The 57021-nt window shown below is 65.8% G+C and carries 53 protein-coding genes and 1 tRNA gene (1 of these 54 only partly in view); 30 read left to right on the forward strand and 24 right to left on the reverse strand.

Going from position 1 to position 57021, the window contains the following annotated elements; genetic code table 11:
- The 11 genes from DK847_RS09735 to DK847_RS09785 all read left to right on the forward strand — a co-directional run.
- The coding region (locus DK847_RS09735; protein ID WP_483458045.1) for an EF-Tu C-terminal domain-related protein at positions 1-85 on the forward strand (85 nt) is incomplete at its 5' end.
- Between the two features lie 50 nt (positions 86-135).
- Positions 136-211 (forward strand) — tRNA-Trp (locus DK847_RS09740).
- A gap of 18 nt (positions 212-229) precedes the next feature.
- Positions 230-427, forward strand: a complete 198-nt coding sequence (secE, locus tag DK847_RS09745; RefSeq protein WP_111198190.1) for a preprotein translocase subunit SecE — start codon at positions 230-232, stop codon at positions 425-427.
- A gap of 9 nt (positions 428-436) precedes the next feature.
- Positions 437-970 carry a transcription termination/antitermination protein NusG gene (gene nusG, locus DK847_RS09750; RefSeq protein ID WP_111198191.1) on the forward strand — a complete coding sequence of 178 codons (534 nt, stop codon included), beginning with the start codon at positions 437-439 and terminating at the stop codon, positions 968-970.
- 80 nt (positions 971-1050) lie between these two features.
- The gene (rplK, locus tag DK847_RS09755; protein ID WP_111198193.1) at positions 1051-1482 is read left to right on the forward strand and encodes a 50S ribosomal protein L11; all 432 of its coding nucleotides are present in this window, start codon (positions 1051-1053) and stop codon (positions 1480-1482) included.
- A gap of 5 nt (positions 1483-1487) precedes the next feature.
- Complete coding sequence (gene rplA / locus DK847_RS09760) at positions 1488-2192, forward strand: 50S ribosomal protein L1 (protein ID WP_111198194.1); 705 nt, start codon at positions 1488-1490, stop codon at positions 2190-2192.
- 342 nt (positions 2193-2534) lie between these two features.
- On the forward strand, positions 2535-3056 hold the full coding sequence (gene rplJ, locus DK847_RS09765; protein ID WP_111198196.1) for a 50S ribosomal protein L10: 522 nt from the start codon (positions 2535-2537) through the stop codon (positions 3054-3056).
- 52 nt (positions 3057-3108) lie between these two features.
- Complete coding sequence (gene rplL, locus DK847_RS09770; RefSeq protein WP_111198198.1) at positions 3109-3483, forward strand: 50S ribosomal protein L7/L12; 375 nt, start codon at positions 3109-3111, stop codon at positions 3481-3483.
- A gap of 149 nt (positions 3484-3632) precedes the next feature.
- Entirely contained in the window at positions 3633-7736 is a 4104-nt protein-coding gene (gene rpoB / locus DK847_RS09775) for a DNA-directed RNA polymerase subunit beta (RefSeq protein ID WP_111198199.1), read from the forward strand.
- Between the two features lie 98 nt (positions 7737-7834).
- Positions 7835-12001 carry a DNA-directed RNA polymerase subunit beta' gene (gene rpoC / locus DK847_RS09780; RefSeq protein ID WP_111198201.1) on the forward strand — a complete coding sequence of 1389 codons (4167 nt, stop codon included), beginning with the start codon at positions 7835-7837 and terminating at the stop codon, positions 11999-12001.
- 209 nt (positions 12002-12210) lie between these two features.
- Complete coding sequence (locus tag DK847_RS09785) at positions 12211-12498, forward strand: hypothetical protein (RefSeq protein WP_111198202.1); 288 nt, start codon at positions 12211-12213, stop codon at positions 12496-12498.
- Between the two features lie 268 nt (positions 12499-12766).
- Here DK847_RS09785 and gltA read toward each other — a convergent pair whose 3' ends face one another.
- Positions 12767-14068, reverse strand: coding sequence for a citrate synthase (gltA, locus tag DK847_RS09790; protein ID WP_111198204.1), 1302 nt, complete (start codon positions 14066-14068; stop codon positions 12767-12769).
- A 314-nt stretch (positions 14069-14382) separates the two neighbouring features.
- Entirely contained in the window at positions 14383-15804 is a 1422-nt protein-coding gene (gene gltX / locus DK847_RS09795) for a glutamate--tRNA ligase (RefSeq protein WP_111198206.1), read from the reverse strand.
- A 97-nt stretch (positions 15805-15901) separates the two neighbouring features.
- Here gltX and DK847_RS09800 point away from each other — a divergent pair, with 97 nt between their 5' ends.
- From DK847_RS09800 to DK847_RS09815, 4 genes are all read left to right on the forward strand, one after another.
- Positions 15902-18076, forward strand: a complete 2175-nt coding sequence (locus DK847_RS09800; protein ID WP_111198207.1) for a ComEC/Rec2 family competence protein — start codon at positions 15902-15904, stop codon at positions 18074-18076.
- A complete protein-coding gene (locus tag DK847_RS20600; RefSeq protein WP_161957222.1) occupies positions 18073-18357 on the forward strand; it encodes a chorismate mutase in 285 nt (94 codons plus the stop codon). Before DK847_RS09800 ends, DK847_RS20600 begins: the two co-directional genes overlap by 4 nt.
- Positions 18358-18399: 42 nt before the next feature.
- Entirely contained in the window at positions 18400-20346 is a 1947-nt protein-coding gene (locus DK847_RS09810; RefSeq protein ID WP_111198209.1) for an oxidoreductase, read from the forward strand.
- 368 nt (positions 20347-20714) lie between these two features.
- Positions 20715-21599: a tetratricopeptide repeat protein gene (locus DK847_RS09815; RefSeq protein WP_161957223.1), complete on the forward strand. Its 885-nt coding sequence runs from the start codon at positions 20715-20717 to the stop codon at positions 21597-21599.
- On the opposite strand, the gene DK847_RS09820 is transcribed toward DK847_RS09815, so the two are convergent.
- Together DK847_RS09820 and DK847_RS09825 are read right to left on the reverse strand one after the other, a co-directional pair.
- Complete coding sequence (locus tag DK847_RS09820) at positions 21596-22162, reverse strand: hypothetical protein (RefSeq protein ID WP_111198212.1); 567 nt, start codon at positions 22160-22162, stop codon at positions 21596-21598. The two genes, DK847_RS09815 and DK847_RS09820, sit on opposite strands and share 4 nt — an antisense overlap.
- 95 nt (positions 22163-22257) lie before the next feature.
- Complete coding sequence (locus DK847_RS09825) at positions 22258-22638, reverse strand: YbaN family protein (protein ID WP_111198214.1); 381 nt, start codon at positions 22636-22638, stop codon at positions 22258-22260.
- Between the two features lie 90 nt (positions 22639-22728).
- Here DK847_RS09825 and DK847_RS09830 point away from each other — a divergent pair, with 90 nt between their 5' ends.
- Entirely contained in the window at positions 22729-23424 is a 696-nt protein-coding gene (locus tag DK847_RS09830; protein ID WP_245414579.1) for a DUF502 domain-containing protein, read from the forward strand.
- Here DK847_RS09830 and recG read toward each other — a convergent pair.
- Positions 23402-25519 (reverse strand): ATP-dependent DNA helicase RecG, encoded by a 2118-nt coding sequence (recG, locus tag DK847_RS09835; RefSeq protein WP_111198217.1) that lies wholly within the window; start codon positions 25517-25519, stop codon positions 23402-23404. The two genes, DK847_RS09830 and recG, sit on opposite strands and share 23 nt — an antisense overlap.
- Positions 25520-25580: 61 nt before the next feature.
- Here recG and DK847_RS09840 point away from each other — a divergent pair, with 61 nt between their 5' ends.
- On the forward strand, positions 25581-25844 hold the full coding sequence (locus DK847_RS09840; RefSeq protein ID WP_111198658.1) for an FAD assembly factor SdhE: 264 nt from the start codon (positions 25581-25583) through the stop codon (positions 25842-25844).
- Entirely contained in the window at positions 25841-29314 is a 3474-nt protein-coding gene (gene mfd, locus DK847_RS09845; protein WP_111198219.1) for a transcription-repair coupling factor, read from the forward strand. Before DK847_RS09840 ends, mfd begins: the two co-directional genes overlap by 4 nt.
- A gap of 121 nt (positions 29315-29435) precedes the next feature.
- Here the strand turns inward: mfd and DK847_RS09850 are convergent, their stop codons facing one another.
- From DK847_RS09850 to DK847_RS09895, 11 genes are all read right to left on the reverse strand, one after another.
- Positions 29436-30080 (reverse strand): DsbA family oxidoreductase, encoded by a 645-nt coding sequence (locus DK847_RS09850; protein ID WP_111198221.1) that lies wholly within the window; start codon positions 30078-30080, stop codon positions 29436-29438.
- Positions 30081-30082: 2 nt separating this feature from the next.
- Entirely contained in the window at positions 30083-31525 is a 1443-nt protein-coding gene (locus DK847_RS09855) for an acetate--CoA ligase (protein ID WP_111198222.1), read from the reverse strand.
- On the reverse strand, positions 31522-33306 hold the full coding sequence (locus DK847_RS09860) for an extracellular solute-binding protein (RefSeq protein WP_111198224.1): 1785 nt from the start codon (positions 33304-33306) through the stop codon (positions 31522-31524). The genes DK847_RS09855 and DK847_RS09860 overlap by 4 nt, the downstream gene beginning before the upstream one ends.
- Before the next feature lie 84 nt (positions 33307-33390).
- On the reverse strand, positions 33391-34821 hold the full coding sequence (locus tag DK847_RS09865; RefSeq protein ID WP_111198226.1) for a homospermidine synthase: 1431 nt from the start codon (positions 34819-34821) through the stop codon (positions 33391-33393).
- 97 nt (positions 34822-34918) lie between these two features.
- Entirely contained in the window at positions 34919-35212 is a 294-nt protein-coding gene (locus tag DK847_RS09870) for a hypothetical protein (RefSeq protein WP_111198228.1), read from the reverse strand.
- Positions 35209-35898, reverse strand: a complete 690-nt coding sequence (locus DK847_RS09875; protein ID WP_111198229.1) for a hypothetical protein — start codon at positions 35896-35898, stop codon at positions 35209-35211. Before DK847_RS09875 ends, DK847_RS09870 begins: the two co-directional genes overlap by 4 nt.
- Positions 35899-35973: 75 nt before the next feature.
- Positions 35974-37389, reverse strand: a complete 1416-nt coding sequence (locus tag DK847_RS09880) for an APC family permease (RefSeq protein WP_111198231.1) — start codon at positions 37387-37389, stop codon at positions 35974-35976.
- Positions 37390-37399: 10 nt separating this feature from the next.
- A complete protein-coding gene (locus tag DK847_RS20780) occupies positions 37400-37567 on the reverse strand; it encodes a hypothetical protein (protein ID WP_193548191.1) in 168 nt (55 codons plus the stop codon).
- An 11-nt stretch (positions 37568-37578) separates the two neighbouring features.
- Positions 37579-37974, reverse strand: a complete 396-nt coding sequence (locus tag DK847_RS09885; RefSeq protein WP_111198233.1) for a hypothetical protein — start codon at positions 37972-37974, stop codon at positions 37579-37581.
- Positions 37975-37986: 12 nt separating this feature from the next.
- Complete coding sequence (locus DK847_RS09890) at positions 37987-38274, reverse strand: hypothetical protein (RefSeq protein WP_161957224.1); 288 nt, start codon at positions 38272-38274, stop codon at positions 37987-37989.
- A gap of 160 nt (positions 38275-38434) precedes the next feature.
- On the reverse strand, positions 38435-38989 hold the full coding sequence (locus DK847_RS09895) for a hypothetical protein (RefSeq protein ID WP_146256093.1): 555 nt from the start codon (positions 38987-38989) through the stop codon (positions 38435-38437).
- Positions 38990-39053: 64 nt separating this feature from the next.
- On the opposite strand from DK847_RS09895, the gene parE reads away from it, so the two are divergent.
- Entirely contained in the window at positions 39054-41102 is a 2049-nt protein-coding gene (gene parE / locus DK847_RS09900) for a DNA topoisomerase IV subunit B (RefSeq protein ID WP_111198238.1), read from the forward strand.
- A gap of 66 nt (positions 41103-41168) precedes the next feature.
- Here parE and DK847_RS09905 read toward each other — a convergent pair whose 3' ends face one another.
- Positions 41169-41567, reverse strand: a complete 399-nt coding sequence (locus DK847_RS09905; protein ID WP_111198240.1) for a type II toxin-antitoxin system VapC family toxin — start codon at positions 41565-41567, stop codon at positions 41169-41171.
- Entirely contained in the window at positions 41567-41797 is a 231-nt protein-coding gene (gene vapB / locus DK847_RS09910) for a type II toxin-antitoxin system VapB family antitoxin (protein WP_111198241.1), read from the reverse strand. The genes DK847_RS09905 and vapB overlap by 1 nt, the downstream gene beginning before the upstream one ends.
- Positions 41798-41897: 100 nt before the next feature.
- On the opposite strand from vapB, the gene DK847_RS09915 reads away from it, so the two are divergent.
- Positions 41898-42911 carry an LLM class flavin-dependent oxidoreductase gene (locus DK847_RS09915; RefSeq protein WP_111198243.1) on the forward strand — a complete coding sequence of 338 codons (1014 nt, stop codon included), beginning with the start codon at positions 41898-41900 and terminating at the stop codon, positions 42909-42911.
- Positions 42908-43828, forward strand: a complete 921-nt coding sequence (locus DK847_RS09920) for a pirin family protein (RefSeq protein ID WP_111198245.1) — start codon at positions 42908-42910, stop codon at positions 43826-43828. Before DK847_RS09915 ends, DK847_RS09920 begins: the two co-directional genes overlap by 4 nt.
- A gap of 3 nt (positions 43829-43831) precedes the next feature.
- Here the strand turns inward: DK847_RS09920 and DK847_RS09925 are convergent, their stop codons facing one another.
- Complete coding sequence (locus tag DK847_RS09925; protein ID WP_111198247.1) at positions 43832-44623, reverse strand: hypothetical protein; 792 nt, start codon at positions 44621-44623, stop codon at positions 43832-43834.
- 203 nt (positions 44624-44826) lie between these two features.
- Here DK847_RS09925 and DK847_RS09930 point away from each other — a divergent pair, with 203 nt between their 5' ends.
- The 6 genes from DK847_RS09930 to DK847_RS09955 all read left to right on the forward strand — a co-directional run bounded on the left by DK847_RS09930 (position 44827) and on the right by DK847_RS09955 (position 49844).
- On the forward strand, positions 44827-45417 hold the full coding sequence (locus DK847_RS09930) for a nitroreductase family protein (protein WP_245414580.1): 591 nt from the start codon (positions 44827-44829) through the stop codon (positions 45415-45417).
- A complete protein-coding gene (locus DK847_RS09935) occupies positions 45414-46118 on the forward strand; it encodes an HAD family hydrolase (RefSeq protein WP_111198249.1) in 705 nt (234 codons plus the stop codon). The genes DK847_RS09930 and DK847_RS09935 overlap by 4 nt, the downstream gene beginning before the upstream one ends.
- On the forward strand, positions 46118-46708 hold the full coding sequence (locus tag DK847_RS09940) for a flavin reductase family protein (RefSeq protein ID WP_111198251.1): 591 nt from the start codon (positions 46118-46120) through the stop codon (positions 46706-46708). The genes DK847_RS09935 and DK847_RS09940 overlap by 1 nt, the downstream gene beginning before the upstream one ends.
- 237 nt (positions 46709-46945) lie before the next feature.
- The gene (locus DK847_RS09945) at positions 46946-47311 is read left to right on the forward strand and encodes a DNA-binding transcriptional response regulator (RefSeq protein ID WP_146256094.1); all 366 of its coding nucleotides are present in this window, start codon (positions 46946-46948) and stop codon (positions 47309-47311) included.
- Between the two features lie 32 nt (positions 47312-47343).
- Positions 47344-48561, forward strand: a complete 1218-nt coding sequence (locus DK847_RS09950; protein ID WP_111198254.1) for an MFS transporter — start codon at positions 47344-47346, stop codon at positions 48559-48561.
- Positions 48562-48671: 110 nt separating this feature from the next.
- Positions 48672-49844 (forward strand): DUF2336 domain-containing protein, encoded by a 1173-nt coding sequence (locus DK847_RS09955; RefSeq protein WP_111198256.1) that lies wholly within the window; start codon positions 48672-48674, stop codon positions 49842-49844.
- 6 nt (positions 49845-49850) lie between these two features.
- On the opposite strand, the gene DK847_RS09960 is transcribed toward DK847_RS09955, so the two are convergent.
- Positions 49851-50618: an NAD kinase gene (locus tag DK847_RS09960; protein WP_111198258.1), complete on the reverse strand. Its 768-nt coding sequence runs from the start codon at positions 50616-50618 to the stop codon at positions 49851-49853.
- A gap of 81 nt (positions 50619-50699) precedes the next feature.
- Between DK847_RS09960 and DK847_RS09965 the strand changes: the two genes are divergently transcribed.
- A complete protein-coding gene (locus DK847_RS09965) occupies positions 50700-51071 on the forward strand; it encodes a DUF1636 family protein (protein WP_111198260.1) in 372 nt (123 codons plus the stop codon).
- Complete coding sequence (cobU, locus tag DK847_RS09970) at positions 51068-51571, forward strand: bifunctional adenosylcobinamide kinase/adenosylcobinamide-phosphate guanylyltransferase (protein WP_111198261.1); 504 nt, start codon at positions 51068-51070, stop codon at positions 51569-51571. The genes DK847_RS09965 and cobU overlap by 4 nt, the downstream gene beginning before the upstream one ends.
- Here cobU and cbiB read toward each other — a convergent pair.
- From cbiB to cobA, 4 genes are read right to left on the reverse strand one after another with little or no spacing between them, the layout of a single operon-like run.
- Positions 51568-52536, reverse strand: coding sequence for an adenosylcobinamide-phosphate synthase CbiB (cbiB, locus tag DK847_RS09975; protein ID WP_111198263.1), 969 nt, complete (start codon positions 52534-52536; stop codon positions 51568-51570). The genes cobU and cbiB overlap by 4 nt on opposite strands.
- Entirely contained in the window at positions 52536-53996 is a 1461-nt protein-coding gene (locus DK847_RS09980) for a cobyric acid synthase (RefSeq protein WP_111198265.1), read from the reverse strand. Before DK847_RS09980 ends, cbiB begins: the two co-directional genes overlap by 1 nt.
- Positions 53993-55267 (reverse strand): cobyrinic acid a,c-diamide synthase CobB, encoded by a 1275-nt coding sequence (locus tag DK847_RS09985; protein WP_245414581.1) that lies wholly within the window; start codon positions 55265-55267, stop codon positions 53993-53995. Before DK847_RS09985 ends, DK847_RS09980 begins: the two co-directional genes overlap by 4 nt.
- Entirely contained in the window at positions 55260-56129 is an 870-nt protein-coding gene (gene cobA, locus DK847_RS09990) for a uroporphyrinogen-III C-methyltransferase (protein ID WP_111198268.1), read from the reverse strand. Before cobA ends, DK847_RS09985 begins: the two co-directional genes overlap by 8 nt.
- A gap of 22 nt (positions 56130-56151) precedes the next feature.
- Here cobA and DK847_RS09995 point away from each other — a divergent pair, with 22 nt between their 5' ends.
- Positions 56152-57021: the 5' portion of a cobalt-precorrin-5B (C(1))-methyltransferase gene (locus DK847_RS09995; protein ID WP_204508300.1), read on the forward strand. The gene runs 177 nt beyond the window's last position; the window shows 870 of its 1047 coding nt (coding positions 1-870); its start codon is at positions 56152-56154; the stop codon falls past the right edge of the window.

A 57021-nucleotide genomic window follows, 5' to 3' on the forward strand; every position in this document is an offset into this window, starting at 1 on the left:
CGCCATGGAAGAGAAGCTGCGCTTCGCCATCCGTGAAGGCGGCCGCACCGTCGGCGCCGGCGTCGTCGCGAAGATCACCGACTAAGACTTTAAATGGTGCGGCGGGCTCCTTAACTGAGGGGTTCGCCGCGCTCTAGGGGTATAGCTCAGTTGGTAGAGCGGCGGTCTCCAAAACCGCAGGTCGTGGGTTCGAGCCCTACTGCCCCTGCCATTTTCTAAGGAAGCACACGTGGCAAAGACCAATCCGTTCGAGTTTCTCCAGGAGGTCCGCGAGGAGGCCAACAAGGTCACCTGGCCGACGCGCCGCGAGATCATGATCTCGACCGTCATGGTCTTCATCATGGTTTTCGTTGCTTCCATCTTCTTCCTCATCGTCGACTCCGTGCTGCACCGTGGCGTGCAGTGGGTCCTCGGTATCGCGGGTTAAAGGGCGGACATGGCTAAGCGCTGGTACATCGTTCACGCCTACTCGAATTTCGAGAAGAAGGTCGCGGACTCGATCAAGGAACAATCGGTCCAAAAGGGCCTGGGCGAGCTTTTCGAGCAGGTGCTGGTCCCGACCGAAGAGGTCGTGGAAGTGCGCCGCGGCCGCAAGATCAAGTCGGAGCGCCGCTTCTTCCCCGGCTACGTGCTGGTGAAGATGGAGCTCACCGACCAGGCCTTCCACCTGATCAAGAACACACCGAAGGTCACGGGCTTCCTGGGCTCTGACTCGAAGCCGATCCCGATCTCGGACGCCGAGGCTTCGCGCATCCTGAACCAGGTGGCGGAGGGCGTCGAGCGTCCGAAGTCCACGCTTACCTTCGAAGTCGGCGAGCAGGTTCGCGTCGCCGATGGTCCTTTCGCCTCCTTCTCCGGCCAGGTGGAGGAAGTGGATGAAGAACGGTCGCGGCTCAAGGTCGCCGTGTCCATCTTCGGCAGGCCCACGCCTGTCGAACTCGAGTACGGGCAGGTGGAAAAGCTCCGCTAACCCGTGAAACCCGGTGGGAGGCCCTCAACAAGCCGGACCACTAACCTCAATCAGCCGGATCGTCCGGCGAGGGAAAGAAAATGGCAAAGAAAGTCGTCGGCTACATCAAGCTGCAGGTGCCGGCAGGTCAGGCGAACCCGTCTCCGCCGATCGGCCCCGCTCTCGGTCAGCGTGGTCTCAACATCATGGAATTCTGCAAGGCTTTCAACGCCGCCACGCAGAAGATGGAACCCGGCATGCCGGTTCCGGTCGTCATCACGGCCTTCCAGGACAAGTCCTTCACCTTCGAGATGAAGTCGCCGCCCGCGACCTACTTCCTGAAGAAGATCGCCGGCCTCAAGTCCGGCTCGAAGGAGCCCGGCAAGGGCGCCTTCGTCGGCAAGGTGTCGATGGCCCAGTGCCGCGAGATCGCCGAGCAGAAGCTCAAGGGCATGAATGCCCGCGACCTCGACGCCGCTGCGCGTGAAATTGCCGGCTCCGCCCGGTCCATGGGCCTCCAGGTGACGGAGTAAGAGATATGGCAAAGCTCGCTAAGCGCATCGCCAAGAACAACGAAGGCATCGACCGTCAGAAGGTCTATGGCCTCGATGAAGCCGTCAAGCTCATCAAGGGCCGCGCCAACGCCAAGTTCAACGAAACCGTCGAGATCGCCATGAACCTCGGCGTCGACCCGCGCCACTCGGACCAGATGGTCCGCGGCGTGGTCAACCTGCCGAACGGCACCGGCCGCAACCTGCGCGTCGGCGTCTTCGCCAAGGGTGCGAAGGCCGAGGAAGCGAAGAAGGCCGGGGCTGACGTCGTCGGCGCCGAAGAGCTCTTCGAGATCGTCAACAAGGGCACGATCGACTTCGACCGCTGCATCGCCACGCCGGACATGATGGGCCTCGTCGGCCGTCTTGGTAAGGTTCTCGGCCCGCGCGGCATGATGCCGAACCCCAAGGTCGGCACGGTCACCATGGACGTCGCCGGTGCGGTCAAGGCCGCCAAGGGCGGCGCGGTGGAGTTCCGCGTCGAAAAGGCCGGCATCGTGCAGGGTGGCGTCGGCAAGGCGTCCTTCTCGGACGAGCAGCTCAGCCAGAACATCAAGGCCTTCGTCGATGCGGTCATCAAGGCCAAGCCGCCGGCGGCCAAGGGCACCTATGTCAAGAAATTGTCCATTTCTTCGTCCATGGGTCCCGGCCTCAAGCTGGATCTGGGCTCCGTCACCGGCGGTGGCGCGTAAGGCTTGAACGAGTTTCCCTGCTGAAATCAGCAATGATTTCAGCAGGGTGCCCGAAGTTCCTCGAACTTCGGTTTACCTGTCCGAGATTGCAGGCGCGGGGGAATCCCTCCCGCTTAAAAGCCCAGCCTGCATGAGATGGGTGTCAAAACGGAATTCGGATCCCTACTTAAGGGTTCCAAGTCGGTTTGGACCTCATGGACCCAGTCCCGGAAATGCCCGGGCAGGGGGACAGGCACGTAAGCGCCGCTCAGGCGCCCGCTGCCGTCGTGTGGTGTGCGTCTTGAGCGGTTGGTCCAACGGCGGGCGGGTCTCAAAGCCTTCTCGCCATAAAGGAGAGAGCAAGTGGAAAGAGCTGAAAAGAAAGAGCTCGTCGCAACGCTCAACCAGGTGTTCAAGACCACCGGTGTGATCGTTGTGGCCCACAACAAGGGCCTCACTGTGAACCAGGTCAACGACCTGCGTAACAAGATGGCCCAGGCGGGGGCGACCGTGAAGGTCGCCAAGAACCGTCTTGCCAAGCTTGCTCTTGATGGCACTGACGCAGCCGGGATCAAGGACCTCTTCGTGGGTCCGACCATGGTGGCTTACGCCGCCGATCCCGTCTCGGCACCCAAGGTCGCCTCGGCCTTCGCCAAGGGGAACGACAAGTTCGTCGTCCTCGGCGGTGCGCTGGGCAAGACCGTCATGGATGCCAACGCGGTCAAGGCACTCGCCGAACTGCCCTCGCTCGACGAGCTCCGGGGCAAGCTCATTGGCCTCATCCAGGCGCCCGCCACCAAGATTGCTGGTGTGCTTCAGGCTCCTGCCGGCCAGCTGGCGCGTGTCTTCAACGCCTATGCCACCAAGGATCAGGCCGCTGGCTAAGACGCCACGCCTTAACCACTACCCAACCAACCGACGATAGAAAGATACTCAAATGGCTGATCTCGCCAAGATTGTTGAAGACCTCTCGGCTCTGTCCGTTCTGGAAGCCGCTGAACTGTCCAAGATGCTCGAAGAGAAGTGGGGCGTTTCCGCCGCCGCTCCGGTGGCCGTTGCCGCCGCTCCGGGCGCTGCCGCTGCCGCTCCGGCCGAAGAGAAGACGGAGTTCACCGTCGTTCTCGCCTCGGCTGGCGACAAGAAGATCGAAGTCATCAAGGAAGTCCGCGCCATCACCGGCCTGGGCCTGAAGGAAGCCAAGGACCTCGTCGAAGGCGCCCCGAAGACCGTCAAGGAAGGCGTGAACAAGGCCGATTCCGAAGCGATGAAGAAGAAGCTTGAGGCCGTTGGCGCCAAGGTCGAGCTGAAGTAACGATTTTCCGGTGGCGCCGCGCTTGAACAGAGCAGGGCGCCACCGGGCCAGTACTGCGCCGTCCGCGACGGCTTGCCGGACTTCCTTTCGAAAAAGGGGGTTCGGCAAGCTGTCGAATTTGCATGTTTTTGAACCGTCAAGGGGACCCCATGGCCGAAACTCAGTCCGCCGCTAGCCGCAAACGCCTCCGCAAGTTCTTTGGCAGGAAGATCGAAGTGGCCGAGATGCCGAACCTCATCGAGGTTCAGCGCGAAAGCTACGACCAGTTCCTGCAGATGGTGGAGCCGAAGGGCGGCCGCGCGAACGAGGGCCTGCAGGCCGTGTTCAAGTCGGTGTTCCCGATCACCGATTTCTCGGGCCAGGCCATGCTCGAGTTCGTGCGCTATGAGTTCGAGCAGCCCAAGTTCGACGTCGACGAGTGCCAGCAGCGCGGCATGACATTTGCCGCACCGCTGAAGGTTACGCTGCGCCTCATCGTGTTCGAAATCGATCCGGACACCCAGGCCAAGTCGGTGAAGGACATCAAGGAGCAGGACGTCTACATGGGCGACATGCCGCTCATGACGGCGAACGGCACCTTCGTCGTCAACGGCACCGAGCGCGTCATCGTCTCGCAGATGCACCGTTCGCCCGGCGTCTTCTTCGACCATGACAAGGGCAAGACGCACTCGTCGGGCAAGCTGCTCTTCGCGGCGCGCATCATCCCCTATCGCGGCTCCTGGCTCGATTTCGAGTTCGACGCGAAGGACATCATCTATGCCCGCATCGACCGCCGCCGCAAGCTGCCGATCACCACGCTGCTCTATGCGCTCGGCCTGTCGTCGGAAGAGATCCTGCACACCTTCTACAAGACCGTCACCTACAAGCTGACGAAGAACGGCTGGAAGACGCCCTTCGACGCGCAGCGCTTCAAGGGCATCAAGCCGTCGGTGGACCTTATCGACGCCAAGACCGGTGCGGTCGTCGTCGAGGCCGGCAAGAAGATCACCCCGCGCCTTGCCCGCAAGATCGCCGAGGACGGCGTCAAGGAGCTCCTGGTGCGTGACGAGGACCTCTATGGCCTCTATCTCGCCGACGAACTCGTCAACGAGAAGACCGGCGAGATCTATGCCGAGGCCGGCGACGAGATCAGCGAGAAGCTGCTGAACCAGCTGAAGGACGCTGGTTACGCCGAGCTCAACCTGCTCGACATCGACCACATCAACAACGGCCCCTACATCCGCAACACGCTGAAGGCCGACAAGGTGGAAAGCTACGAGCAGGCGCTCGTCGAGATCTACCGCGTCATGCGCCCGGGCGAGCCGCCGACGCGCGAGACCGCGGAAGCGCTGTTCAACGGCCTGTTCTTCGACCAGGAGCGCTACGACCTCTCGGCCGTGGGCCGCGTCAAGATGAACATGCGCCTCGAGCTCGATGTTCCGGACACCATGCGCGTGCTGCGCAAGGAAGACATCATCGCCGTCATCAAGACGCTGCATGAGCTGCGCGACGGCAAGGGCGAAGTCGACGACATCGATCACCTCGGCAACCGCCGTGTGCGCTCGGTCGGCGAGCTCATGGAGAACCAGTACCGCCTCGGTCTCGTCCGCATGGAACGCGCCATCAAGGAGCGCATGTCCTCGGTCGACATCGACACGGTGATGCCGCATGACCTGATCAATGCGAAGCCGGCGGCCGCCGCCGTGCGCGAATTCTTCGGCTCCTCGCAGCTGTCGCAGTTCATGGACCAGACCAACCCGCTCTCCGAGATCACCCACAAGCGCCGCCTGTCGGCCCTTGGACCGGGTGGCTTGACGCGTGAGCGCGCCGGCTTCGAAGTGCGCGACGTGCACCCGACGCATTATGGCCGCATCTGCCCGATCGAAACGCCGGAAGGCCCGAACATCGGCCTCATCAACTCGCTCGCGACCTATGCCCGCGTCAACAAGTACGGCTTCATCGAGACGCCCTATCGCAAGGTGATCGACGGCCGCGTGACGGATGACGTCGTGTATCTCTCCGCCATCGAGGAGCAGAAGCACCACATCGCCCAGGCCAACGTGGCGCTGAACCCGAAGGGCGGCTTCGCCGAGGACCTCGTCATCGCGCGTCACGCCGGCGACGTGCTGATCGTGCCGGCCGACCGCATCGACTATGTCGACGTGTCGCCGAAGCAGCTCGTGTCCGTCGCCGCGGCGCTGATCCCGTTCCTCGAGAACGACGACGCCAACCGCGCGCTGATGGGTTCCAACATGCAGCGTCAGGCCGTGCCGCTGGTGCGCACCAATGCGCCGCTCGTCGGCACCGGCATGGAAGCCGTGGTGGCGCGCGACTCCGGCGCCGCCGTGGCCGCCCGCCGCTCGGGTGTGGTCGACCAGGTGGACGCCAAGCGCATCGTCATCCGCGCGACGGAAGAGACCGATCCGTCGAAGTCGGGCGTCGACATCTACACGCTCGCCAAGTTCCAGCGTTCGAACCAGAACACCTGCATCAACCAGCGTCCGCTGGTGCGCGTGGGTGACCGCGTCAAGGCCGGCGACATCATCGCCGACGGCCCGTCGACGGACCTCGGCGATCTGGCGCTGGGCCAGAACGTGCTCGTCGCCTTCATGCCGTGGAACGGCTACAACTTCGAGGACTCGATCCTCCTCTCCGAACGCATCGTGAAGGACGACGTCTTCACCTCCATCCACATCGAGGAATTCGACGTGATGGCGCGTGACACGAAGCTCGGCCCTGAGGAAATCACCCGCGACATCCCGAATGTCGGCGAGGAAGCCCTCAAGAACCTCGACGAGGCCGGCATCGTCTACATCGGTGCGGAAGTGAAGCCGGGGGACATCCTGTGCGGCAAGATCACGCCGAAGGGCGAAAGCCCGATGACGCCGGAAGAAAAGCTGCTCCGCGCCATTTTCGGCGAGAAGGCGTCCGACGTGCGTGACACCTCGCTCCGTCTGCCGCCCGGCGTTGCCGGCACGGTCGTCGAAGTGCGCGTGTTCAACCGCCATGGCGTCGACAAGGACGAGCGCGCCCAGGCCATCGAGCGCGAGGAGATCGACCGTCTCGCCAAGGACCGCGACGACGAGCTCGCCATCCTCGACCGCAACTCCTATGGCCGCCTCAAGGGCTGGCTCAACGGCAAGGAAGCCACGGGCGGTCCGAAGGGCCACAAGATCGAAGGCAAGATCACCGAGAAGACCCTCGATGACCTGCCGCAGTCGCAGTGGTGGAACATCGCGCTCGGCGACGAGAAGGCGATGGGCGAACTCGAGGCCATGAAGCAGCAGTACGACGAGTCCAAGAAGCGCCTCGACACGCGCTTCCACGACAAGGTCGACAAGCTGCAGCGCGGTGACGAGCTGCCGCCGGGCGTCATGAAGATGGTCAAGGTCTTCGTCGCCGTGAAGCGCAAGATCCAGCCGGGCGACAAGATGGCCGGCCGTCACGGCAACAAGGGTGTCGTGTCGCGCATCGTTCCCATCGAGGACATGCCCTTCCTCGAGGACGGCACGCATGTCGACGTGGTGCTGAACCCGCTGGGCGTGCCTTCGCGCATGAACGTCGGCCAGATCCTCGAGACGCATCTCGGCTGGGCCTGTGCCGGCATGGGCCGCAAGATCGGCGCGCTGCTCGACGGCTACAAGGACACCAACAGCGTCAAGCCGCTGCGCGACGAGATGAACCGCATCTACGGCAAGCATGACGAGCTCCAAAGCCTCGACGACAAGTCGCTCGTCGAAGCCGCCGAAAACCTGCGCCGCGGCGTTCCCATCGCAACCCCCGTCTTCGACGGTGCGCGCGAGGAGGACATTGCGGCCATGCTGAAGGACGCCGGCCTCTCGACCTCCGGTCAGGTCACGCTGTTCGACGGCCGCTCGGGCGAGCCCTTCGACCGCCAGGTCACCGTGGGCTACATCTACATGCTCAAGCTGCACCACCTGGTGGACGACAAGATCCACGCCCGTTCCATCGGCCCGTACTCGCTCGTCACCCAGCAGCCGCTGGGCGGCAAGGCGCAGTTCGGTGGCCAGCGCTTCGGCGAAATGGAAGTCTGGGCCCTGGAAGCCTATGGCGCTGCCTATACGCTGCAGGAGATGCTGACCATCAAGTCGGACGACGTCGCGGGCCGCACCAAGGTCTACGAGGCGATCGTCCGCGGCGACGACACCTTCGAGGCCGGCATCCCCGAGAGCTTCAACGTGCTCGTCAAGGAAATGCGCTCGCTCAGCCTCAACGTCGAACTGCAGAACTCGCAGGCCAACGTCTCGAGCTAAAGATCAAACGGCGGGGGGCACGCCTCCCGCCGACTGCCTCATTCGAATTCGAACACCCAGCGGGCACGGCCGCCTGCGCAAAATGGAGAATATGACCGATGAACCAAGAGGTCATGAACGTCTTCAACCCGGCAACGCCGGCTCCGACCTTCGACCAGATCCGCATCTCGATCGCCAGCCCCGAGAAGATCCTCTCGTGGTCCTTCGGCGAGATCAAGAAGCCCGAGACCATCAACTACCGCACCTTCAAGCCGGAGCGGGACGGTCTGTTCTGCGCCCGCATCTTCGGGCCGGTGAAGGACTATGAGTGCCTCTGCGGCAAGTACAAGCGGATGAAGTACAAGGGCATCATCTGCGAAAAGTGCGGTGTGGAAGTCACCCTCTCGAAGGTCCGGCGCGAGCGCATGGGCCACATCGAGCTCGCCGCCCCCGTCGCCCATATCTGGTTCCTGAAGTCGCTGCCGAGCCGCATCTCCATGCTGCTCGACATGACGCTGAAGGACGTGGAGCGCATCCTCTATTTCGAGAACTACATCGTCCTCGAGCCGGGCCTGACGCCCATGAAGCTGCACCAGCTTCTCTCGGAGAGCGAGTACATCAAGGCCCAGGAAGACTACGGCGAGGACGCCTTCACGGCGGGCATCGGTGCCGAAGCCGTGCGCGACATGCTGATGTCGATCAACCTCGAGCAGCTGCGTGACCAGCTGCGCGAGGAGCTGAAGAACGCCACCGGCGACCTGAAGCCCAAGAAGATCGCCAAGCGCCTGAAGCTGGTCGAGAGCTTCATCGAATCCGGCAACCGCCCGGAATGGATGATCCTCACCCAGGTCCCGGTCATCCCGCCGGAGCTGCGCCCGCTGGTGCCGCTCGATGGCGGCCGCTTCGCGACCTCCGACCTGAACGACCTCTATCGCCGCGTCATCAACCGCAACAACCGCCTGAAGCGGCTGATCGAGCTGAGGGCACCCGACATCATCGTGCGCAACGAGAAGCGCATGCTGCAGGAAGCCGTTGACGCGCTGTTCGACAACGGCCGCCGCGGCCGCGTCATCACCGGCGCCAACAAGCGTCCGCTGAAGTCCTTGGCCGACATGCTGAAGGGCAAGCAGGGCCGCTTCCGCCAGAACCTGCTCGGCAAGCGCGTCGACTATTCCGGCCGCTCGGTCATTGTGGTCGGTCCCGAGATGAAGCTGCACCAGTGCGGGTTGCCGAAGAAGATGGCGCTCGAGCTGTTCAAGCCCTTCATCTATTCGCGGCTTGACGCCAAGGGCCTCTCCGCCACCGTGAAGCAGGCGAAGAAGCTGGTCGAGAAGGAGAAGCCGGAGGTCTGGGATATCCTCGACGAGGTCATCCGCGAACACCCGGTGCTGCTGAACCGCGCGCCGACGCTCCACCGCCTCGGCATCCAGGCCTTCGAGCCGGTGCTGATCGAGGGCAAGGCGATCCAGCTGCATCCGCTCGTCTGCACCGCCTTCAACGCCGACTTCGACGGCGACCAGATGGCCGTCCACGTGCCGCTGTCGCTCGAAGCCCAGCTCGAAGCGCGCGTCCTCATGATGTCCACGAACAACGTGCTGCACCCCGCCAACGGCCAGCCGATCATCGTGCCGTCGCAGGACATCGTGCTCGGCCTCTATTACCTCTCGATCATGCGCAAGGGCGAGCCCGGCGAGGGCAAGGCCTTCGGCAACATGGCCGAGATCGACCATGCGCTGGCCGCCGGCGTCATCACGCTCGCGACCAAGATCAAGGGCCGCGTCAGCGAGATGAACGCGGAGGGCAAGATCGTCAACCGCATCGTCGAGACGACGCCCGGCCGCATGAAGATCGGCGAACTTCTGCCCAAGGCCGTCAACATCAGCTACGACCTGTGCAACAAGCTGATGACCAAGCGCGACATCTCGCGCATGATTGACGCGGTCTACCGCCATTGCGGTCAGAAGGAATCGGTCATCTTCTGCGACCGCATCATGGCGCTCGGCTTCTACAACGCCTACAAGGCGGGCATCTCCTTCGGCAAGGATGACATGGTCATCCCCGAGACCAAGGAGAAGATCGTCAACACCACGCGCGAACTCGTCAAGGAGTTCGAGCAGCAGTACATCGACGGCCTGATCACCCAGGGCGAGAAGTACAACAAGGTCGTGGACGCCTGGGCCAAGACCACCGACAAGGTGGCCGAGGAAATGATGGCGCGCATCTCCGCCGTGCAGGTGGACGAGAAGACCGGCCGCGAGAAGCAGATCAACTCGATCTACATGATGAGCCACTCCGGTGCGCGCGGTTCGCCCGCGCAGATGAAGCAGTTGGGCGGCATGCGCGGCCTGATGGCCAAGCCCTCGGGCGAGATCATCGAGACGCCGATCATCTCGAACTTCAAGGAAGGCCTGTCGGTGCTCGAGTACTTCAACTCGACCCACGGCGCCCGCAAGGGCCTGGCTGACACCGCCCTCAAGACCGCGAACTCGGGCTACCTCACCCGCCGTCTGGTGGACGTGGCCCAGGACGCGATCATCTCGGAAGTCGACTGCGGCACCGAGGCCTATCTCACCGCGCGTCCCATCGTGGATGCGGGCGAGATCATCGCCTCGCTCGGCAGCCGCGTGCTGGGCCGCACCGCGGCGCAGGACGTGGTCAACCCGGCTTCCGGCGAGATCATCGTCGCCGCCGGCAACGAGATCCTGGAACCGCATGTCGAGATCATCGAGAAGTCGGGGATCGGCGAGCTGAAGATCCGCTCGGTGCTGACCTGCGAGACCAAGTTCGGCGTCTGCGCCAAGTGCTATGGCCGTGACCTCGCGCGCGGCACGCCCGTCAACATGGGCGAGGCCGTGGGCGTCATCGCCGCACAGTCGATCGGCGAGCCGGGCACCCAGCTCACCATGCGTACCTTCCATATCGGCGGCACCGCGCAGGTGCTGAACGACTCGTTCATCGAAGCCAATGCGGACGGCAAGATCGTCATCCGCAACCGCAACTTCGCGAAGGACGGGCAGGGCCGCCTGATGGTGATGGGCCGCAACTCGACGCTGGTTCTCGTCGACGAGAACGGCACGGAGCGCGCGATCCACAAGCTGCTCTACGGCACGCGCATGTATGCCGACGAGGGCGACAAGGTGAAGCGCGGCACGCGTCTCGCCGAGTGGGACCCCTATACCCGCCCGCTGATGACGGAAGTCGACGGCACGGTGGAGTTCGAGGACGTGGTCGAAGGCGTGTCGGTGAACGAGGTGGCGGACGAGGCCACCGGCATCACCAACCGCGTCATCATCGACTGGCGCTCGAACCAGCGCGGTTCCACGCTGAAGCCCGCGATGGTCATCAAGGGCAAGGACGGCAAGGTGATGAAGCTCGCCCGTGGCGGCGAGGCGCGCTACCTGCTCTCGGTCGATGCGGTTCTCTCGGTCGATCCGGGTGCGAAGGTCACCGCCGGTGACGTGCTCGCCCGTATCCCGCTCGAGAGCGCGAAGACCCGCGACATCACCGGCGGTCTGCCGCGTGTCGCCGAGCTCTTCGAGGCCCGCCGCCCCAAGGATCACGCGATCATCGCGGAGATCTCCGGCCGCGTCGAATTCGGCCGCGACTACAAGAACAAGCGCCGCATCCGCATCGTTCCGTCGGAGGAGGGTGTGGAGGCCGTGGAGTATCTGATCCCGAAGGGCAAGCACCTTCCCGTCCAGGAAGGCGACTTCATCGAGAAGGGCGAATACATCATGGACGGCAACCCGGCGCCGCATGACATCCTGGACATCAAGGGCGTGGAGGAGCTCGCCTCCTACCTCGTCAACGAAATCCAGGAAGTCTACCGTCTGCAGGGCGTGAACATCAACGACAAGCACATCGAGGTGATCGTCCGCCAGATGCTGCAGAAGGTCGAGATCACCGACTCTGGCGACTCGACGCTGCTGCTCGGCGAGCAGGTGGACCGCGAGGAGCTCGATCACGAAAATTCGAAGCTCATCGCGGAAGGCCTGCGCCCCGCTTCCGGCAAGCCGGTGCTGCTCGGCATCACCAAGGCCTCGCTGCAGACGCGCTCCTTCATCTCGGCGGCCTCCTTCCAGGAGACCACCCGCGTGCTCACCGAAGCCTCGATCATCGGCAAGGTCGACACGCTCGAAGGCCTCAAGGAGAACGTCATCGTCGGCCGTCTCATCCCGGCCGGCACCGGCGGCATGCTCTCCAGGCTGCGGGCGGTCGCGGACAAGCGCGACACCCTCATCCTCGAGGAGCAGGCCAAGGCCACGGAACTGCCCGCCGCCGAATAAGCCGGCAGACATGCGAAACACAAAGGCCCGGAGCAATCCGGGCCTTTTTCTTTGCGAGAGTGCCGCCCACCCGTCTTCGCAATCGATAAAGGTGAAAAGAAGAACCTTCAGTTGTAACAAGTGGCAGGTCGCCGGCGAAGTCCTCTGTGTCGGGCAAGCCTGCCCGTCGACCCGAACGTCCAGTTCATCCCAAATCAGAGGACATCAGCATGAAGAAGCTACTCGCATCACTCGCCCTCACCTGCGCTGCCGTCACCGCCATCGCCAGCGCCTCTCATGCCGATACGAACCCGGCCTTGGCGAACTCGCAGTATTGCCGTGACTACGCGGAGGACGTCATCTGCATGGGCCCGGAAATGATGGCGATGCGGGCGAAGATCATGGCCATGACCAAGGAAAAGGCGATGGAACTCCGCTCCGCCTATTGCCGCAACAAGGCGGTCACCGGTGATCCGATCTGCGACCCGAAGATGATGACCGACACGACCGGATACTGACACCTAAGCAGAGAGCGGGGTTTCCTCGTCCTCTCCCGCGTCAGCGGGAGAGGAGGGGGCCCCGACGCAGTCGGGGTAGGTGAGGGGAAGCGAGTTCCTCTCCCGCGTCAGCGGGAGAGGAGGGGGCCCCGACGCAGTCGGGGTAGGTGAGGGGAAGCGAGTCCCCCGCCACCGTGCCCATTTCCTCTCATCTCTCCCGCGTCTGCCGGAGAATCAACAATGCCCGGGCTCTCACCCGGGCATTCCGATCATCAGCAGGCTGATGAAATCACTTCCCCCGCTGCGTCACGGGAACATAGTCCCGGCGCGGTGCGCCGGTGTAGAGCTGGCGCGGGCGGCCGATCTTCTGGTTCGGGTCCTCGATCATTTCCTTCCACTGCGAGATCCAGCCCACGGTGCGGGCGAGCGCGAAGAGCACGGTGAACATCGAGGTGGGGAAGCCGAGCGCGCGCAGGATGATGCCGGAATAGAAATCGACATTCGGGTAGAGCTTGCGCTCGATGAAATAGGGGTCGGAGAGTGCGGCCTGCTCCAGCACGCGCGCCACTTCGAGGAGCGGGTCGTCCTTGATGCCGAGTTCGGTCAAAACCTCATGCGCCGTCTTCTGCATGATCTTGGCGCGCGGGTCATAGTTCTTGTAGACGCGGTGGCCGAAGCCCATCAGCCGGATGTGGGACGTCTTGTCCTTCACCTTGGCGATGAATTCCGGCACCTTGGCCGGGTCGCCGATTTCCTTCAGCATTTCCAGTGCGGCCTCGTTGGCGCCGCCATGGGCCGGGCCCCACAGGCAGGCGATGCCCGCCGCGATGCAGGCGAAGGGGTTCGCACCCGAGGATCCCGCGAGGCGCACGGTGGAGGTCGAGGCATTCTGCTCATGGTCGGCATGGAGGATGAAGATCCGGTCCATGGCGCGCGCCAGGATCGGGTTCACCACATATTCCTCGCAGGGGACGGCGAAGCACATGCGCAGGAAGTTGGCGGAATAGGACAGCGAGTTCTGCGGGTAAACGAAGGGCTGGCCGATATGGTACTTGTAGGCCATGGCGGCGATCGTCGGCAGCTTGGCGATCATCCGGTGCGAGGCGATCTCACGCTGGCGGGCGTCGTTGATGTCGGTCGAGTCGTGGTAGAAGGCCGACATGGCGCCGACCACCGCCACCATCACCGCCATCGGGTGCGCGTCGCGGCGGAAGCCCTGGAAGAACCGGGTCATCTGCTCGTGCACCATGGTGTGGTAGGTGATGTTCTTGTCGAACTCCTTCCGCTGCGAGGGGGTGGGAAGCTCGCCGTAATAGAGCAGGTAGCAGGTTTCGAGGAAGTCGCCGTGCTCGGCCAGCTGCTCGATCGGGTAGCCGCGGTAGAGCAGCACGCCCTCGTCGCCGTCGATATAGGTGATCTTCGATTCGCAGGAGGCGGTGGAGGTGAAGCCGGGGTCGAAGGTGAAGGCGCCGGTCTGGGCATAGAGCTTGGTGATGTCGACGACGTCCGGTCCGATGGTGCCGGACTTGACCGGCATGTCGACCGACTTTCCTTTGAGCTCGAGAACTGCCTTCTTCGGATCGTCAGCCATTGTGGGCTCCCATATCTGCCTTTTTCTCGTCACGAACTATTGCACCGCACCATAGAAAGGTCAACGACACTGACCTGATGCTTTGGTCGAGCGCCCGCATGGCTGTCCGTCGTCCCTTGCCATGCTCGGGCAACATGCATTTTGGCATCCGCTGCAACATGCTTCTGTTGCACTCCGAAAAGCATCCGCCGTGCAACGGCGACAACCGTTTTGCACATCGAACGACAACCAATCTGCAACGCCAAAGTTGCGCGACGGCGACGGATCCAGAACTCGTCCCTCCCCCTTGCGGGGAGGGGAAGGGGTGGGGGTCGTCAGGCCGCCTGGTCACTCAACCTTGCCAGCGATTCCTCACGCCCCAGCACCTCGAGCACGTCGAAGATGCCGGGCGAGGTCGCGGTGCCGGTCAGCGCGGCGCGCAGCGGCTGGGCCACCTTTCCGAGCTTCAGCCCCGCTGTTTCGGCATGGGATTTCACTGCCGTTTCAAGGTCATGCGCCTGCCAGTTCGCAATGTGAGTCAAGACGGGGATGATGCCTGCCAGGACGTCCCTGCCGCCATCGGCGATGATCTGGCGCGCCTTGTCGTCCATCGGCAGCGGCCGCTCGGCAAACAGGAACTGGGCGCCATTCTTCAATTCCACCAATGTCTTGGCGCGTTCCTTCAAGCCAGGAAGTGCGCGCAGCAGCTTGGCCATCATGGCGTCGTCGATCTTGGCCTTCATGGCCGGCCCGCCCTCGGCATGCGGAAGGAAATCGATGAACGACATCAACAGCTTGTCATCCGCCATGTGGCGGATGTAGTGGCCGTTCAGGTTCTCCAGCTTGGCGAAGTCGAAGCGCGCGGCCGACTTGCCGATGGCGTCGAGGTCGAACCATTCGACCAGCTGCTCGGTGGAGAAGATCTCGTCGTCGCCATGGCTCCAGCTCAGGCGCGCCAGATAATTCCTCATCGCTTCAGGGAGATAGCCCATGGCGCGATAGGCCTCGACGCCGAGTGCCCCATGGCGCTTCGAGAGCTTCGCGCCATCCGGCCCATGGATCAGCGGGATGTGGCTCATGTGCGGCACCCGCCAGCCCATCGCCTTGTAGATCTGGGTCTGCCGGGCGGCATTGGTCAGGTGGTCCACGCCGCGAATGATGTGGGTGACGCCCATGTCATGGTCATCCACCACGACCGACAGGTTGTAGGTCGGATTGCCATCCGAGCGCAGGATGATCAGATCGTCCAAGTCCTTGTTCGGAATGACGACTCTGCCCTGCACCGCATCCTCGATCACGGTCTCGCCCTGCTGCGGGGCCTTGAAGCGGATGGCCGGCTTCACCCCCGCCGGCGCTTCCGAGGGGTCGCGGTCGCGCCAGGTCCCGTCATAGCGGATCGGCCGCTTCTCGGCCTCGGCCTTTGCCCGCATCGCCTCCAGGTCCTCCGGCGTGCAGTAGCAGCGGTAGGCCTTGCCCTGGGCCAGCAGTTCCTCCGCCACCTGCCGGTGCCGCTCGGCCCGGCCATACTGGGAGACCGGCTCTCCCGCCCAGTCCAGCCCCAGCCAGGTCAGCCCCTCGATGATCGCGTCGATGGCGTCCGCCGTCGACCGCTCACGGTCCGTATCCTCAATCCGCAGCAGCATTTTTCCGCCCGTGTGCCGCGCATAGGCCCAGTTGAACAGCGCCGTCCGCCCGCCACCGATATGCAGGTAGCCGGTGGGCGAGGGGGCGAAGCGGGTGACGACTGGCGATGACATGGACGCCGTTCTCCGTATTGACTGACGTAAGGGAAGGTGGTTGCGTGATGCGAGCCGCCAGTTAGCACACCCGCGGGCGGTCTCAAAGGGGAGTGCCATGTCGCTGGCCATGATGGACCAGGCGGGAGCGGAAGACGCGCCCCGCAAGGTCTGGCTGGCAGACGTTTGCAGGCGTGCCATCGCCGCCCAGCGCGGCCGTAGCGTCCTGTGGGCGGCGCCCGCGCTCAGCGTCGGCATCGGCGTCTATTTCGTCCTCCCGGAGGAGCCAGGCACCCTGCTGCTGCTGTCGCTCGGTCTGGCCGGCGCCATGCTCATCTGGCTCGGCCGGGCCAGCGGCCCCGTGCTGCTGGCAGGACTTGCGCTGGGGGGCTTCGCACTTGCCGGGCTGCAGTCCTGGCAGGTGGCAACGCCGCTGCTCGCCGCCGCCACCGGCGAGGTGACGGTGACGGGGCGGGCCGTCACCGTCGCGCGCAGCGCCCGCTCCCGGCTGGTGCTGGTTCTGGCACCCGAGGAGATCGAAGGCCTCGCACCCGGAAAGATGCCCCGCCTGATCCGCCTCTCGGTGCCGGAGAAGGCCGGGGCACCACCCCCGGGCGCCCGCCTGCGCTTCAGGGCCCGGCTGGCGCCGCTGCCGTCCCCCGTGGCGCCCGGCGCCTTCGATTACGGCCGCAGCCTGTGGCTTTCGGGCATCGGCGGCACCGGGCGGGTGACGTCGCAGGCCATCACCGTGCTGGACGGTCCGCAGCTGATTGCACCGCTCGACGGCTGGCTTGCCGGGCTCCGCGCGGCCATGGGGGCGCGCATCCACGCCGCCCTGGCCGAACCCTATGCCTCCTTCGCCGAGGCCCTGATCACCGGTGAGCGCAGCACCATTCCGCCGGAGATCAACAAGAGCCTGCTGGTCTCCGGGCTGTTCCACATCCTGTCGATTTCCGGGCTCCACATGTGGCTGGTGGCGGGTGGCGTGTTCTGGGCGGTGCGAGCGGCCCTGGCGCTCGTTCCCGGCCTTGCGCTGCGTTTCCCCATCCGCAAATGGGCGGCAGCGGCAGCCCTGATGATGGGGCTGTTCTACATGCTGCTGGCAGAGGGCGGCGTTGCCACCGCGCGAAGCTTCATCATGGTCGCCATCGTGTTCTTCGCCATCATCGTCGACCGTCCGGCCGTGTCGGTCCGCAACCTCGCCCTGGCCGCCCTGGTGATCCTCGTGCTGGATCCTGAAGCCGCCATCGAGGCGAGCTTCCAGATGTCCTTTCTCGCCGTGCTGGGCCTCGTCGCCTTCTATGAATTCTGGGCCCGCTGGAAGGCCGGGCAGGGCGAGGAGGGGCCTGCGCCGCACTGGGCGTGGCGCGTGGTGCGCTGGGCGGCGGCGGCCTTCCTCGCCAGCCTCGTCACCTCGCTGATCGCCGGGTTTTCCTCGTCACTTCCGGCGGCCTATCACTTCGGCCGCATATCGCCCTATGGCGTGCTGGCCAATGGCCTGGCGATCCCGGTGGTCGGCGTGCTGGTCATGCCCTTCGCGCTGCTTGCCGCCGTGCTGATGCCCTTCGGTCTGGAGCAGCTGCCGCTCGCCGTGATGGGCAAGGGGCTGGAGCTGGTGATCGTGATTTCCAATGCCGTCGCTGGCTTGCCCGGCGCCAACGAGGTCATCGCCCGTCCACCCCTCACGGCCATGACCGTGGTGGTCTGCGGCCTGCTGCTGCTCTGCCTGCTGGCCGGGCCGCTGCGCCTTGCCGGCCTTGCCGTGATGGCGGCGGGTGGCCTCCTCATGCTCTCGGCGCCCCCGCCGCCCGACCTCCTGATCGAGGCGACCGGCGCCAACGTGGCGCTGCGTGACGGAACCGGCCACATCGTGCCGGCACGGCCGCGCCGCGCCCGCTTTGCGGTGGAGAAATGGCTGCAGGCCAATGGCGAGGAGGCGAGCCCTGGCGAGGCCGCCAAACGGCCGGGCTGGCAATGCGCCGATGGGCGCTGCACCGCCGAACTGCGGGGCCGGGTGATCGTCTATCTCACCGGGAGCGAGGGAAAGCCTCCGGCTTGCCGCGGTGCAGACGTGGTTATCGCCGATTTTCCGCTGCGCGGCGCCTGCCGCCGCGTGCCGCTCAGGATCGACCGTTTCGACCTGTGGCGGCACGGTGCCCACGCCGTCTTCCTCTCCGGCCCAGCACCCGTGGTGAAGACGGCCAGGGGAGAGCAGGGCCGCCGGCCCTGGGTGGTGGTCCCCGAACCCCGCCGATTGACGGCGCCCGCGGTTGGAGGCAAGAGCGGCACATGAGCAAGCCCCGGCACCTCACCATGAGCGAGATCCGCAAGGAGATCGACCGTATCGACGAGAGCCTCATCAAGATCCTGGCCGAGCGCCAGCGCTGGGTGGAAAAGGCCGTGGTGGTGAAGAAGCGTGACGGGCTTCCGGCGCGTGACGATGCCCGCGTACGCCAGGTGATCGACCATGTGCGCGTGCTGGCGCGCGCCCACAATGTCGATCCGGCACTGGTCGAGACCATGTGGACCGAGATGGTCGAGTGGTTCATCGCATACGAGGAACGCTCGATCTGAGGGTCGACGCCGGGCCGCGGCGCTGGCTAGAATGCGGGCATCATGATGTTCCCGCACCTGTTCTCGCCCTTCACCCTCAAGTCCACCGAGATCCGCAACCGCATCTTCTCGACCGGGCATGACACCTACCTTCCCGAGGGCGGCCTCCCGTCGGACTCGCTCATCGCCTATCAGCGCGCCCGCGCCAGGGGCGGGGCGGGGCTGATCGTCATCCAGGTCGTCGGCGTGCACGAGACATCGCGCTACACGGAAGCCCTGCTGATGGGCACCTCCGACGACTGCATCAAGCCCTTCACGCGCCTTGTCGATGCCATCCACGAGCAGGGCACCAAGGTCTTCGTCCAGCTCTTCCATCCTGGCCGCGAGCTGCTCGGCCGGCCCAACGGCGTGGTGCAGCCGGCCTTCGCACCGTCGCATTCGCCCTCGGAGCGTTTCAAGGTCATCCCGCGGGAGATGTCGCAATCGATGATCGGAGAGATCGTCGATGGTTTCGCCCAGGCGGCGCGGCGCATGGCGGCGGCCGGCGCCGACGGCGTCGAGATCGTGGCCAGCCACGGCTACCTGCCGGCCCAGTTCATGAACCCCCGCGTCAACCACCGCGAGGACCAGTATGGCGGCTCCTTCGACAACCGGCTCCGCTTCACCCGCGAGGCGATCGCCGCCATCCGCCAGCAGGTTCCGGGCGAATTCATTGTCGGCATGCGCATGTCGGGCGACGAGCACGACGAAGACGGCCTGGTGGAGGACGATTCGGTCGCCATCGCCCGGGCGCTGGCCCCGGAGCTCGACTACCTGAATGTCATAGCCGGCACCTCCGCCACGGCCTCCGGCGCGGCGCACATCGTGCCATCCATGGCAAATTCAACGGCTTACGTGGCGCCTTTCGCCCAAAAGGTGAAGCAATCCACCGGCAAGGCGGTGTTCGTCGCGGGCCGCATCAACCAGCCGCAGATTGCCGAGCAGGTACTGGCCTCGGGCGCTGCCGACATGTGCGGCATGACCCGCGCCATGATCGCCGATCCGGAGATGGCCAACAAGGCCAGGGCCGGCAAGGTGGACGACATCCGCGCCTGCATCGGCTGCAACCAGGCCTGCATCGGGCACTTCCAGCTCGGCCTGTCGATCTCCTGCATCCAGCACCCCGAAACGGGCCGCGAGCTGGACTATGGCGAGAAGCCCCGCGCCGCCGTCCGGCGCAAGGTTCTCGTCGTCGGCGGCGGCCCGGCCGGCCTCAAGGCCGCGGCGGTCGCAGCCGAGCGCGGCCACGATGTTCAATTGCATGAGCGCGAGGCACAGACCGGCGGACAGGCCCGCCTGGCCCAGCTGCTGCCCAAGCGGGCGGAATTCGGCGGCATCGCCACCAACCTGACGGCGGAGGCCGAACGCCACGGCGCCATCCTGCACCGGCGCAGCGAGGTGACGCGCGATCTGCTCCTCGCTGAGAAGCCGGACGTGGTGATCCTCGCAACGGGGTCGCGCCCGCATGCCCCGCCGCTCGAGGGCGAGGCGGCCCAGCTCGTGCACGTGGTGGATATCCTCGCCGGCCGCGCCAGCACCGGCCAGAAGGTCGTGGTCTATGACTGGATGGGCGACTGGGGCGGCTCCGGCATCGCCGAGAAGCTGGCCGCCGAGGGGGCGAACGTCCGGCTCGCGGTCAACCACCATTGCGCGTCCGCCTCGATCCAGACCTATGTCCGCTTCGAGCAGGTGGCGCGCCTGCACAAACTGGGCGTCGAGGTCCACCCGTGGCTGCGCCTTTACGGTGCTGACGGGCGCACCGCCTACTTCATCCACACCCCCTCGCGCGAGGCGGTGGTGATGGAGGACGTCGACACCATCGTCCTCAACACGCCCAACCTGCAGGACGACGGCCTGGTCGCGGTGCTCGATGAGCTTGGCATTCCCTACCATCTGGCCGGCGACGCCCTGAGCCCGCGCACCGCGGAGGAAGCCGTCTACGAAGGCATGCTGGCGGGGCTCGCCGTCTGAGCTGCGCTGTGGCGCGGATGCAACAGCGGCCCGATTTGTGAACGCTGTCCAATTCCGCCAGAATCTCAACCTTTTATCCGCCCAAATTGCCCCCTAGCGTGCAGCCTGTGCGGGGGAAGAGATTCCCGTGCACGGCCGACAGGGGCTCAGGGCAGGAGCGACGCATCACCATCGCGCGGGGTTTGACCGGGCGAGGGGGCGTCCTGCGTTCACGGGGTCTTTCGGCATGTCCGCGTAACGTTGAAGAGAAAGTGGCGTCGACGAGAATGGGTCATCCCGCAAACACCTTGAACTTCGCACCCGCGAAGCATGGCTGGGGGGCCTAGGGAATCGTGATGTCCATGCGGGCTCCGAGCGGAGTGTGGCGGATGCATGCCGGCATCCGGCACGTCATCCTGGCAGCCGTCTCGATGCTCATGATGCTCGCTCCCGCCACCGCGGCGGATGACGACGAGAAGGGCCCACTCGCCGAATTCTATTCCTATCTTCCCGCCGCGCCGGACATCCACCTTCCGGAATTCTCCATTCCGTTCTGGACCGACGACCTCAAGAAGGCCAAGCGCGCCTACAAGAACGGCGACTATGAACGCGCCCTCAAGCTGTTCCGCCGCGCCTCGGACGATGGCAACATCGTCGCCGACTGGTATCTCGGCCACATGTACAGCCAGGGTGTGGGCGTGCCGCGCAATGATGCGATGGCCTACAGCTACTATTCCCGCGTTGCCGAGCACTACGACCCCGAGGAGACGGACCCCAACCGCCTGCGCATCACCGTGGACGCCATGGTCCGCCTGGCTGATTACCAGCGGCGTGGCGCCGTCAATGCCGGCCTCCAGCCAGATCCCAAGGCCGCCGCCCAGAGTTACCTCAAGATCGCCACGGCCTATGGCCACCCGGCCGCGCAATATGCGCTGGGGGTGATGAGCATCAAGGGCGAGGGCGTGAAGAAGAACCCGCAGCAGGGCCTGAAGTGGCTGATGGCCGCGGCCCGCAAACGTTATGCGCCCGCCGAGGCCTATCTCGGTGATCTCTACTGGTCAGGCCAGATCGTCAACGCCGACCGCACCCGTGCCGTGATGTGGTACATCCTTGCCCGCGAGTCCGCCCGGCCCGATGAGAACCCGGAAATCTTCTCCCGTGCCGAGCAGATCGAAGCCAGCGTCGGCGCCGACGAGCGCATCGAGGCGGAAGCCCGCGCCCGGGTCTGGGAGGAACGCTACCCAGCCGGCAAGGTGAAGGCGGCGGGGGATTAGCCCGGCGTGTTCGGTGCCGCGTCGAGGCAAGTCTGCATGAAATCCGGGACCGCCATGTTGACGCCCGGCAGCGAATACCAGGACGCGGTTCCGGGGCGGGTTTGCACCATGTAGGCCCAGTGGCCGACCTGGGCGGAGGATGAACCCGTCGACATCTGGTTGGCCATGGTCCACTGCCGTGCCTTCATGACCATGTTGCCGACGCCGATGGTGGTCTCGGACCCGTCAGCATAGGGATAGTCGGTGAAGGTGAGGTAGATCTTTCCCTCCGGCGTCACCGATCCCACCAGCGACTTGCAGCTGATGGCATTGTCGCCCAGCTTCGCCGCGGTGCGGCCCCAGAAATAGCCGTTGCGGTATCCGGTGATGGTGTAGACCGTCTGGTCCTGGACGGGGATCAGCCGGTTCTGTGCGGGTACATAGACATAGGCGGGAAGGCCGCTGGTCGGCACATACCAGGTGGTGCCGTTGAGCCAGTTCCAGTCGCGCACGGTGGCTGCCGAAGCGGGCAGGGCTGCCGCTGCCAGTGCGAGGGTTGCTGCAAGAAGATGTGTCTTCGTCATGTCTTGTCCCGCCCTTTGGCCTTGGTGAAGGCTTAGCGGAACCAGCGGCCTGCGCAAAGCAACCAGGGCAGGTGCCTTGCGGCGTGGTAAATGCCTCAGGCCGCGCGGCGCCCGGGGCGGGTCAGGATATAGGCCGCGGTGGCCGCCAGCGTCAGGGCGGCGCCAATCTCCAGCCAGGCCGGGGCCTCGGTGCCGAAATGGAGGTAGCCGAACATGGCCGTCATCATCGTCACGGCGACGATCTTGGCACCGGTCGGGATCACGCCCTCGTCCTCCCAGTCGCGCACATAGGCGCCGGCCAGGCGATGCGAGCGGATTTTCTCCGCCATTTCGGGTGAGGAGCGCGAAAAGGCCCAGACTGCGACCAGCAGGAAGGGCGTCGTCGGCATCAGCGGCAGCACGATGCCGACGAGGCCCAGGCCCACGCAGAGCCAGCCCGTTCCCAGCAGCACGGGGCGCCTCAGGGCCTTCACCATGCGGCACCCGCCGGTCTTGTGATCGTGGCGCGATTCATGTCTATTGGCTGGCCCATGCCCGATCCCATTGATCCCCGCCCTCAAGTGAAGGTGGTTGACGTCGAAATCAAGGCGCAGAGTTCCATTTTTGGGAAGCTGCGCGCCTATTTCTTCACCGGACTGGTGATTACCGCGCCCATCGCCATAACCGTGTGGGCGACCTATTGGTTCGTCACCATGTTCGACGCGTGGGTGAAGCCCTTCCTGCCGGAATCCTATAATCCCGATACCTATCTGCCAATCAGGGTCCCGGGCTTCGGACTGATCTTCGCCCTCATCGCCATCACCCTGATCGGCTTCATGGCGGCAAATCTCGCCGGCCGCACCATGATCGCCATCTGGGACAAGATTCTCAATTCCATGCCGGTCGTGCGCTCGATCTACAAGGGATCGAAGCAGATCTTTGAAACCCTTTTCTCGCAGAAGGGCGCTTCCTTCCGCTACGTCTGCCTGGTGGAATGGCCGCGCCGTGATGCCTGGTCAATCGCCTTCGTCTCGCGCGAGGTGGACGGGGCGCAGATCGGCCTCGCGCCGGGCCGCCAGATGTATGCGGTCTATGTCTCGACCACGCCCAATCCCACCTCGGGCTATGTGTTCTTCGTCGACACCAGCGACGTGAAGATCATCGACATGAGTGTCGAGGACGGGCTGAAGCTCGTGATCTCCATGGGCCTCGTGTTCCCCGACAAGCCGCTGCCGCCGGACAAGGAGGCTGCGGCGGCCGTCAGCCTGCCGAAAGAAGCCTGATCGCCTCGTCGCGCTCGAAGAGGTAGAGCAGCACGCGCAGCGCCTCGCCGCGTGGTCCGGTCAGCTTCGCGTCCTTGTTCAGTACCAGCTGCGCGTCATCGCGCGCCGCCTGCAACAGGTCGCCGTCGGTCGAAAGATCCGCCATGCTGAACAGCGGCAAGCCTGACTGCCGGGTGCCCAGCATCTCGCCAGCACCCCGCAGCCGCAGGTCTTCTTCCGCGATGCGGAATCCATCCTCCGTCTCGCGCATGATGGAAAGCCGTGCCTTGGCCGTCTCGCCCAGAGGCTCCTGGTAGAGGAGCAGGCAGGAGGACTTGCCCGAGCCGCGGCCCACGCGACCCCTGAGCTGGTGCAGCTGGGCGAGGCCGAAGCGCTCCGCGTTCTCGATGACGATGGCAGTGGCCTCCGGCACGTCGACGCCGACCTCGATCACGGTGGTGGAGACGAGAAGCTGCAGCGTGCCGTCCTTGAATTCCTGCATCACGCGGTCCTTGTCCGGCCCCTTCATGCGGCCGTGGACGAGGCCCACCTGACCCTTGAAGCGTGAGGCGAGCTGCAGGAAGCGCTCCTCGGCGGCGGCGAGGTCCACCTGCTCGCTCTCCTCGACGAGGGGGCAGACCCAATAGGCGCGGTTGCCCTGCGCGATCGAGCGCGCGAGGCCGTCGATCACGTCATCCATGCGCGCCATGGGAATGACGCGGGTGTCGATGGGAAGGCGGCCCGCCGGCTTCTCGGTGAGCTTGGAGACATCCATGTCGCCATAGACGGTGAGTGCCAGGGTGCGCGGGATGGGCGTCGCCGTCATGACGAGGAGATCGGTTGCGCCGCCCGCCTTGGCCTGCAATGCGAGGCGCTGGTGGACGCCGAAGCGGTGCTGCTCATCGATGACCACCAGCCCCAGGTCCTTGAACACCACATGCTCCTGGAAAAGCGCGTGGGTGCCGACGACGAGCGCGGTTTCGCCCGCCGCGACGCGCGCGAGGATCTCGTCGCGTGTCTTGCCCTTCTCGCGGCCCGTGAGGAGCGTGACCGAGATGCCAGCCGCATCACAAAGCTTCGACAGCGTGGCATGGTGCTGGCGGGCGAGGATTTCGGTCGGCACCATAAGTGCCCCCTGCGCGCCGCTCTCGATGGCGGTTGCGAGTGCCAGCAGGGCCACCACCGTCTTGCCGGAGCCCACGTCACCCTGCAGCAGCCGCAGCATGCGGTCGCCCGAGGCCATGTCGCGGAGGATGTCGTTCACGGCCTCGGCTTGCGCATTGGTCAGGCTGTAGGGCAGGGCCTTGATGAGCCTTGAGCGGAGCTCCCCCGTGCCCGGCAGCTTGCGCCCCTGCGCCCGCTTCATGTTGGCGCGGACGAGGGTGAGGGCCAGCTGGTTTGCCAGCAACTCGTCATAGGCCAGCCGCCGCCGGTCGGGGCTTTCCAGGCCTACGGCCGTTGGGGCCAGCGGGTGATGCAGGGTCCTCAGGGCCTGCTGGAAGGAGGGCCAGCCGTGGCGTTGCAGGAAGGGCAGGTCCTGCCATTCGGGAAGCTCGGGCAGCTTTTCAAGCGCCTGGGCGATGGCCTTGGCCAGCACCTTGGGCGACAGGCCCTCCGTCAGGGGATAGACCGGTTCGATCAGCGGCATGCGCCCGAACTCGTCCGCCGACACGATGTGATCCGGGTGTGCGATCTGCGGCTCGTCGTTGAACCAGTCGATCTTGCCGGAGATGAAGCGCGTCTCGCCCTCGGGGAGAGCCCGGCGGATCGAATCCGCATAGGCATGGAAGAACACCAGAGTCAGCGGTCCCGTTCCGTCGGAAACGTCCACCCGGTAGGGCACGCGCCTGTTGCCGGGGGGCGGCGGGCGGTGGCGCATCACGGTCGCCTCCACCGTCACCACACCGTCACGCGGAAGGCCGTTGATCTTCGGCCGGAAGCGGCGGTCGACGATGCCCGACGGCAGGTGGAACAGCAGGTCGACGATGCGCGTCGTCTCACCTGGCGTGCCGTGCGCCGGGCGCAGGAAACCTGCCAGCAGCTTGTCCAGCTTGGCGCCGATGCCCTTGAGGCCGGCGGCCCCGGCGAACAGCGGATTGAGGAGCGGTGGGCGCATGGGCCTATTTCACCGGGAACCGGTTGCGGCGCAAGGGCGCTTGGGGCATGAGACCTTTCTGATGACCGCAAGCTCCGAGACAGAAACCCGCCGCAAGCGCCTCCTGTGGCGCGCCACCCACCGTGGCATCAAGGAGATGGACCTGATCCTCGGCGGCTTCGTGGTGCAGCACCTCGGCGGGTTTTCTGAGGACGAGATCACCGATCTCGAGCGCATCATGGAGATTCCTGACCAGGACATGCTGTCCTGGGCCACGAGGCAGGCGGAGGTTCCGCCCGAACACCTGTCACCACTGCTGACCCGCATCCTCGCCTACACGCCATGATCGATGTTTCGAAGCTGACGCAGCGGCTCTCCCAGCCCGGCCGCACCGCCGTCTCCGGCGTGCCGCAGGGGCTCGATGCCATGCTGCTGCCCGAGATCGCGAAGGCGGTGGGCAAGCGCGTGGTGGTGCATGTGGCGGTGGATGACAGCCGCGCCGCCGTGCTGGCGGACCAGCTTGCCTATTTTGCACCGAAGCTTGACGTGCTGCGCTTCCCCGCCTGGGACTGCCTGCCGTACGACCGCGTCTCGCCGGTGGCCGACATCGTCGCCCGCCGCCTCGCGACGCTGGCGCGGTTGCTGGAGCCGGTGACCAAGCCGACCGTGCTCATCACCACCGTTCCTGCCATCCTGCAGCGGGTGGTGCCGCGCACGCTGATCGAGGGGCAGACGTTTGCCGCCGCCCCGGGCAACCGGGTGAATTCCGACCGGCTCATCGCCTTCCTGGCCGAAAACGGCTTCTCGCGCACTGGCACGGTGGTCGACCCCGGCGACTTCGCGGTGCGCGGCGGCATCGTCGACATCTTCCCGCCGGGTTCCGATGCGCCTGTTCGCCTCGACTTCTTCGGCGACACGCTCGAGTCGATCCGCAGCTTCGACCCGGAGTCGCAGCGCACCACCTCGACGCTGAAGCGCTTCACCTTGAACCCCGCCAACGAGGTGCTGCTGAACGAAACCTCGATCGGCAAGTTCCGCGTCAACTACGCCCAGGCCTTCGGCGGCATCGACATCAGTGATCCGCTCTATGAGAGCGTCTCGGCGGGCCGCAAGTACCAGGGCATGGAGCACTGGCTGCCGCTGTTCCATGACGAACTCTCCACGCTGTTCGACTATCTCGAAGACCCCGTCATCACGCTCGACCATTCGGCCGACGAGGCCGCGACGGCCCGGCAGGAGCAGGTGGCGGAGTTCTACAATGCCCGGCGCGAGGCCCTCGACAAGAAGGAGACCTATGGCGCTGCGCCCTACAAGCCGGTGAAGCCCGCCAGCCTCTACGTCACCGAAGCGCAATGGGCCGAGGCGCAGACCAATTACACCGTGCTCGCCTTCTCGCCCTTCGAGAGCCCCAATTCCATTTCCTTCGGCGGCCGTCGTGGCCGCAGCTTCGCGGCCGAGCGCGCGCAGGCCGGCGGCAATGTCTATGAGGCCGTCAAGGCCCACGCCGACGACATCCGCCGAGGTGGGCGCCGCGTCGCCATCGCGTCCTGGACCGAGGGCTCGCGCGAGCGCATGGAGACCATCCTCAAGGACCATGACGTGGCGCCGCTCGCCGCCGCCAGGGACTGGCCGGAGTTCCTCACCTGGGACAAGGCCATCGCAGGCCTTCTGGTGCTGGGGCTGGAGGAGGGCTTCGAGACTGATGATTTCGCCATCATCTCCGAGCAGGACATCCTCGGCGACCGCATGGTGCGCCGCGGCCGGCGCAACAAGAAGGCGTCCGACTTCATAAGCGAGCTCTCGGCCCTTTCGCCGGGCGACCTCGTGGTGCATGTCGACCATGGCATCGGCCGCTTCGAGGGGCTGAAGACCATCGAGGTGCAGGGCGCCCCGCATGATTGCCTGTTCCTCTCCTATGCCGGGGGTGACCGGCTGTTCCTGCCGGTCGAGAACATCGAGCTCCTCTCGCGCTATGGCTCGGACGAGCAGGGCGTGCAGCTCGACAAGCTCGGCGGCGGCGCCTGGCAGGCCAAGAAGGCCAAGCTCAAGGAGCGCATCCTCAAGATCGCCGAGGGCCTGATCCGCACGGCCGCCGCGCGCGAGCTGAAGCCCGGCGACGTGCTGCCGCCGCCCGAAGGTGCCTACGAGGAATTCGCCGCCCGCTTCCCCTATGAGGAGACGGAGGACCAGCTCACCGCCATCGAGGCCGTGATCGAGGATTTCCAGAAGGGCCGCCCGATGGACCGGCTGGTCTGCGGCGACGTCGGCTTCGGCAAGACCGAGGTGGCGCTGCGCTCGGCCTTCGTCGCCGCCATGAACGGCAAGCAGGTGGCGGTGGTGGTGCCGACGACGCTGCTTGCCCGCCAGCACTTCGCCACCTTCCAGAACCGCTTCAAGGGCCTGCCCATCAACATCGCCCAGGCCTCGCGCATGGTGCCGAAGAAGGAGCTGGACCAGGTGAAGGCGGGGATCGCGAGTGGCGACATCGACATCGTCGTCGGCACGCACGCATTGCTCGCGGACTCGATCAAGTTCCGCGATCTCGGCCTCATGATCATTGACGAGGAGCAGCATTTCGGCGTCAAGCACAAGGAGCGGCTGAAGGAGATGCGCACCAACGTGCATGTCCTCACCCTCACGGCAACACCCATCCCGCGCACGCTGCAGCTCGCCCTGTCGGGCGTGCGCGAGCTCTCGCTCATCACCACCCCGCCGCTCGATCGTCTGGCGGTCCGCACCTACATCACGCCCTTCGACCCCGTGATCATCCGGGAGAGCCTGCTGCGCGAGCATTTCCGCGGCGGCCAGAGCTTCTATGTCGTACCGCGCGTCACCGACCTCGACGAGATCGCCGCCTTCCTGAAGGAGACGGTTCCGGAGGTGAAGTTCCGCATGGCCCATGGCCGCATGGCGCCGACCGAGCTCGAGGACATCATGACCGGCTTCTATGACCGGAAGTTCGACGTGCTTCTGTCCACCACCATCGTGGAATCGGGCCTCGACATCTCGACCGCCAATACGCTGATCATCCACCGGGCCGACATGTTCGGCCTCGCCCAGCTCTACCAGCTGCGTGGCCGCGTGGGCCGCTCGAAGCAGCGCGCCTATGCGATCTTCACGACGCCCGCCAACAAGACGCTCACCCAGGCCGCCGACAAGCGCCTCAAGGTGCTGCAGTCGCTCGATTCACTGGGCGCAGGCTTCACGCTGGCCAGCCACGACCTTGACCTGCGCGGTGCGGGCAACCTTTTGGGTGACGAGCAGTCGGGCCACATCAAGGAAGTGGGCTACGAGCTCTACCAGCAGATGATCGAGGAGGCGGTGGCCAAGCTCCGCACCGGCGAGGACACGCTGGAGTCGGACGGCCAATGGTCACCGCAGATCAACATCGGTACCTCGGTCCTGATCCCCGAGACCTATGTCGAGGACCTGCAGGTGCGCCTCGGCCTCTACCGCCGTCTTGCGGACTTGCACGACCAGCAGGCCGTCGATGCCTTCGGTGCCGAACTGCGCGACCGCTTCGGGCCGGTGCCGGAGGAGGTCAATCACCTTCTCGCCGTCGTCTCGATCAAGCTCCTCTGCCGCACCGCCAATGTGCAGAGCGTGGACGCTGGCCCCAAGGGCGCCGTCATGGCCTTCCGCGGCGATGCCTTCGCCAATCCGGGCGCGCTGGTGCAGTGGATCACGGGGCAGGGCACCAAGGCCAAGCTCCGGCCCGACATGAAGCTCGTCGTGATGCGTGAATGGGAGACGCCGGAAGAGCGCCTCAAGGGCACGCGGCAATTGATGCAGACGCTGGTGAAGCTGGCGGCGTGAGCCGCATCTGTGCGTTCAGAGTTTCATCATGCCCGGGCCCGTCCCGGGCATCCTTTGGGCTGCCATCGAAAGGATCGCCGGGACGAGCCCGGCGATGATGATTGCGAGGAATGGCAGAGCCCTAAGCCTCGCCCACTTCCTTCGCGACCCGCGAAATGGCATCGACCAGCACGGCGGGCGACTGTGCGCCCACCAGCGCATAGCTCTGCGCCAGGATGAATGTCGGCACACCCGTCACGCCGATGTTGGTGGCGTGCTGGATCTCCGCCCTGGTCTCCTCGACGTCCTGCTCGGTGTCGAGCAGTTCGCGGATCTGCTGCGCGTTGATGCCGGCTTCGCCCGCGCAGGCGGCCAGCACGTCGCGGTCGCCCACGTCCTTGCCTTCGCTCCAGTAGGCCATGAACAGGCGCTCGACCATCTCGGTCTGGCGCTCCACCGTGTGCGACCAGCGGATCAGGCGATGGGCGTCCAGCGTGTTGGGTGTGCGGGTGATGAGGTCGAAGCGGTAGGGCACGTCCAGTTCCCGGCCAGCCTCGATCAGCGGGTCATGGATGGTCTTCAGTTTCTCCGCGCCGAACTTGTTGAGCATGTACTGGTGGCGGTCGAGACCTTCCGGCGGAATGGTGGGGTCCAGCATGTAGGGCCGCCAGCGGATGAAGACGTCCATGTCGAGGGCGGCAAGCGCCGCATCGAGGCGGCGCTTGCCGAGGAAGCACCAGGGGCAGATGACGTCGGACACGACGTCGATGGTGAAACGGTCAGCCATGCTCAGGGCTTCTCCAGCGCTTTCCGGTTGAGCTTGCCGTTGGCGGTTCGCGGGAGCGCGGGCACGAACCAGATCTGCTTCGGGCACTTATAGGCGGCCAGCCGCTCCCTGACAAAGCCCATCACCGCCTCTTCGTTAACGTCCGCACCTTCGCGCGGCACCAGGAAGGCGGCGATGATCGAGGCCGTCTCCGAGACGCGCCATTCCCGCACGCCGGCCTCGGCAATCGCCCCGTGCTGCAGCAGCACCTTCTCCACCTCCAGCGGCGAGACGCGGAAGCCGCCGGCATTCATCATGTCGTCGATGCGGCCATGGCACCAGACATAGCCATCGGCGTCGAACTCCGCCGTGTCGCCCGTGGCGAACCACTCCTCCGCGAAGCGCTCCTCGCCCCAGTAGCCGAGGAACAGGCCGGGGTCGCTGCGGTGCACGGCCAGCTCGCCATCCTCGAGCACGCGCACCGCGCGGCCCTCCTGCGGCTTGCCGGGGGAGCCTGGCCTGACGGGCACCGTGGGCGAGGACGAGATGTAGGTCGAGATCTCGCTCATCCCCAGCGCCTCGTAGAGCTCGGTTCCGGTCTGTTCGCGCCAGCCGTCGAGGATCGGACGCGCCAGCGCCTCGCCCGCCGTCAATCCGTGGCGCAGCGTCGGGGCCGGGCGAAAGCCCGCCCGCAGCAGGTGGCGGTAGATGCCCGGCACCGAGGCCATGATGGTCACGCCATGTTCGGCGATGAGCCGCTCCCAGACGGCATCATCCTTTGTGCCGGTGTAGACCACCGACGTGCAGCCATTGGCGAAGGGGTCGAACAGCCCCGTGCCCAGCGTGTAGGTCCAGTTGAAGGCCCCGGTGTGCAGCATCACGTCCGAGGGGCCGATGCCGTACCAGCCCCGATACATCGGCCGCCGCCCCCAGATGGCGCGCTGCGCATGCAGCACGCCCTTGGGCGTGCCGGAGGTGCCGGAAGTGAAGATCATGTAGCCCGGGTCATCCGACGCCGTATCGGCGTAGCCTCCAGGCGCCGCGGTCTTGAGGCGTGCGATGTCATCCGGCGCCAGCAGCGTGATGTCCTCAAGGGCAGGGAGCGCCAGCAGGCCATCCCACGCGATGAAACGAGCGCCGCTGAAGCGCAGCAGTGCCGCGACTTCCGTCGGCGTGAGCATCGGCGAGGCGGCAATGGGAATTGCGCCCGCCGCATTGGCGGCAAGGAAGACCAGCGCATAGTCGAGCGAATTGCCCATGCGGATGAACAGGCGCTGGCCCGGCTCCAGCCCCAGCTTGCACAGCCCTGCAGCCATGCGCAGCACCAGATCCTCCAGTGCGCCATAGCTCCAGCGCCGGGTTTCTTCACCCGCAACGATCAGCGCCGTCTTTTCGGCCGCCTTGTCCGCCAGGCAGTAGCGCGCGAGGTTCAGGCGCTCCGGCGGGGGTGCGCCGGTGAAGCTCACTTGTTGCGCCAGAGCGTCGTCGCCTCGAAGCCGGTCAGCGGCTGGGCGTCCGGCCGGCCGATGGTGTTCCACCGCGCCACCCACTGGCCGCCGGCGTCATAGAGCGGCACCATGTAGAAACCTGATGTCAGCAGACGGTCCTCGGCGCGCACGGCCGCGACGAAGTCCTCGCGCGTCTTGGCGTCGAGCATGGACTGGATGGCATGGTCCACCGCCGGGTCGGCAATGCCGGGATAGTTGCGCGTGCCTTGCACGGTGCGGCCCTCCGAGCCGAAATAGAGCACCTGCTCGTTGCCCGGCGACAGCGAGTTGAACCAGGTCGCCGGGATCATGTCATAGTCATAGGTGTTCTGCAGCGCGGTGAACTGCGCCGCGTCGATGATGCGGACAGTGGCGGTGATGCCGATGGCGGCAAGCGTGCGCTGGTAGTGCAGCGCGATCTTCTCCTGGTCGCGGTCCTTCACCAGGATGGTGAAGCTGAAGGGCTCACCCTTGGCATTGACCAGCCCCTTGTCCGACATGGTCCATCCCGCTTCCGCCAGCAGCGCCACGGCCTTGCGCAGCAGCTTCCGGTCGCGCCCGGAGCCATCGCTGACGGGTAGCCGGTAGCTGCCGTCGACGAAGTCGGGCCGGAGCTTCGCCAGTGCATCGCCAAGCACGGCCTTCTCGGCATCGTCCACGGGCTTGCCCTCGGACGAGAGTTCCGATCCGCCATAGTAGCCATAGGTGCGGTGATAGGCATTGCTGAACAGGTTGGCGTTGGCCCATTCGAAGTCGAAGGCCATGACCAGCGCCTCGCGCACGCGCGGATCCTCGAAGATCGGGCGGCGGGTGTTGAAGATGAAGCCGGAGGCAGGGGCCGGTGTCTTCTGTTCCACCTTCTCCAGCGTGATCTTGCCGTCCTTCACGGCCGGGAAATCATAGCCGGTGTTCCAGCGCTTCGGATCGGTCTCGATGCGCACGTCGGCAAGTCCGGACTTGAAGGCCTCGAAGGCGGCGTTGGCATCACGATAATAGTCGAAGCGGACGGTGTCGAAATTCCACAGGCCCTTGCCGATCGGCAGGTCCTTGCCCCAATAGTCCGGGTTCCTGCGATAGGTGATGGTTTCCCCGGCCTTGATCTTCTCCATCACATAGGGCCCGGAGCCCATGAGGGGGTCCAGCGTGGTCTGGGCGAAGTCCTTGTCCTGCCATTGTGCCCTGGGGAAGATCGGCATCAGGCCCATGATCAGCGGCAGTTCGCGGTCGCCCGCTTCCTGGTGGAAGGTGACGGTGTGCTCGTCCGGCGTCTCGGCTTTGGTGATCTTGGAATAGGAATTCTTGAAGTTCGGGCGGCCCTTGTCGCGCAGGGTCTCCATCGAGAACACCACGTCCGCCGCGGTGACGGGCGTGCCGTCGGAAAATTTCGCATCGGGCCTGATCTTGAAGGTGAATGTCTGCCGGTCGTCGGAAACGTCGATCGTCTCGGCGAGAAGGCCATAGAGCGAGAAGGGTTCGTCCCAGTTCCGGCCCAGCAGGCTCTCGAACACATAGGTGCGGGGACCCATGGCCGACTGGCCCTTCACGATGAAGGGGTTGACGCTGTCGAAGGAGCCGGTGACGGCCTGGCGCAGGTCGCCGCCCTGCGGGGCGTCCGGATTGGCATAGGGCAGGTGCTTGAAATCCGGCGGCAGCGCCGGTTCGCCCAGCATGGCGATGCCGTGCTGCGGCGCAGCTTCGGCGAGCGTGGTGAAGGCCAGGAAGGCCGTGGCGAGGAGGGCGGTGCGGCGGAGCTTGGACATGGTCCCTCGATTGCAGTGCGAATCGGGAAACATCATGGCCGGGCAAGCCCGGCCATGAAAGTCTTGCTTCCATGTAACCCCTGGTTAGCGCACCAGGATGTTCTGGAACTGCCAGGGGTCCTTGCGGTCGAGGTCGGTGGCGAAGAGCTCCACAACGGAGTCGAGCGGCGTCCAGCTGGTATAGACGCCGCGCACCGGGCCCAGATAGGGGGTCTGGATCTCCAGGCAGCGCTTGTAGTCCATTTCGTCGGTTTCGACGATGCCGGCCATCGGGTTCTCGATCGCCCAGATCATGCCGGTGAGCACGGCGGAGGACACCTGCAGGCCCGTGGCGCTGTTATGGGGCGCGAGCTTGCGCGCCTCCTCGATCGACAGCTGCGAGCCGAACCAGTAGGCGTTCTTCTTGTGGCCATAGAGCAGCACGCCGAGCTCGTCGCGGCCGTCGGCGATCTGCTTCTCGTCGAGGACATAGAAGTCCTTCGGGTGCTTGCCGCCATTGCCCAGCATCTCCACCCAGGAGAGGACGGCGTCGTTCGACGGATGATAGGCATAGTGGCAGGTCGGGCGGTAGCTCACCTTGCGGCCGGAGCGCACGGTGAAATAGTCCGAGATCGAGATCGCCTCGTTGTGGGTGACGAGGAAGCCGAAATGCGGGCCCTCGGTGGGCGTCCAGGTGCGCACGCGGGTGTCGGCTCCCGGCGTCTCGATGTAGATCGCGGCACCGCAGCCTTTCTTGTGGCGCTTGCCCTTGGGCGGCAGCTTCTTCTCGTGCGTGCCCCAGCCCAGTTCCGCCGGCTGCAGGCCTTCCGAGATGAAGCCTTCGACCGACCAGGTGTTGACGAAGGTGCCAAAGGGCTTGGGCTGCTTCGTCCGCTGGGTGTCGCGCTCGGCGACATGGATGCCCTTGACGCCCAGCTTCTTCATGAGCTTCGCCCAGCCGTCGCGCGTGGTGGGCTCGGCCACCTTGGTCTTGGTCGCCTTGGCGATGTCCATCAGCGCCTGCTTGACGAACCACGACACCATGCCCGGGTTGGCCCCGCAGCAGGAGACGGCGGTGGGGCCGGCACCCAGCGCGCGCTTCAGGTCCAGCATCTTCTCGCGCATCGCGTAGTTGGTGCGTTCGCCCTGCGGCATCTTGCTGTTGTAGTAGAAGCCCGGCCACGGCTCGATGACGGTGTCGATGTAGAGCGCATGCGTCTCGCGGGCGAGGCGCATGATGTCGAGGCTGTCGACGTCGACGGAGAGGTTCACGATGAAGGCGGGGCCGGGACCAGCCGTCAGCAGGGGCTTCAGCACCTGACGGTAGTTCTTGGCAGTGATCGCCGCCTTCATGAAGGCGGCACCCTGCTTCTCGGCCAGCTGGCTGTGCGCGGCGTCGGGGTCGATGACCGTGATCTGCTTCGGATCGCATTTGATGTGGCGAAGGATCAACGGCAGTGTGCCCCTGCCGATCGAGCCGAAGCCGATCATCACGATGGGGCCATTCCACGCGGCGTGCACGGGCCAGTTATTCATTTCATCGGAACTCCTGTGTTTGCGGGATAGTCCTGCGCCTATAGCGGGTAGGGCTGTCATTCAAAAGGAGAATCTGCAGGCGCGAAATTGCCGCCGTTCAGCGCGTTCCGGCGGCGTAGCGCCAGACCTCGTAGCGGATCTTCGCCTTCTTGTAGGCGTCGAAGATCGCGATGGCATAGACGAACAGCCCGCCCGCCAGCTTTCCAATGATGGAGACATCGGGTGCGGCGGTGATGAGGGTGAAGCCGCCCAGCAGGAACATGAAGAACAGGAAGATCAGCCCGCGCCACGGTTCGCCGTTGAACACCTGCCCGGAGCCGGGCAGCACGATGGCGAGTGCCAGCACGAGAAGCGGGTTCATCGGGCGCTTGGTCTCGGCGGGGGTGGTCATGACGCAGTCTCCGGATGGGCCAGCAGGTCGTCCCTGAGGTCGAGCAGATAATCGAGCAGAGGCTTTGCCGCGGCAGCTGGGAAGGGCTGGAGGCCCATCTCGCTGTCGCGGAACAGCAGGTAGGAGCCACGGCTCGCTTCCTCCGTCAGCCACACGATGCGAAGACCCTTCGGCGAGATCACCAGTTCCTTGGCGCGCGGGTCGTCGAGGATGGCGGCATGCTTCAGCAGAAGCTGCCGCGGTGGCAGCAGCTGCGGGGCATCGGTGCGCACCGTGCAATCATGCGGGAAGGCGGGGTCGGGCGCCATCTGCACCGGCAACGCGGCGTGGCGTGAGAACACCTCGACGCCGCGCGGCCGCATCATCAGGTCGAAGGTTGCCTTGACGGGCATCGGCTCGGGCAGCGAGACCAGCAGCCACAGGCTGGGCAGCTTGCGGAAATTCAGCGTGTCCGGGACCAGCTGGATGTCGAAGGTGGCGCCCCGGTAAGTGCCGCTGATGCGCGGGAAACCATCTGGCTGGAGCTTCTTCAGTCCGCCGGTGAAGAGGCACTGGACGTCGTCGAGGAAGGCGGCCCGCCGCGACGCCCGCACGCGGCCGTCGCGGATGCTCGCGGTGAGGGCGTAGAGAAAGCCCGTTCCGGCAATCGCGGCGGCCAGGGCCAGCAGCAGGTGGGTAATGCTCACACTCGGGTCCTCTCATGGAACTGGCCCGCCTCGGGGGAGGCGGGCCAGCGCTGTTCGCATGTCAGCCGCGTGTTCTCAATAGCCGCGCGGGCGCGGCCAGGGCATGGTGAACTGGTCGCCGCGCTTCACGAAGCGGTAGCGCCAGAAGTGGAACCACAGCGAGACCACGATGTAGAAGCCCACCATGGCGATCAGCTGCGTGCCATAGCCCAGGAACACCGCGAAATAGGTCACCGCGCAGAGGCAGAGCAGCACGATGGCCGGAACCGGGTGGAACGGGTGCACGTAGCCGCGCTTGATGGTGTCGAGCGGCCACTTGCGGCGGAACAGGATCACGTTGATGGGCATGAAGGTATATTCCAGCAGGCCCGACAGGATCGAGAAGGTGATCACCTGGTCCAGCGGGGCGCCCAGCGCGAAGAGGATCGCGATGGGCACGAGGAAGATGATCGACCGGAAGGGCGTGCGGAACTTCGGATGCACCGCGCCGAACCACTGCGGCAGGTAGTGGTCGCGGCCCATGGCGAACCAGGCGCGGGAAGCGTCGTTGATGCAGCCGTTGGCCGACGCCATGGTCGAGAACATCGTTCCGATGCCGAGGAACACCATGAGGAAGGTGGAACCCGACAGGCGCGCCGTGTCGAACAGCGGCGCCACCGAACCGTTGACGCCATCGCCGAGGAACTCCCACGGCAGCACGCCGGTGCAGACGTACCAGGTGAGGGTTGCCGCGATCAGCAGCGTGATGATGCCGGCCATGGTGCCGAAGGGCAGGGCCCGCGCCGGCGAGCGTACTTCCTCGGCGGCCTGTGTCGTTCCCTCGATGCCGAGGTAGTACCACAGGCCGAAATGCATGGCAGCGACAACACCGATCGCCCCATAGGGCAGCGACGCATCGCCGGCCATCAGTCCGGCATGGTTGAGCGCCGTCGTGCCGGTGAGGGTCGACAGGAACAGCACGATGATGGCGATGAAGGCCACCGCGGTGATGACCAGGTTGAAGGTCAGCGTCGCCAGCACGCCGCGATAGTTGAGCCAGGCGAGGAACAGGATCGTCAGCACGATGAACGGCGTCTGGTCGAGTTCGCCCGTATAGCCCGAGAGCGCGGCCACCTGGGAGACCAGGTAGCCGAGGGTGATGGCGTTGGCCGCCTCCAGCATGGTGTAGGCAAACACCAGGTAGAGGCCGACGTTGAAGGCCATCAGCGGCCCCACGATGTGCTTGGCCTGGGTGTATTGCCCGCCCGCCGCGGCGACGGTGGACGTCACCTCGGAGTCGATCATGGCCACGCAGGTGTAGAGGAGGCCTGCGAACCAGCAGGCGATCAGGGCGGCATAGGCGCCGCCCTTGCCGACTGCGAAGTTCCAGCCCATGTATTCGCCGACGAGCACGATGCCCACGCCCAGCGCCCAGACATGGGCGGGGCCGAGAACGCGCAGCAGGCTGATCTTCTCGACCTTGCCGCCGGCAGCTTGATGTGCATTTGCCATTGTCAGGTCCTCAGATCTTGTGCTGTTCGGTCATCGCCTCGAGTTCGCCCTCGCGGGACGACGTCAGCGCTTCTTCCGAATAGGACGACTCGATCCTGAACCAGTCGAGGATGATGTAGAGGCCGAATACCGCGGACAGGATCCAGGCCGCGTATTCCATGTAATTCCAGAAACTCATGGGCGTCGCTCCTATTTCCTGTCGCCGAATTTCTCGGCAATCACTTCCTTGTACTCGACACCCGAGAACCGGATGATGAGGAAGAAGTAGCCAACCACCACCACGATCATGATCGCCAGTTCGAGCGGGTCGATGGTGTAGTCGTAGCGGGCGGTGATGATGTTCTGCAGGGCCTCGTTGTCAGGGCTGTCGAAGCCGAGCGCGTTGTAGGCCGCGATCTTCTCCGGCGTGTCCTGTCCGAGGTCGGCCCAGGTGGCGGTGGGGTTGAAGGGCTTGGGGTCCTTGGCGCCGCCTGCGAGGTCCAGCCACAGGGGCAGGCGCAGCGCGCCGATGATGAGCACCAGCAGCACGATCACGTCGATGATCTGGCCGATCTTGCTCTGGTGGGGAGGGGTGTATCTTGCCATGTGCCGTTCCCCTCAGTGCCGGTGGCCACGCATCTCGTCGAGATGCTTGATGTCGAGGCCATAGATGAAGTCCTTGTCCTCCTTGTAGTGCCTCACCATCGCGCCCATCGAGGCGGTGTTGAAGAGAAGGACGGCGGCTCCGCCGATCAGGAGGATGGTGCGCCAGGGTCCCTCGGGTGCGAGGTTCCAGGTGCCGATCATCACGAAGATGATCGCAAACCAGAGGCCGATGACGAACGCATATGCCACGAGCACATCGCGCCGGTACATCGCCTCAATGCGTTGCTTGAGGTCAGACATGCGTTTCTCCCATTGACCAGCCATTATCCTCGCTGCGGGCTGGGCCAATCCCCTATGTGAGTCGTTATTGCTGCGAGGTAATTTTGTTATCTGGGAGGAAACTCTTCATTGCTAACGATGTCAAGCAATCACGCCGCCGAAAGTCCGCAAGTGGCCGCTTTCAGACCCCCGGCGGTTTGAACCCTGCCATGCGCTTGCCGATATCGTCGGCCGACAGGCCTGTGCCCAGTGCCGGAACGTTGAACTCGGGCTGGCGCAACACCCTGCTGAAGAGGCCCAGTGCCCGGGCCGGCCAGAAAATCCCGGCAGTGCTCCGCGCCGGTTCCGCGATGTTCATCTGCAGGCTGTAGGATCGCCCGTTGAAGATCACCTTCCAATCGATCGCCTCCCAGGCAATGGGGCGGGCCGAGAGCCGGCGGTCCAGCAGGCCGGCCTCCGTCATCTCGATGGCGTTGCCGGCGAGGCTGGCGATGCGCCAGCAGTGGCCCGCCATCACCACGCCGGCGAGGCTCAGCACCACCCCCATCACCATCAGCACGATCGCCCCGCCATTCTCGGCCGGCCGCAGCAGGCCATGGCCCGCCGCCACGAAGAGCAGGCCCACCGCGATTTCCGCCACCCAGAACAGCAGCAGCAGGCGGGCGATCAACGGGCGGTTGGGGATGAGCACGGGTGCGGGCATGGCGCGGAACATGGCCCGGGAGGGGGCGGTCAAGTCAAGTGTTGCCAGCCACCCCCCTCAGGGGATACTCACCGCCTGAAACGATTCAGGAACAAGAATGGCCAAGCCCGGCAGCACCTCCGCCAAGTCCTCCGACTCCCTGTTCGACGATCTTCCGGCCGCACCGCGCCCGCAGTCCGCCAAGGGCCCGGCCAAGTCGCGCGGCGAGGAGAGCTATACCGCCGCCGACATCGAAGTGCTGGAGGGGCTGGAGCCCGTCCGCCGCCGCCCCGGCATGTATATCGGCGGCACCGACGAGAAGGCCTTGCACCATCTCTTCGCCGAGGTGCTCGACAACGCCATGGACGAGGCGGTGGCAGGCCACGCCACCTTCATCGACGTCAGCTACACCGAGGACGGCTATCTCGCGGTCACCGACAATGGCCGCGGCATCCCGGTCGACCCGCATCCCAAGTTCAAGGACAAGTCCGCCCTCGAAGTCATCATGACCACGCTCCATGCGGGCGGCAAGTTCGACTCCGGCGCCTACGAAACCTCGGGCGGCCTGCACGGCGTCGGCGTCTCGGTGGTGAACGCGCTGTCGGATCACGTCATCGTCGAGGTGGCGCGCGGCCAGCAGCTCTACCGGCAGGAGTTCCGCCGCGGCAAGCCCACGGGGCCCATCCAGAACCTCGGCAAGGTCTCGGGCCGGCGCGGCACGAAGGTCTCCTTCCACCCGGACGAGCAGATCTTCGGCAAGGGCAACACCGCCTTCCAGGCGGCGCGGCTCTACAGGATGTCGCGTTCCAAGTCCTATCTCTTCGGCGGCGTCGAGATCCGCTGGTCCTGCGATCCCTCCCTCATCAAGGACAAGGAGACGCCGGAGAAGGCGGTGCTCCACTTCCCCGGCGGGTTGAAGGACTTCCTCGCCGAGCGCATCGAGGGCAAGCACCGCGTGGCGGACGAGATCTTCTCGGGCCGCGTCGAGAAGGAAGGAAGCCACGGCACGGTCGAATGGGCGGTCGCCTGGTTCGGCGGCGATGACGGCTTCTCGTCGTCCTACTGCAACACCATCCCCACGCCCGAGGGCGGCACGCATGAGCAGGGCCTGCGAACCGCACTCACCCGCTCCATCCGCAACTATGCCGACCTCACCCAGAACAAGCGCGCGTCGATCATCACGGCGGACGACGTGATGACCTCGTCGGGCGCACTCCTCTCCGTCTTCATCCGCGAGCCGGAGTTCCAGGGCCAGACCAAGGACAAGCTGGCAACGGTGGAGGCCATGCGCATCGTCGAGACCGCGGTGCGCGATCATTTCGACCATTGGCTCACCGGCCACCCGGCCCAGGCCGACCGTCTCCTCAACTTCATCATCGAGCGCGCGGAAGAGCGCATCAAGCGCAGGCAGGAGAAGGACGTCTCGCGCAAGACCGCCGTGAGGAAGCTCCGCCTTCCCGGCAAGCTCGCCGATTGCTCGGCAACCCAGAAGGATGGTTCCGAGCTCTTCATCGTCGAAGGTGACTCGGCCGGCGGCTCCGCCAAGCAGGCGCGTAACCGCGAGACCCAGGCCGTGCTGCCCTTGCGCGGCAAGATCCTCAACGTCGCCTCGGCGACGAAGGACAAGCTCAGCCAGAACCAGCAGCTCGCCGACCTCATCCAGGCCTTGGGCTGCGGCACGGGCTCCTCCTACCGCGAGGAGGACCTGCGCTATGACAAGATCATCATCATGACCGACGCCGACGTCGACGGCGCACACATCGCCTCGCTGCTGATGACCTTCTTCTACCGCCAGATGCCGCTGCTCATCGACGAGGGCCACCTCTATCTTGCCGTGCCGCCGCTCTACAAGCTGGCCCAGGGCCCCAAGGTCGCCTATGCGCGTGACGAGAAGCACCGCCAGGAACTGATGCGCACCGAAATGTCCGGCCGCGGCAAGGTGGAGGTGAGCCGCTTCAAGGGCCTCGGCGAAATGCTGCCCGCCCAGCTCAAGGAAACCACCATGGACCCGCGCAAGCGCCATCTCCTCCGCGTCACCCTCGAAGACGCCGCCCGCACCGCAACAGCGAAGACGGTCGAACAGCTGATGGGCAACAAGCCCGAGGAGCGGTTCAACTTCATCTCGGAGCGGGCGGAATTCGTGAGCGAAGAGGGGCTGGATATTTAGGCTTTCTCGGTCCGTCCTCCCGCGTCTTCCGCGCCTGCGCCGGAATGACGACAACGGAAAGCCGTCTCACCCCCACCGCTCCACCCTCAATCCCTCAACCCGCTCGAACTCCCGAGCATTCCCCGTCACCAGCACCAGTCCCTGTGATCGGGCGATGGCGGCGATCATCAGGTCGTAGGCGCCGATGGTGCGGCCCTGGCGTTCCAGCGTGGCGCGGATGTTTCCGGCCTGAACCGCCGCGCGGCTATCAAAGGGCAGGACGTCGAGGCGGGCTGCGAAGCCTTCGATGATGGCGATGCGCGCCGCCGGGTCGTCATAGCGCTCGGCACCGTAGTAGAGTTCGAACAGGGTGACGTCGGACACGGCCATGCGGCCGTCATGGGCGGTGAAGGCTTCGACGAGGCCGGCGTTCCGCTTCTTCAGCGCGTGGATGCAGATGTCCGTATCCAGCAGATAGGCCAGCATCAGGGATCGTCGCGGCGCTGTGGCTGCGGCTGGTTCCGATCGTTCAGGAAGTCATCGTCGATGCGCGGTCCGGCGAAGAAATCGGCCCAGCTGCCACCGGCGGGCATGATCACCCGGGCATTGCCTCGGGCAATGATCTCCACCTGCTTCACATGCTCCGGCAGCGCCACCGCCTTTGGCAGGCGGACGGCCTGGCTCCTGTTGGACTTGAACACGCGCGACTGGCTCATGCGGAGAGTATATACACGGGGGATATACATTTCAATGTGGCATGCCCCTTGAATTGTAATCAACTCCGCTACATATAAGCCTGCGAAAGCGAGGCTCGTCATGGAAATCGGCATCTACACCTTTGCGGACGTTGGGCCCGGCGGCTCGCACCCGCAGCGCCTGCGCCAGCTGGTGGAGGAGATGGAGCTCGCCGACCAGGTGGGGCTCGACGTCTTCGGCCTCGGCGAGCATCACCGGCCGGACTATGCGGTCTCGGCCCCCGTCGTGGCGCTGGCCGCCGGTGCGGCGCGCACCAGCCGCATCCGCCTCACCAGTGCGGTGACGGTCCTGAGCTCGGAGGACCCGGTGCGCGTGTTCCAGCAATTCGCGACACTCGATGGCCTCTCGAACGGCCGGGCGGAGATCATGGCCGGGCGCGGCTCCTTCATCGAGAGCTTCCCGCTCTTCGGCTATGACCTCAACGACTATGATGCACTCTTCGCCGAGAAGCTCGAGCTTCTCCTGAAGCTCATCGACAACGAGACCGTGTCATGGTCGGGGGAGCTCCGCCCGCCACTGGACAAGGTGACGCTCTATCCGCGCCCCGAGCAGCACAGGCTGCCGCTGTGGATCGCGGTTGGCGGCACGCCGCAATCGGTGGTGCGCGCGGCGACGCTGGGGCTTCCTATGGCGCTTGCCATCATCGGCGGCGACCCGAAGCGCTTCGCGCCCTATTTCGATCTCTATCGCGAGGCATGGTCGCGCGCCAGCAGGAAGCCTGAAGACGTGAAGCTCAGCCTCAACATGCATGGCTTCGTCGCCGACACCACCGAGGCCGCGAAGGACATCTTCTTCGAGCCGCACAATGCGGTGATGAACCGCATCGGCCGCGAGCGCGGCTGGCCGCCCTCGGGCCGGCGCGAGTTCGAGGCTGCCTGCGGCCCCAGCGGCCATTTGCTGATCGGCGAACCGGAGCGCGTGGCGGACCGCATCATCGAGTTGCACGCGCTGTTCCGCAATGACCGCATCCTGGTGCAGATGGCGATCGGCGCCATGCCGCACAAGGACCTCATGCGCGCCATCGAACTGCTCGGCACCAAGGTTGCACCCAGAGTGAAGGAGGCCTGCCCATGAGCCTGCCCCATATCCCCGACCCGATGCCCGGCGATGCCGCCGCGGCGGATGCGATCGAGATGGTCATCGTGCCGCGCGCCCGCGACCTCGGCGGCTTCGAGGTGCGCCGCGCGCTGCCCTCGGCGCGCCGCCAGATGGTGGGACCCTTCATCTTCTTCGACCAGATGGGCCCGGCGCTGATGCAGCCGGGGCAGGGCATCGACGTGCGCCCGCACCCGCATATCGGGCTCTCCACCGTCACCTGGCTGTTCGACGGCTCGATCTATCACCGCGACAGCCTGGGGAGCGCTCAGCCCATCTCGCCCGGCGAACTCAACTGGATGACGGCCGGCAAGGGCATCGTGCATTCCGAGCGCACGGCACCGCCGGACCTTGCGCGCGCGCGGAAAGTTTTCGGCATCCAGAGCTGGGTGGCGCTGCCGAAGCAACATGAGGAGGCGGCCCCCGCCTTCGATCATGTCGCGGCGCACGAACTGCCGGTGATCGACGAGCGCGGCATCTCCGCCCGCATCATCGCGGGCTCGCTCTATGGTGCCACCTCGCCGGTGAAGACCCATTCCGAACTCTTCTATGCCGATGTGCAGATGCAGGCCGGCACCGCCGTTCCGCTGCCCGCCGACCACGAGGAGCGCGGCGTCTATGTCGCCGACGGTGAGGTGGAGGTGGCGGGGCAGGTGTTCGAGGCGGGCCGTCTCCTCGTCTTCCGCCCGGGTGATGCCATCACGCTGCGGGCCCGCACCCACGCCCGCCTGATGCTGCTGGGCGGCGAGCCGATGGACGGCCCGCGCTATATCTGGTGGAACTTCGTGTCGTCATCGAAGGAGCGCATCGAGGCCGCCAAGGACGACTGGAAGCAGGCCCGCTTCGCCATCGTGCCGGGCGACGAGAAGGACTTCATCCCGCTGCCGGACAAGTAGGGCTCAGTTCCCCAGCAGGATGTCGCGGGCTTCGCCGGCCTCGATGTTGAAGGTCGCGGTCAGCAGTTCCGCACCCACCCGGGCGCGTGCGGTGTAGGTGCCGGGCAGCAGCGTGACATTGGCGTTGATGCCGCCACGCGTGGCGATGGGGCTGCCGGACTGGTCCTCGATCTCCCAGCGCACCGCGGCATTGGGGGCGCCGACGAAGGCGAGGCGCGCCAGGCCCGCCCTGTGCGCGATCTTCAGTGTCGCCACGCGGCCCGCCGTCACATGCACGTCGGCCACCGCCTTGACGTTGCCGGTCGACACCTGGCTTTCCACGCGATAGGTGCCGCGCGGCAGGCGGATGATCTCGCCCGGCGTCACCGACACGGCCATAAGTCTTCTCCCGTCCATCGAGAACACCCTTACGCGTGAGGCGACCGGCGGCACGTCGATCTTGCCCAGCATCGGCTCCACCTTCAGGCCGCCGGCATCGAGCACGAGATCGACCTTGAGGCGGGTGCCGGCCGGAATGCTCACCGTCTTCTCGATCAGCGTCGCGCCATAGGCGGCATCGACCACGTAGTCGCCCGGCGCCAGCGACACGTCGGCCGTGCCATCGGTGCCGGAAAACACCGTATCGCCATCAGGGCCGCGGATGGTCCAGGACATGCTCTGCTGCAGGGGCCCGCCATCCGGGGTGAGGCGGGCGGAAAGCTCAAGGCCCTCGCGGCCCGGTGGCACCAGCGCGATCGCCAGGCCATGTGCGGCCTCGGCCAGTGCGGGCAGGGCGGGGCAAAGGAAAAACGCCACCGCGACAACGGCGCGAAGGCCTTGTCCGCGGTGGCGCTGATGCCGTGCACGGGGTCTGCAATCGTGCAAGGGCGAAGTTCCTCTCTCCAAGCCGCATCAGCTAATCATGCAGCCTGCCGGTCCGGCAATTTGCATCTTAATGAATGGTTAATGGCGGCCCCGGCATTGCCTTTTCCGGGCACTCCCGCCAGACTGCAATGATCATGCAGCAATTCAACGACAGCAGTTCCGTTCTCGCGCTTCTCGCCACCCGCAAGTCCGCATCCGCCAAGGCCATGGCCGGGCCCGGCCCCACGGCGGAGCAGCTTGCCGAAATCCTCCGCATCGGCGTGCGCGTGCCCGATCACGGCAAGCTGGCGCCATGGCGCTTCATCCTGTGGGAGGGCGACGCCCGCGCCGCCTTCGGCGATGTCATGAAGGCGCGCTGGAAGGTCCTCCATCCCGAGCATGGCGAGCAGACGCTGGGCTTCGTGCACGGCCTGTTCCTGCGGGCGCCCACCGTGCTTGGCGTCGTCTCCGCCGCCCAGGAGCATCCCAAGATCCCGGTGTGGGAGCAGCAGCTCTCCGCCGCCGCGGTGTGCATGAACATCCTCTATGCGGCAACGGCCATGGGCATCGGCTGCCAGTGGAACACCGACTGGGTGGTCTATGATGCCGAGATCGCCGCCGCCATGGGACTGAAGCCCGGCGAGAAACTCGCCGGCCTCATCTATTTCGGCACGCCGACAGCGCCCCTGGAGGAGCGCCCGCGCCCCGATCCGGCGGCACTCCTCACCCGCTGGCAGGCATCATGAAGATCCAGGGCGTCCTCTTCGACAAGGACGGCACGCTGATCGAGGTCAATGCCACCTGGGTGCCGATCTACCGCCAGATCCTGCAGGAGCTGTTCTCGACCGACCTCGCCGGCGCCGAGGCGTTGATGCAGAAGGCGGGCTATGATCCCGCCAGTGGCAAGTTCAAGGCCGGTTCGCTGCTCGCCGGCGGCACCACCCGCCAGATCGCCGCCACCTGGTGGCCCGAGCTTTCCGGCGATGCGCTGGCCGAAAAGATCCACCTTCTCGATCATGGCTACACCCATCTGGTGCGCGACAAGCTCACGCCGCTCATGCCGCTGGAGCCTTTGCTCACCGAGCTCCGCAACATGGGCCTCAAGCTCGGCGTCGCCACCAATGACAGCCACGTCTCGGCCCGCGCCCACATGGCCCATGTCGGCGTCATCGAGCATTTCGACGACATCATCGCGGCCGATACCGTGCCGGTGGCCAAGCCCTCGGGCAACATGATCCGCCGCTTCGCCGAGATCACCGGCCTGCCGGCCGCATCGATCGCCATGGTGGGCGACAACCACCACGACATGGAGGAGGCGCGCAACGGCGGCGCGGGGCTCGCCATTGCCGTGCTCTCGGGCAATGCCGGACGGGACGACATCGCGCACCTTGCGGACTACACCATCGACAGCGTGGCGGATCTTCCAGCACTCCTGCGGAGCCTCTGATGTTCTATGACGCGGTGAAGAACGATCATGGCTTCCAGTACGACCCGTTCAAGGCCATCGTCGCGCCGCGCCCCATCGGCTGGGTGTCCACGCTTTCGCCGGAGGGCCGCGCCAACCTGGCACCCTACAGCTATTTCAACGCCTTCTCGCAGTCGCCGCACTACGTGGCCTTCGGCTCGGGCCCGGTGAAGGATTCGATGCGCAACATCGAGGCGACGGGCGAGTTCGTGTTCAGCCTCGCCACCTTCGCGCTGCGCGAGCAGATGAACGCCACCTCGGCCCATGTGTCGGTGGACGAGTTCGAGCTGGCCGGCCTCACCAAGGCGCCATGCCAGATCGTCCGGCCGCCGCGCGTCGCCGAAAGCCCGGCGGCGCTCGAATGCTGCCTGCACCGCATCGTCTCGCTGCCGGACGATGACGGCAATGCCGAGAATTTCCTCATCATCGGCCGCGTCCTCGGCATCCACATCGACGACCGCTTCATCCATGATGGCCGGGTGGACACCGCGGCGATGCAGCCCATCGCCCGGCTCGGCTACAGCGAATACGCCACCGTCACCGAGGCATGGCGCATGCGCCGGCCGGACTAGCGCGGCCGCGACTCAGTTCGGCAGCCCTTTCGCGCTCCAGCCCCCCGCCGCAATTCCGCCATTGTGGACAAACCTGTGCACAAGTTGCTTTTTCACGGTTGTTCAAGTGTTTACAGCCTGTGGATAAGCTGTGGACAAGCCTGTTAACCGCTCATTAACCAGCCCGGCGCAGGTTTTCCCTTCACGGGTGACGGGCGGTTGAGCCCCGCCCGAGGGGAGTCGGAGAGGTTTGTGGACATGACCAAGTGTCTGCTCATTGATGACGAGGGCAGGGGCCGGTATCTCGGAGAGATGCTGTCGGGCCTTGGCCTCGACACGTCGCTCACCAGCGGCGCCGACGAGGCCATGCGCTTCTGCAACGACAATTCGCCCGACGTGGTCATGCTCTCGGCGCGTGCCAATGGCGGCGCACCGAAGGACTTCGTCAAGCGCCTGCGCATGGCAACGCGCGGCAAGCCGCCGGTCGTCTTCCTCTTTGCCGAGACGCCCGATACCGAGATGTTCGGCCAGTCCATCCTCGAGGGTGCGGCCGACGTGCTGATGATGCCGCTGGACCGCGACCTCCTGCACTTCAAGCTCCGCCAGGCCGGCATCGCCGTCTGATTTCCGTCGCAATGGCCTGAGAGAGGGGAGACATGAACAACGCCTCCCTCTGGGTTCTCCTCGCCAGCGTCGCCATGCTGTGCCTCGGGCATGGGCTCAACGGGTCGCTGGTGTCGCTCTCGGCCGACCAGGCCGCCTTCTCCACCTCCACCACCGGCATCGTCATGGCGGGCTATTCGGCGGGCATGCTGCTCTCCACCTTCGCCGCGCCGCGCCTCGTCAAGAGTGTCGGCCATGTGCGCACCTTCGCGGGACTGGCCTCCATCGTCTCCACCGTGGTGCTGCTGTTCCCGCTGTTCGTCAACCCGGTCTTCTGGTTCGTGCTGCGCGTGCTCACCGGGCTCTGCGTCTCGGGCATGTACATCGTCTGCGAAAGCTGGCTCAACGCCGCGTCCTCCAACCGCAACCGCGGCCAGACCCTGTCCTTCTACATGATCGTCACCTATGGCGCGCTGGGTGCGGGGCAGCTCCTGCTCAACATCACCGATCCCTCGGGCTACGTGCGCTTCATCGTCGTCTCGTGCCTGCTCTCCCTGTCGCTGGTGCCGCTCATCCTCGTGCCCTCGGAACAGCCGAGCGTCGAGGGTGCGAAAAGCGTGAAGATCGCCGACATCTGGCAGGCCTCGCCGCTGGCCGTGGTCGGCGTCATCGCCTGCGGCCTGGGGCAGAGCGCCTTCTTCGCGCTCGGCGTCATCTTCGGGCTCGCCATGGGCCTGCCGCTGGTCTGGGTGTCGATCATGATGGCGCTGCCCCCCGTCGGCGTCATCCTCTCGCAGTATCCGATCGGCTGGGTGTCGGACCGCATCGACCGGCGCACCATCATCATGCTGCTCAGCCTCGCCGCGGCCATCGTGCCGGCCATCATCCTGGCAGGCGGATACTATGTCAGCTGGTTCATGCTCATCGCGCTGATGACGCTGTTCGGCATCGTCTCGCTGCCGGTCTATTCGCTGGTCATCGCGCACGCCAATGACCACCTCCGCAAGGAGCAGGTGCTGGGCGCTTCGGCCAAGCTGGTGCTGCTCTATGGCGCGGGTTCGATCCTGGGCCCCATCCTCGCCGGTTCGCTGATGAGCGAGATCGGCCGGGCCGGCTTCCTCATCTTCATGATCGTGGTCAATGGTGCGCTCGCGGGCTTCGCCTTCTGGCGCAACTGGCGCCATCCGGACCACATCAAGGCCCATGGCCGCGACGTGATGTCGGTGAGCCCGGTGTCCACCCCCGCCAACGCCCCGCTGCTGCAGGACTGACCGGGAGCGGGGAGGGGCCTGTCACGGGTCATCCTCCCACACGCTCCGATCGGTATGGTGAACCAAAAATTAAGCCTCCGCCGCCATCATCATCGCCGGAGACTCACAGCATGCAGCACGCCACCAAGCAGGAACCCACCTTCGGCCTCGACATCCAGGTCTTCATGGATGTCATCGCCTGTGGCGATGCCGCGCGGCGCACCACGCTGGCGCTGCAGATCGCCCGGTTCCTCGGTGATGCCGCCACCTCGCCGGGCGAGCGCGAGCAGGTGCTGCCGGTGGCCCGCCGCCTCGTGGCGGACGCCGATGCCGGGGTCCGCCGCAGCTTTATCGACGCGCTGACGGTGCTTCGGGTGCTCGATGCCGACCTGCTCTTCACCATTGCCTCCGACGAGGAGGAGATCGCCCTGCCATTCCTCGCGGCCACGCCGGCGCTCGACGGGCTGCGCATGCTGGCGGTGTTGCGTGCCGGCGGTGAAACCCGCCAGGCCGTCATCGCCATGCGCCCCGGCCTTCCGGCCGAAGCGGTGGACTTCATCACCCGCGAGGCCTCGCTCGCCGTCAACGCGCTGCTGCTCGAGAACGCGGATGTCACGCTGGGCGCTGCCCATTTCCGCACCCTCTACCAGCGCTTCGGTGGCGAGAAGGCCATGCTGGACCTGCTGCTGGCCCGCCCGGACCTGCCGCCCGTGATCCGCATCGTGCAGGCCCGCCGCGCCGCCGCCAGCATCCACGCGCTGCTCACCGAGCGCCACTGGCTGCCCTCCGCGCTATCCGCCGAACTCGTGGCCGACGCAGAGGAGAACGCCACGCTCGACGTGCTGCGCCAGGCCGGCCCCCATGACCTGCCGCCGGCCATCGCCTTCCTCATCGACAACCAGTTGCTCACGCCCTCGCTCATCGTGCATGCCGCCTGCCAGGGCGCCATGCCGGTGGTCATCGAGTGCCTCGCCCAGCTCTCCGGACTGCCGCCGCGCAAGGTGGAGGAACAGGTCTACCAGCGCGGCCGGCTGCGCGCACTGCATGCCCGCTGCGGGTTGCCGGACAGCTGCTACTGGACGCTGCAGGCCGCCTGCGACGTGGCCGCCGACGAGCGCGAGGACGGCCTCAACCATTCGGCCGACGAGTTCGGCGCCCATATCATCGAGACGCTGCTCACCCGCTATGCCGCCATGCCGCCCGCCGAGCAGCCACGCAACCTCGCCTTCCTCGGCCGCTATGCGGCAGAACGCACGCGCCACCTCGCCACCCGGCTGAAGGCCGACCTGCAGCAGGCGGCCTGAGGGCGCCTAGAACCTGAACTGCTCGCGCAGCACGCGCTCGGCCAGGCTGTGGCCAGGGTCGAACAGGATGCGCGCGGCGCGGCTCGTGTCCTGCGCCACCTCCACCTGCCGCACGTGGCGCACTTCGACGTGGTCGGCCACCGCCGCCACCGGCCGCTTGTCGCCTTCCATGATGGAGATCGTCACCTTGGCCGCCGATGGCAGGATCGCTCCACGCCAGCCGCGCGGCCGGAAGGCGCTGATCGGGGTCAGCGCCAGGAGGTCCGAATTGATCGGCAGGATTGGTCCGTGGGCGGAGAGATTATAGGCCGTGCTGCCGGCTGGTGTCGCCACGAGGATGCCGTCGCAGGTCAGTTCCTCGAGCCGGGGCCTGTCGTCGATGGCGATCATCAGCTTCGCCGCCTGGTGGCGCTGGCGCAGCAGGGAGACCTCGTTGAAGGCGATCGCCCGGTGGGTCTTGCCGGTCTCGTCCACCGCCGTCATGGCGAGCGGGTGGATGGTGGTGAGCTCCGCCGCCGCCAGCCGCTCGGCCAGGCCGTCGGCCGCGTAGTCGTTCATCAGGAAGCCCACCGTGCCGCGGTTCATGCCGTAGATCGGAATGCCGGTGGACACGAAGCGGTGCAGCGCCTGCAGCATCAGCCCGTCGCCGCCCAGCGCCACCACGCAGTCGGCCTGCGAGGGGTCGGCATTGCCGTGCCGCCGGGTCAGGGTCTGGATGGCCTCGCGGGCCTCGGGCGAGTCCGACGCGAGGAAGGCGATCGAGCGGAAGGTCATGCCGTTTTCAACGCGTTGACAGGTCAGCAGATTGCCTACATTGAAGCCCCGTCCCTTGGCAACCCTGAGAAATCCCGCTCCATGCGCGACATCGTGATGTGTTCGACCTGCAAGTTCTCGGCGACCGAGAAGCTGGCCCCCGACGGTCGCACCGGCGGCGAGACGCTGATCGGCCATGTCCGGGACGCGATCTCCGCCCGCGGCCTCGAGCTTCGCGTGGTCACCCAGGCCTGCCTGTGGAACTGCACCAAGCACTGCAGCGTCGTCCTGCGCGACCACGACCGCTTCACCTATTTCACCGGCAACCACGAGCCGACGCGCGAGCAGGCCGAGGCCATCCTGGACTGGTTCGCGCTCCATGAGCAGTCGGAGACGGGCGAGGTGCCCTTCCGCCAGTGGCCGGACCGCATGCGCGGCCACTTCATCGCCCGCATCCCGAAGGCTCCCGCATGAGCCGGCTGACCCTCGTCCTCGGCGGCGCCCGCTCCGGCAAGAGCCGCTTCGCCGAAAGCCTCGCCCGCCAGCACGGCGGCCCCCGCACCTACATCGCCACGGCGGAGCCCTTCGACGACGAGATGCGCCAGCGCATCGCCCGCCACCGCGACCAGCGGGCAGGGGACGGCTGGCAGACCCTCGAGGCCCCTCTGGACCCCGCCGCCGTCCTCCCCCGCGAGGGGCTGGTGCTACTCGACTGCGTCACCGTCTGGCTCGGGAACCTCATGCACCATGGCCGCGACCTCAAGGCGGAGGTGACGAAACTTTGTGCAGCGCTCGAGGCCTGCCCTGCGGAGGTCATCCTGGTCTCGAACGAGGTCGGCCTCTCGATCGTCCCGGAGAATGCCATGGCGCGGCGCTTCCGCGACGAGCAGGGCCTCGCCAACCAGGCGCTGGCGGCGATCGCTGACAATGTCTTTTTCATCGCCGCCGGGTTGCCCCTGAAGCTCAAGGGCTAGACAACGGCGACAACGCAAAATGCAACGAACAGCAACATCAAGAACAACATCCACATGGCGCGCGACAACACGCGCAAGCCACGCTTGATGTCATCGCGCGTGATGTCGTCCCGGCCCTCGCCCATGTAGGGCAGGTCCACCATCTCGCCGTCATAGCTGCGGGGGCCCCCGAAGCGCACGCCGAGGGCAGCCGCCATGGCGGCCTCCGGCCAGCCGGCATTGGGCGAGCCATGTTTCGGCGCATCCCGTTGCATCACCTCGACAATCTGCCTGAACCGCGCCGGCTCGGCGGCGGCGAAGAGATAGCCCGTGAGGCGCGAGGCGGGCAGGTTCACAAGGTCGTCCAACCGTGCCGCCGCCCAGCCAAACCACTGATACTTCTCGCTTTTGTGGCCGATCATCGAGTCCGCGGTGTTGATCGCCTTGTACATGACGATGCCGGGCAGCCCCAGCAGCGCATACCACAGCACCGGCGCCACGATGCCGTCGGACGTGTTCTCGGCCAGACTTTCGAGCGCCGCCTTGGAGACCCCGGCCTCGTCGAGCTGCGTCGGGTCCCGCCCGACGATCAGGCTCACCTTCTGGCGCCCCTCGGCAAGCGAGCGGCCGAGCCCGTCATAGACAGCAAGCACATGATCTTTCAGCGATTTCTGCGCGATCAGCGTGGTCGCCAGCAACGCCTCCGCGAGCCAGCCCAGCGGCCAATGGGTGAGAAAACGCGCCACGTAATAGGAGGGGATGAAGGCCGCCGCCAGCAGGATGAGCACGGCCACGGCCCCGCGGAGCCGCCCTTCCTGCGGCGAAACACCCTTTACATTCAACTGCTTGTCGAGCCAGTCGATGAGCTTGCCGATCCACACCACCGGGTGGCTGATGCGGTCGAAGACCGGCTGCGGGTAGCCCGCGAAGCGTTCGATCAGCAGCGCCCAGGCGGCGCGCCCGAAGACCAGCACCGGCCAATCCATCAGAATTCCCTCGCCAGCGACAGGATCAGGTCGAGGTCGAGATGGGCCTCGAGATGCGCGGCGAGCTGGTCCAGAACCCGCTCCACCGTCTCCTCGAAGCGCAGCTCGCTGGCCTGAACACCGAGCGATTCCAGGAACTTGGAACGAAACGCATCGCTTCCGAAGCAGCCATGGAGATAGCTCCCCATCACTTGGCCCGAGGCGCTGATCGCCCCGTCCGGCCGTCCCCCCAGCAGGGCGAAGGGCCGGGCGCAATCGGCCCCGGCTGTCTTGCCGAGGTGGATCTCATAACCTTCCAGCGCCGCCCCCGTCGGCACATGGGTGCCGCCGATGCGGGTCAGCGTCTTGTCGGACAGCAGCGTGGTCTCGACGTCGAGCAGGCCCAGTCCCGGAACGAGTCCGGCTTCCGCTTCAAGGCCTTGCGGGTCGGCAATGGTTTTGCCCAGCATCTGGTAGCCGCCGCACAGGCCCAGCACCAGACCGCCGCGGCGCACATGGGCCAGGAGGTCGATGTCCCAGCCCTCCTTGCGCAGCGCTGCCAGGTCCGAAACCGTTGATTTCGAACCGGGAATGATCACCAGCCGGCTGTCCGCCGGGATCGGCTCGCCCGGCTGCACGAAGGTCAGCGTCACACCGGCTTCGAGGCGTAAGGGATCGAGGTCATCGAAATTGGCGATGCGGGGCAGGCGGAGAACGGAAATTCTCACGCCTTTCTGTGTAGTTGTGAGCGCATCCTCCAGCGCCACTGCATCTTCGGCCGGAAGGCTCCGTGCCCCCTCGAAGTGTGGCACGATACCCACACAGGGGGTTCCGGTGCGCTGTTCGAGGAAGCTCCGGCCTTCCGAAAACAGTTCCGGATCGCCGTGGAACTTATTGATCAGGAAGGCTTTCAGCCGTGCGCGATCTTCCGGCGGCAGGATGTCGAAGGTGCCGGCGATGGAGGCGATGACGCCGCCCCGATGAATGTCGCCGATCAGCACGGCGGGCAGGTCGGCGGCCTCGGCGAAGCCCATGTTGGCGAGGTCGCCATTGCGGAGGTTGATCTCGCCCGGGCTTCCGGCCCCTTCGACCAGCACCAGGTCCGCCTGCGCCGCCACCTTATAGAAGCTCTCAAGACACGCGTCCATGTACCTCATCCGGCTGCGGAAATATTCCCGCGCCGTCATCGAGGCCTGGCGTTTGCCCTGCACGATCACCTGCGCCCCCGTGGTGGTCTCGGGCTTGAGCAGGATGGGGTTCATGTGCACCGAGGGCGGCACCCGCGCGGCGCGCGCCTGCAGCGCCTGGGCCCGGCCGATCTCGCCGCCATCCGCCGTCACCGCGGCGTTGTTGGACATGTTCTGCGGCTTGAAGGGCTGGACGCGTAAGCCCCTGTTTGCAAAGGCTCTTGCCAGCCCCGCCACGATCAGCGACTTGCCGACGTCCGAGCCCGTGCCCATGAACATGATGGCCCGCGTCATGGCGCGCCCGCGATCACATGGGCATAGCTGCCCATCACCTTGCCTCGCCGCAAGCCCATGTTCTCCAACGGGTTTCCGGCTGCGTCCCGCGCTCCGAACAAGCGGTCCGCTTGGCCCTCGCTCACCAGCGTCGAATAGTGGAACTCATGCGCCATCAGCTTCGCGGACCAAGGTCCGTCCGTCAGCGGCTCCAGCTGCCGGTATCCGAGATGCAGCTTGCGCTTCGCGAAGCTGGTCACCAACGGCAGCAGCCCCGCCATGCCATGCGCCATCCCCTTGGAATCGATCAGGCTTTCGCCCAGCACCATGTAGCCGCCGCACTCGCCATAAACGGTTCCCGAGTGGCTCCGGAGTCCGTCGAGGAACCGCCGGTTTCCAGCGATCCGCCCGGCATGCAGCTCCGGGTATCCGCCCGGCAGGAACACCGCCTCCGCCTCGGGGTCGGGAGCCTCATCAGCCAATGGCGAGAAGAAGGAAAGGCTCGCACCCTGGCGGCGCCAGCCATCCAGCAAGTGTCTGTAAATAAACGAGAAAGCGTCATCCCGCGCCACCGCCACGGACTGCGCCAGGGGCGGCAGAACCGGGGCACCTTCGCTGCCATGGAGGGGCCGCGCGAGGTCGAGGATGCGCTCCAGTGCCGGTTTGTGGTTCACCCGCAGGGCGGCCGCCTCGATGAAGGCGTCCAGGTCCTTGTTTTCCTGCGCCTGCACAAGCCCCAGGTGGCGCGACGGCCAGGCCAGCGTCTCGTCATTGCGCAGCGCCATCAGCACCTGCTCGCCCAGCGCCTCGCGCAGCAGCAGCTCGTGGCGCTCGCTGGCGGTGCGGTTCAGGATCACGCCCGCGAGCTCCAAGTCCTTGTTATAGCTGTAAAAACCATGCACAAGCGCGGCCGCCGACTGGGCCTGGTGGCGGCAGTCGAGGGTGAAGATCACGGGAAGGCCAAGCATCACCGCAAGGTCGGCGGTCGAGCCCTTCGCCCCGCGCGGCCCGTCGAACAGGCCCATCACGCCCTCGATGATCACGAGGTCCGCATCGCGCGCCAGTGCGCCCGCCAAGCCCTTGATCTGGCTGGCATTCATCGCCCAGGGGTCGAGGTTGTAGCAGGCCCTGCCGGTGGCGGCCTCGTGGAAGCGCGGGTCGATGTAGTCGGGGCCTACCTTGGCCGCCGCCACGCGCACGCCCGCATTGCGGAAGGCCCTCAGAAGTCCAAGCGTAATCAATGTCTTGCCGCTGCCGGAAGAGGGCGCGGCGACGACGATGGCCTTAGCCAACCGGGTTCTCCCGCAGGGGTCCCTTGTACCAGTCCAAGAGGCTCCGCCAGTCGGCGGCCTTGCCGACGACCACGATGGCCGGCGTCGGCGGTTCATTGGCTTCCACGAAGGCGCCGGCCCCGCCCAGCGTGGTCGAGGCCACTTCCTGATGCGGCATGGAGGCATTGGACACGATGGTGACGGGGTCATCCGCGGCCCGCCCGCCCGCCATCAGCGCCGCGGCGATCTCGCCCAGGTGCTTCACCGCCATGTACATGACGATGACCGGCGAGGCCAGCGCCACGGCCTGCCAGTTTACGTTGGCCGGCATGTTGCCGGTGGCGTCATGGCCGGTCAGGAAAATGACGGAATGATTTGTATCACGGTGGGTTGCGGGCATTCCCGCATAGGCGAGGCCACCGATGCCGGCGGTGATTCCGGGCACGATGCGGAAGGGGATTCCGGTGGTTGCGAGGTGCTGGCACTCCTCGCCGCCACGGCCGAACATGAAGGGGTCGCCGCCCTTCAGCCGCAGCACGCGCTTGCCCGACTGGGCGAGTTCGATCAGGCGCAGCGTGATGTCCTTCTGGGTGGGGGACGGCTTGCCGCCGCGCTTGCCCGCATATTCCAGTTCGGCGCCGACCTTCACCCAGCGCAGGATGTCCGGGTTCACCAGCGCGTCATAGACGACGACGTCGCAATTCTGCAGCGCGTGGAAGCACATGAGCGACATCAGGCCGGGTGCTCCGGGGCCTGCACCGACGAGCCAAACCCAGCCCGGCTCGAAGCTCGGGAAGGTCTCGGCATCCAGCCGGGCGAAGCCCGTCTGTTGCTCAGGTGAGCTCACCCAGTCGCCGATCCTTTTCGTTGGTCCAAGTCCCATGGCCGCCTTATACAGTGGGCTGATGCGAGTAGAGAAGCCCGAAGGCGAGTTAAGGCGCGGCTGGACGACGGGCGCATGCGCAACGGCGGCAGTGAAGGCGGCATTTGCGGCATTGCGCACCGGAGAATTCCCCGATCCCGTGTCGATCACGTTGCCCAAGGGCGAAACCCCAGCCTTTCCATTGGCTTTGGAGGAGAAGGGCGCGGGCTGGGCGCGCGCCGGAATCATCAAGGATGCGGGCGATGACCCGGACGTGACCCATGGCGCCATGGTGGTGGCCACGGTGCGCGAAGGCGGCGAGGGCATCCGATTCAAGGCAGGTCCCGGCGTCGGCATGGTGACGAGGGGCGGTCTTCCCATCCCGCCGGGTGAGCCCGCCATCAACCCCGTGCCGCGCCAGATGATGCGGGACGTGATCGCCGAACTGGGCGGAACGGGCGTCGAAATCGAGATTTCGATCCCCGGCGGCGAGGCTCTCGCGCTCAAGACCTGGAACCCGCGGCTCGGCATCGTCGGCGGGCTGTCGATCCTCGGCACCACCGGCATCGTGAACCCCTTTTCCTGTGCGGCCTGGATCGCCTCCATCCACCGCGGCATCGACGTGGCCCGCGCCATGGGGCTCGGCCATGTGGCGGGCTGCACCGGCTCCACCTCGGAGGACGCCGTTCGCAGTCGCTACGAGCTGCCGCTGGAGGCCATGCTGGACATGGGGGACTTCGCCGGGGGGCTGCTCAAGTATCTCCGCACCCATCCGGTGGCGCGCGTCACCATCGGCGGCGGCTTTGGCAAGATCAGCAAGCTGGGGCAGGGTGCGCTCGACCTCCATTCCGGCCGCTCGCAGGTCGATCTCGACTGGTTGGCAGACCAGTGCCCGGAACTGCCGCGTGACAAG

The sequence above is a fragment of the Aestuariivirga litoralis genome (genome assembly GCF_003234965.1).
GTDB lineage: Bacteria > Pseudomonadota > Alphaproteobacteria > Rhizobiales > Aestuariivirgaceae > Aestuariivirga > Aestuariivirga litoralis.

Excerpts from the sequence above, each read along its gene's own strand:
- nusG (WP_111198191.1), top strand. The coding sequence starts at position 437 with ATGGCTAAGCGCTGGTACATCGTTCACGCCTACTCGAATTTCGAGAAG.
- rplK (WP_111198193.1), top strand. The coding sequence starts at position 1,051 with ATGGCAAAGAAAGTCGTCGGCTACATCAAGCTGCAGGTGCCGGCAGGT.
- rplA (WP_111198194.1), top strand. The coding sequence starts at position 1,488 with ATGGCAAAGCTCGCTAAGCGCATCGCCAAGAACAACGAAGGCATCGAC.
- rplL (WP_111198198.1), top strand. The coding sequence starts at position 3,109 with ATGGCTGATCTCGCCAAGATTGTTGAAGACCTCTCGGCTCTGTCCGTT.
- rpoB (WP_111198199.1), top strand. The coding sequence starts at position 3,633 with ATGGCCGAAACTCAGTCCGCCGCTAGCCGCAAACGCCTCCGCAAGTTC.
- rpoC (WP_111198201.1), top strand. The coding sequence starts at position 7,835 with ATGAACCAAGAGGTCATGAACGTCTTCAACCCGGCAACGCCGGCTCCG.
- DK847_RS09785 (WP_111198202.1), top strand. The coding sequence starts at position 12,211 with ATGAAGAAGCTACTCGCATCACTCGCCCTCACCTGCGCTGCCGTCACC.
- gltA (WP_111198204.1), bottom strand. The coding sequence starts at position 14,068 with ATGGCTGACGATCCGAAGAAGGCAGTTCTCGAGCTCAAAGGAAAGTCG.
- gltX (WP_111198206.1), bottom strand. The coding sequence starts at position 15,804 with ATGTCATCGCCAGTCGTCACCCGCTTCGCCCCCTCGCCCACCGGCTAC.
- DK847_RS09800 (WP_111198207.1), top strand. The coding sequence starts at position 15,902 with ATGTCGCTGGCCATGATGGACCAGGCGGGAGCGGAAGACGCGCCCCGC.
- DK847_RS20600 (WP_161957222.1), top strand. The coding sequence starts at position 18,073 with ATGAGCAAGCCCCGGCACCTCACCATGAGCGAGATCCGCAAGGAGATC.
- DK847_RS09810 (WP_111198209.1), top strand. The coding sequence starts at position 18,400 with ATGATGTTCCCGCACCTGTTCTCGCCCTTCACCCTCAAGTCCACCGAG.
- DK847_RS09815 (WP_161957223.1), top strand. The coding sequence starts at position 20,715 with ATGCATGCCGGCATCCGGCACGTCATCCTGGCAGCCGTCTCGATGCTC.
- DK847_RS09820 (WP_111198212.1), bottom strand. The coding sequence starts at position 22,162 with ATGACGAAGACACATCTTCTTGCAGCAACCCTCGCACTGGCAGCGGCA.
- DK847_RS09825 (WP_111198214.1), bottom strand. The coding sequence starts at position 22,638 with ATGGTGAAGGCCCTGAGGCGCCCCGTGCTGCTGGGAACGGGCTGGCTC.
- recG (WP_111198217.1), bottom strand. The coding sequence starts at position 25,519 with ATGCGCCCACCGCTCCTCAATCCGCTGTTCGCCGGGGCCGCCGGCCTC.
- DK847_RS09840 (WP_111198658.1), top strand. The coding sequence starts at position 25,581 with ATGACCGCAAGCTCCGAGACAGAAACCCGCCGCAAGCGCCTCCTGTGG.
- mfd (WP_111198219.1), top strand. The coding sequence starts at position 25,841 with ATGATCGATGTTTCGAAGCTGACGCAGCGGCTCTCCCAGCCCGGCCGC.
- DK847_RS09850 (WP_111198221.1), bottom strand. The coding sequence starts at position 30,080 with ATGGCTGACCGTTTCACCATCGACGTCGTGTCCGACGTCATCTGCCCC.
- DK847_RS09860 (WP_111198224.1), bottom strand. The coding sequence starts at position 33,306 with ATGTCCAAGCTCCGCCGCACCGCCCTCCTCGCCACGGCCTTCCTGGCC.
- DK847_RS09865 (WP_111198226.1), bottom strand. The coding sequence starts at position 34,821 with ATGAATAACTGGCCCGTGCACGCCGCGTGGAATGGCCCCATCGTGATG.
- DK847_RS09870 (WP_111198228.1), bottom strand. The coding sequence starts at position 35,212 with ATGACCACCCCCGCCGAGACCAAGCGCCCGATGAACCCGCTTCTCGTG.
- DK847_RS09880 (WP_111198231.1), bottom strand. The coding sequence starts at position 37,389 with ATGGCAAATGCACATCAAGCTGCCGGCGGCAAGGTCGAGAAGATCAGC.
- DK847_RS20780 (WP_193548191.1), bottom strand. The coding sequence starts at position 37,567 with ATGAGTTTCTGGAATTACATGGAATACGCGGCCTGGATCCTGTCCGCG.
- DK847_RS09885 (WP_111198233.1), bottom strand. The coding sequence starts at position 37,974 with ATGGCAAGATACACCCCTCCCCACCAGAGCAAGATCGGCCAGATCATC.
- DK847_RS09890 (WP_161957224.1), bottom strand. The coding sequence starts at position 38,274 with ATGTCTGACCTCAAGCAACGCATTGAGGCGATGTACCGGCGCGATGTG.
- parE (WP_111198238.1), top strand. The coding sequence starts at position 39,054 with ATGGCCAAGCCCGGCAGCACCTCCGCCAAGTCCTCCGACTCCCTGTTC.
- DK847_RS09905 (WP_111198240.1), bottom strand. The coding sequence starts at position 41,567 with ATGCTGGCCTATCTGCTGGATACGGACATCTGCATCCACGCGCTGAAG.
- vapB (WP_111198241.1), bottom strand. The coding sequence starts at position 41,797 with ATGAGCCAGTCGCGCGTGTTCAAGTCCAACAGGAGCCAGGCCGTCCGC.
- DK847_RS09915 (WP_111198243.1), top strand. The coding sequence starts at position 41,898 with ATGGAAATCGGCATCTACACCTTTGCGGACGTTGGGCCCGGCGGCTCG.
- DK847_RS09920 (WP_111198245.1), top strand. The coding sequence starts at position 42,908 with ATGAGCCTGCCCCATATCCCCGACCCGATGCCCGGCGATGCCGCCGCG.
- DK847_RS09930 (WP_245414580.1), top strand. The coding sequence starts at position 44,827 with ATGCAGCAATTCAACGACAGCAGTTCCGTTCTCGCGCTTCTCGCCACC.
- DK847_RS09935 (WP_111198249.1), top strand. The coding sequence starts at position 45,414 with ATGAAGATCCAGGGCGTCCTCTTCGACAAGGACGGCACGCTGATCGAG.
- DK847_RS09940 (WP_111198251.1), top strand. The coding sequence starts at position 46,118 with ATGTTCTATGACGCGGTGAAGAACGATCATGGCTTCCAGTACGACCCG.
- DK847_RS09945 (WP_146256094.1), top strand. The coding sequence starts at position 46,946 with ATGACCAAGTGTCTGCTCATTGATGACGAGGGCAGGGGCCGGTATCTC.
- DK847_RS09950 (WP_111198254.1), top strand. The coding sequence starts at position 47,344 with ATGAACAACGCCTCCCTCTGGGTTCTCCTCGCCAGCGTCGCCATGCTG.
- DK847_RS09955 (WP_111198256.1), top strand. The coding sequence starts at position 48,672 with ATGCAGCACGCCACCAAGCAGGAACCCACCTTCGGCCTCGACATCCAG.
- DK847_RS09960 (WP_111198258.1), bottom strand. The coding sequence starts at position 50,618 with ATGACCTTCCGCTCGATCGCCTTCCTCGCGTCGGACTCGCCCGAGGCC.
- DK847_RS09965 (WP_111198260.1), top strand. The coding sequence starts at position 50,700 with ATGCGCGACATCGTGATGTGTTCGACCTGCAAGTTCTCGGCGACCGAG.
- cobU (WP_111198261.1), top strand. The coding sequence starts at position 51,068 with ATGAGCCGGCTGACCCTCGTCCTCGGCGGCGCCCGCTCCGGCAAGAGC.
- cbiB (WP_111198263.1), bottom strand. The coding sequence starts at position 52,536 with ATGGATTGGCCGGTGCTGGTCTTCGGGCGCGCCGCCTGGGCGCTGCTG.
- DK847_RS09980 (WP_111198265.1), bottom strand. The coding sequence starts at position 53,996 with ATGACGCGGGCCATCATGTTCATGGGCACGGGCTCGGACGTCGGCAAG.
- cobA (WP_111198268.1), bottom strand. The coding sequence starts at position 56,129 with ATGGGACTTGGACCAACGAAAAGGATCGGCGACTGGGTGAGCTCACCT.